The sequence below is a fragment of the Streptomyces sp. ISL-1 genome (assembly GCF_018614585.1).
In the GTDB taxonomy this organism is placed as follows: Bacteria; Actinomycetota; Actinomycetes; order Streptomycetales; family Streptomycetaceae; genus Streptomyces; species Streptomyces maoxianensis.
Genome location: NZ_JAGGOI010000006.1, coordinates 171,162 through 226,645 on the forward strand (window position 1 = coordinate 171,162; position 55,484 = coordinate 226,645).

Sequence of the window (55,484 nt, forward strand, 5' to 3'; positions counted from 1 at the left end):
CGACTGCAGCGGGGGCAGTCCGTCGACGCCGACGCGCTGCCCACGGCCTGGGGGGATCAGGACGAGGTCGGACGTATCAGCGACGCGTTCGCCCGAGTCGTCGCCGTGTCCGTCGACGGGCACAGGCAACTCTCGGACGAACGCGACGGCTTCGGGATGTTCGCCGCGGGTATAGCCTCACGCACCGGAAACCTGGTCAGCCGTCAGCTGAGCCTGACCGAAGAGCTCCAGGACACCTTCGGTCACGACGAAGCGCTCCTCGCCCAGCTGATGCGATCCGACCAGTTGACGGTCGGCATGCGGCGGCAGATCGAGAACCTGCTCATCCTGGCGGGCGGCGAGATCCCCGACCCGCACACCGAGCCCATGCGCGTAGCCGACCTGCTGCGCGAGGCTGCCGCGGAAGTCGAGGACTTCCGGCGGATCGAGCGGCAGGCCCTGGACGAGATCAGCGTGGAACCGCGCGCGATCAGTCAGATCAGCCACCTCCTGGCGGAGTTGCTGGACAACGCCACCCGGTTCTCCCCGCCGAGGTCGAAGGTCGTCATCCGGGCCGAAACGGTGGCTGACGGGCTGTCGGTCGAGATCGAGGACCGCGGTCCGCGGGTGACCCCCGCGACCTACGACGAGATGAACGGGCGGCTGCATTCGGCCCCGCCGTACGCCGTACTGGCGAAGAACGCGCACCGGCTGGGTCTCTTCGTGGTCGGCCACCTCGCCGACCAGCTCCAGGCCAGGGTCATGCTGCGCCGCTCGGTGTACGGCGGGACATCGGCCGTCGTCATCCTTCCCAACGACGTGCTCGTGCCCACCGAGCGGGAAGAGCCCCGCGAGTCGGCGCCGCCCGTCTCCGAGCCCCAGAACCCCGCACCGCGCCTCGATGAGCGCAAGCCCGAGCTGGTCCTGCATTCGCAGTCCGGGCTGCCGACGCGTCGGAGCCATGAGCGGTCGAAGGAGGGCGCGCACCCGGTCAGGTCCGTGGCGCCGGACGGCGAAGCACGGCCCGCGCTGCCCGAGCGCGTCCCGCAGACCCATATCGCCCAGGAACTCCGCGAGCCGCGCGCACCGGAACCAGCGGTCGGTCCCAGCGCGGCGACACCTGAAGAGGTGGCCGACGCGTGGGCGGACTACGAACACGGGACCCAGACAGTCGAACAAGAGCTCCGACAGGAACAGCCATGACGACGGCATCGAACGACATGATCTACAGCATCCTGGACAACAACCTGAGCAGGATCGCCGGCATCCAGGGAGCCGTCCTGCTGTCCAACGACGGCATCAAGCTCAGCGCCTACCTGCTGGAGCGGCCGCAGGCGGAGCGTATAGCCGCGGCGTCCTCCGGAATCGCGGCCACGATGAAGGCGATTTCCAGGGAGGTCGGCGGCGGCCGGGTGATCCGCCAGCTGGTCGAGATGGACGACAGGTATCTCTGCATCGTCGGGTGCGGGGAGGGCAGCACGCTCATCGTCGTGACCTCCCGCAAGGCGCGGCTGGGGGAGCTGGGCGGCGAGGCGGTACGGACTGCGCAGGCGCTCGGTGAATGGCTGGGCACCCCGGATCGCACTCAGGCACCCACCCCGTAATGCCGGACGATCCGCGGTACGGAGGCCGCCGCCGGACGCGGCTGTACGCCCTGACCGATGGCCGTACAGCCGCTCCGTACACCGTCCTGACCATGGACACCACGATTACGGCTGCGGTCGCCGCGGACGCCCACGGTGGCCTGCCCACCGAGTGGCAGGCGATCCTGTCCATGTGCGCGGCGCCGGACGGGCGGGCGGTCGCCGAGATCGCGGCCCGGATGCACATGCGCCTCACTCCGATGACGGTCCTGCTCGGCGAACTCGCGGACCGCGGCCTGATCCACCACCGGCCGCCCCTGGCGGAGGCCGAGACCACCAATGTCCACCTGCTCAAAAGAATCAGGGACAGCCTTGCCAGAATATGACTCCCCTGCCGAGGAAGCCGCCCCCGTCAAGATCCTGATCGCCGGGGGATTCGGCGTCGGCAAGACGACGCTGGTCGAGACGGTCTCCGAGATCGAGCCACTGCGTACGGAGGAGCGGCTGACGGCCGCGGGCGTCGGCGTCGACGACCTCGACGGCATCGAGTCCAAGACGGTGACCACCGTTGCGATGGACTTCGGCCGGATCACCCTCACCGACGCCGGAGTCGTCCTCTACCTGTTCGGTACGCCCGGCCAGGAGCGCTTCTGGTTCATGTGGGACGACCTGCTGAACGGGGCTCTCGGAGCGATCGTGCTGGTCGACACCCGACGCCTGGACCGCAGCTTCCCGGCCGTCGACTTCTTCGAGAACCGCGGGCTTCCGTTCGTGGTCGGTGCGAACTGCTTCCACGGCGAACAGCCGTACACCGCCGAGGAGATCGGGGCCGCGTTGCATCTGCGTGACCCGAACACGCCCGTCCTCATGCTCGACGCCCGCTCCCGTGAGAACGTCCGTGACGCGCTGCTCTCGCTCCTCGACATGCTCATCGCCAAGGCGCGGACCGCCGAGCCCGTCTGAGGGGGAAGGGCGCCGCGCCGAGTTGTGGACGCGTCAGCGCTGATACGTGCCCACCAGTGTGCCTTCGGCCAACTTCCGCCCGTTGAGGGCCTGGTGCACGGAGTCGGACGACACCTGGCCGTGCAGGGTCAGCGGCTCGGACACGGCGAGCAGCCGGAAGAAATAGCGGTGCGGCCCGTGACCCGGCGGAGGCATCGGCCCGCTCCAGCCCACTCGACCGAAGCCGTTGGGCCACTCGCGGCCGCCGGGAGGCGCCTCGCCCTCCTCCACCCCGGAACTGTCCGGGGCGATACCGGTGACCAGCCAGTGCAGGAACGTCCCCCTCGGGGCGTCGGGGTCCTCGCAGAGCAGGACCAGCTCCTCGGTCCCGTCCGGCACCCCGGACCAGGTGAGGGGAGGCGAGATGTCGTCCCCTTCCCCGGTGTGGCGGCGGGGGATCGCCTCGTGGTCGCTGAACGCCGCGCTTGTGAGCTCGATTCGGGTCATGTGCGCCGCTGTACCCGAAAGGGCACGTCAGGCACCGGTCCGGCCGGCAGAACACCCGATCGGCCGAGGCGGGCCCGTGGCGCCGTGCGCGGCGTCTACTCCGGCCGGACGGGCCGGTCGCCCGGGACCCGGTGCCTGTTTTGCGTTACAGCCACCCCCGCGACCTGACCGCCATCCAGGTCCTCGGTCTTGAGCCACGAGACCTCCGCCCGCATTCATTGCGTCGGCGACGTACTTGACCGCCGCGAGGAAGAGGTGCACACTCGCGTTAGAGAGTCTAACTTTAGCGCTATGGGAAAACTGCCCAGACTGCACAGGGAGAGGCAATGACCAGGACGCAGGCAACCAAGCAGTTCACGGCGACCGAAGTGGTTCTGCCGGGCGCGGTGGAGCCCGAGGGGCTCGAGCTGCGACGCGGTCCGGCGCCTGTGCCGGGGGATGGCCAGGTGCTGCTCGCCATGGAGGCGACCGGGGTTTCCTTCGCCGAGCAGCAGATGCGCCGGGGCAAGTACTACGACCAGCCGCCCTTCCCCTTCGTGCCCGGGTACGACCTGGTCGGCCGGGTCGTGGACGTCGGCTCCGGGACCGAACCCCACCTCGTGGGACGCCGGTTCGCGGCGCTCACGAAGACCGGCGGGTGGGCCAGCCATGTCGTCGTGGAAGCCGCCGACCTGGTGGAGGTTCCGGACTCGGTCCAGTCCGCCGACGCCGAGACGCTCGTGGTCAACGGCATCACCGCCTGGCAGATGCTGCACCGCGTCGCCGGGATCAAGGCGGGACAGACGGTGCTCGTGCTCGGCGCGAACGGCGGGGTCGGCTCCACGCTCGTACAGCTGGCCCGCCACGCCGGAGTGCGGGTGATCGGCACAGCCTCTCCCCGCCACCACGACACCCTCCGGCATCTGGGGGTCACGCCTGTCGACTACCGCGACCCCGAACTGCCGGCGCGCCTGCGGCAATTGGCGCCGCACGGCGTCGACGCCGTGTTCGACCATGTCGGTGGCGACGGCATCGCCGACTCGTTCCGCATGCTCGCTCCCGGCGGCACGCTCGTGTCGTACGGCACCGCCTCCACGCGTGACGTGACCGGCTCGTCCAGGGTGCCGGTCCTGAAGCTGTTCGCGCGGCTCTTCCTGTGGAACCTGCTCCCCAATTCGCGGCGCGCGCACTTCTTCAACATCTGGGCCGGGAAGAGGAGGAGGGCCGGCGATTTCCGTACCCGGATTCGCACGGACCTCGCCCAGGTCTTCGCCCTCCTCGCGGACGGAACCATCAAGGCCCAGGTCGCCGCCCGAATCCCGCTGTCCGGGGCCGCCGAGGCGATGCGGCTTGCCGAGTCGGGCACGGTTACGGGCAAGGTCGTCCTGGTCCCCGACCGGGTGGCCTGACCGCCGCCGAATCTCCCGGATTCGCCTCAGCCGCCGGGAAAACGAGGGGGTTGGCATGACACAGGGTGACGGTTCGACATGCGATCGTGGCGGGTCCCTGTTTCGCTGAATCTGCCCGCTCTCCCTACGAACGAGGAGTCACCCATGAGTGTCTCAGGCGAATCCCGCGGCCGAGCGCAGCAGATGCGCGACAAGGCCCAGCAGCTGTCCGAGGCCGCGGAGCGCGCGAGCGACCCGCAGGAGCGACAGAGGCTTCAGGAGAAGGCCCGGCGACTGCAGGAGCAGAGCCGGCAGCAGGACGCGGGCGCCGGCCGGGACGAGTTCCCTCCCGCGTAACTGGTCTGTTCTCCAGATGGCCTGCCCCCATACCGGGGGCAGGCCATCGGAGCGCGGCATTGGTGATGAAATGTTCCTCACCCGTGTGATCTTTCCGGCTCATGGGGCACCCGGGGTCCATGACGACTCTCTCTCGTGACACAGGCGGCGCGGGCGGCCCGCTCATGGTGCCGCCCGGTGTCTACCCGCCGCAGGAAGACACCTTCCTGCTGGCCGAAGCCCTGGACCGGGAACCGCTCAAACCCGGCGCCGACGTACTCGACATCGGGACGGGCGGCGGAGCGCTCGCCCTTGCCGCCGCGCGCCGCGGAGCCCGGGTGACCGCCGTCGACCGGGCATGGACCGCCGTACTGGCCGCCCGGCTCAACGCGGCCCGCGCCCGCCTCACCGTCGAAGTGCTCCACGGTGATCTGCTGGCTCCCGCCGCGGGCCGCCGATTCGACCTCATCGTCACGAACCCGCCCTACGTGCCCGCCCCCGGGAGCCACCCGCCGCGCGGCGGACCGGCACGCGCCTGGGACGCGGGCAGCGACGGCCGCGCCATGGTGGACCGGATCTGCGCCGGTGCCGGAGCCCTGCTGCGGCCGGGCGGAGCGCTGCTGCTGGTGCACTCCGCCGTATGCGGTGCGGAGCTCACGCTTCAGGGCCTCGCGCGAACCGGCCTCGAACCGGCTGTCACAGACCGGCGCTGGATACCGTTCGGGCCCGTCATGCGCTCCCGGGCGACGTGGCTGGAGGACCAGGGGCTGATCGCTCCCGGCCAGGAGAAGGAAGAGCTGGTGATCATCCGTGCCCGCCGACCCCAGTGAAAAGCCGCGTCGCATCACCGTGACGAAGGACGGCCCGGTGCTCGTGGAGGGCCCCGTGGAGGTGCTGCTCGACGACGGGACCAGCGCGACTTCGGACCGCTTCACCGTGGCGCTGTGCACATGCCGGCGCAGCCGGTCGTATCCCTGGTGCGACACCAGCCACCGACGCCGGGACAAGGGTTGTCGCTGAAAAGTCCTTCGCTACGGGAGCAGCAGCTCCATCACCCGTGCCAGCCGCGCCTCGATGTCCGCCGTCCTGCGGTGATCGGCGCCGATCACCGCGTACCGCCAGGACACGCCGTCCGCGGGAACGTCCGCGTAGAGGACCACCCCCTCCTTACGGGCCGTATTCCAGTCCAGCCCTGCTGCCCGCACGAGCTTCACGGCGTCGGCGAATCCGTACGCGGCTCTGGACCGCCGGTTCGCGATCAGCCATGCCGGAGAGCTCAGCCCGGCGGCCCGGCAGAGCCGGCCGACCATGGCGTGCGGGGTGGTGGTGGCCGTCCGGCGGACGTTGCTCTCCGTGGCGTACAGCCTGCCGTCCGAGGCGAGGACCGCGTCAAGACCGTACGGGCCGGCGTACCCCTGCCCGGCCAGGTGACGCCCGAGCGCCAGGCCCCACTGCCCAAGCTCATTCGCGCAGTCCTGCGGCATGTCGGCGAGAGGTGACACGTAGCCGTTGAAGGAGCCGCCGCAGGTGCGCATCTCGCCGCTGAACATCGGCCGGGGACTGCCGGGGCACGCCTCCAGCTGCACGCTGACCGACCGGGCCACGTCGAGACACTGCTCCACCACCCAGTCCCCGTTGACACCGACGAGGCCGGCCGGCCAGTCCCGTTCCCAGGACGCGGCGGCGTGCTCGGCGCGAGAGACGAACCGCACCCCGTGACCACCGGCGGAGCGATCGGGCTTGACCACCACCCGTTCGTGCCGCGCCAGCAGCTCGGCCACCGTCCGCGTCAACCGGTCGCGCCGGCAGACCTGCCCGGACGGCAGACGCATCCCCAGGTCACGGGCGGCCGCACGGAAGCCGGACTTCGTATTGAGCCGGGACGTCACGTCCAGCGCACCCGTACCCACTGCGCCGGGCCCGTACGGGACGACCGGCACCTCCAGCTCCGCGGCGAGTGCGACCGAAGAGACATCCAGTGCAGTGGGCAGCAACCCGGCGCCCGCGCGCTCGGCGATCAGCGCTCGGAGTTCGTCCATGAGCCCGGCCCGGCGTACCGCCTCCGCCATCGGCACACCCGGCGTCGCCGGTACGGTCACCACAGCCACGGAGTCGTACGGCATGCGGAGCAGTTCCCCCGCGTAACGCCGGAAGTCCAGGCTGAGCGGCACGGGGGAGACCAGCACATCACCGGGGCGCGCCAGCCAGATCTTGCGCGGTGCCTGTGCCGCCCACTGCTCCAGCACCTCGTGGGACGCCAGGTCGACGGCCACCTCGGACAGGAAGTTGGCGTAGATGATCCACGGTTTGCGGTGCTCCACGTCTCCCATCCTGTCCCGTCGCGATGCCGTGCGACGGATCGGGCGGGGGAGCCACCTGCGTGGAGCATCCGCCCGATAAAGGGACGATCACGGGGTACTGGGGGGATATGGCTACGGAACAGCTGGGACCTGTGCTGCCGCGGGAGCGTGGTGAACTCTCGGCGGCGGTCATCCGCTACCTCGGTGGAGAGAGCACGCTGCCCGGAAGCCGGGCCGTGCGAAAGGCGGACCCTTACGGAGACGATCTGCAACTCGCTCTCTACGCGAGTTACGAGCTCCACTACCGCGGCTTTGCCGGCGTCGATGCCGCACTCGAATGGGACCCGGCGCTCCTGGGCGTGCGTTCCCTGCTCGAAGGACGGTTTCTGGACGCATTGCGCGCCGACGCGACCCGCCATGAATGCGTGGACGACGCATTGGCGGAGCTTCTGGTGGAGCCGGTGGACGGCACCGGTGTCTCGCACTTCCTCCAGGACGAGGGAGAGCTGTGGCAGGTGCGCGAATACGCGGCGCAACGCTCGCTCTATCACCTCAAGGAGGCCGATCCGCACGCCTGGGTACTGCCGCGGCTGTGGGGGCGCGCCAAGGCGGGCATGGCCGCCGTGGAATTCGACGAATTCGGCGCAGGACGGGCAGAGCGAGTCCACGCCCAACTCTTCGCCGACCTCATGACCGATCTGGGCCTGGAGACGGCATACGGCCACTATCTGAACGCCGGTTCGGCACAGATGCTGGCCACCGTGAACCTCATGTCGCTGTTCGGTCTGCACCGGGCCCTGCGCGGATCACTGGTGGGACACTTCGCCGCCGTGGAAATCACTTCCTCCCCCGGATCGAGGCGGCTGGCCTCGGCCATGAACCGGACCGGGGCCGGGCCCGCCGCGGAGTTCTTCTACAGCGAGCACGTCGAAGCGGACGCGGTGCACGAGCAGGTCGTGCGGCGCGAGGTCATCGCCGGCCTTCTGAAGGAGGAGCCCCACCTGGAGGCCGACGTCGCGTTCGGCATCGACGCGACGGGTCATCTGGAGGAGCGTCTCGCCGACTGTCTCCTCGCCTCCTGGCGTACAGGTGCGTCGTCACTGCGCACCGGGTCGTAGCGCTATCGGTACTCGTCGTCGTGCAGCTCGACGACGAGGGACTGCTCGGCGCGATCGGCTTCATTCGCCGAGTCCATCCCGGAATCGAAGAAGCGACCGTCCTGGTGAGGGGCGATGTCGGCGTCCGGCTCTGCTTCGAACGTCTCAGGGTCGGTGGGGTCGATGAGCATCGGTGTCTCCGCGAAGTGATGTCTCCAGGCGGTGGTTTGTGGCGACCGTACCGGTGCCCCTTCACCGCATGCCGCAGGCGCGCGAGGGATGCGCCGACGCCCCGTCATCCCCCCGCCGACGCGGTTTGACCGGATGTCCGGCCGGTCATGAGCGACCGTGGCCGCCCAGGGTGCGTACTGCCTCGACGATGAGGTCCCAGAAGGCGGCAACGTTCACGTCCATCCCCACCTGCGCGTTCGCCGGGCGGCCGGTGACGCCGTCCAGATCGACCACGGTGGCACCGCGGGTGTGGGTGCCGGTCAGTTCGACCGCGACCGACGCGAAGACCAGGCCGACCAGCTGCGGATCGATGATGTGCGCCACGGTCAGGGGGTCGTGCAGCGGCGGCGCCGTGAAGCCGAAGACTTCCCGGTAGGCGGCGGCGAAGAAGGTCAGCAGCTCGGTGCAGAGCCGGCTGAGCGGGGTGCCGAGCGCGTCGATCCGCGCGATCACATCCGCCGTCGCGAGCACCTGGTGACTGGCGTTCAGCCCCATCATGGTCACCGGCAGACCGCTGGAGAAGACGATGTCGGCGGCCTCCGGGTCACAGACGATGTTGAACTCTGCGGCGGGCGTGGTGTTGCCCCGGCCGGTCGAACCGCCCATCAGCACGATGCGCTCGATCCGCTCGGCCAGCCGGGGATGGCCGAGCAGCAGCGCCGCCACATTGGTCAGCGGTCCGGTCGGCACGAGCGTCACCGGCACAGGGTGCGCGAGCAAGGTGTCCCGGATCAGGGTGACCCCGTCCCGCGGATCCAGCGGCACGGTGGGCTCCCCGAACCCCGGCCCGTCCAGGCCCGACTCGCCATGGATGCCGACGGCCACCGACGCCGTCCCGTGCAGCGGCCGGTCCCGTCCGGCCCCGATCGGCACCCCCTCGATACCGGCGACGGTGCACACCCGCCGGGCGTTCAGCGTGGTCTTCTCCAGTGTCTGGTTGCCGGCGACCGTGGTGATCGCGAGTAGCTCGATCGCCGGATGTGCCGCGGCCAGCATGATGTTGAACGCGTCGTCGTGTCCGGGGTCGCAGTCGAGGATCACAGGGACGGCCATGGGTCTCCTCCTGGTAGTCGGCAACGCTGAGCAGTATGGACGAGTCCGTGAGACAAGAACCCGTTCGGCGGTTGGCGCGCTCGAGCTCCTCGCATGGCGGGTCCGGCCGCGTGGGAGAAGAGGCGGGGCTCACGCCAGACGCCCCCGAGCCCTTACTCACGCCACGTCACCTGGGGCTCGCTGAGGGCGGCCCGGCTCTCCGTCAGGTACCGGAAGCCGTCGGACATCAACCTCACCGAGGGCAGCGGGCGTGCGGCTGTGCAGCAGCAAAAGTTCGACCCGTCGAGGCCGGGCAACGCCCGCAAGCTGGAGGTTGTCGGCGAGCTGACGAAGCTCGCCGACAAGGCGGGCCTGAAGCTCCGCGCCCGGCGATCGCTTTCGTACGGGCGCACCCGGCCGCCACCTCGGTGATCATCGGCTCCCGGACGCCCGCCCAGCTCGAGGACCTGCTGGAAGGCGTGGGCGTCGAGCTGAGCGATGGCGTGCTGGACCGGATCGACGAGATCGTGCCGCGGGGCACGGACCTGAACCGGGACGACTCCTACTGCACACCGCCCGCGCCGGCGACAAGCCCCTGCGCCGCCGCCGCCGAAGCGGGACGGGGTCGTCACGGCATGATCTCCAGCGGGTCGTAGACGTGCGGCCGGTCGCCGACCCACTCGATCCAGGTGGGGTCGTCGAGAAGGTCTGCGGCGTCCGGCAGTCCGGCCTGGCGGAGAAACTCCAGCAGATGCGCATCGGAGTGGGCGAGGCCCATGATCTGGTCCCGGACCGTGACCCGGCGGCCACCGGAGGCGGAGACCCGGTGCACGACGATCGGCGGGTGTCCCGACATGCCTCCAGCGTCCATCCAGATGGGCCCGGAGGCATCCGCGCCGGCACGAACGAGCGTTAGCGCGTCCCAGGGCCGCCACATACAGTTGCAGATACAGGACCATAACGCCGGATTGAACTCATTTGTGCATCCGGGAGGGCAAATGACCTGTATCTCGCTCAAGGTGGACGCGGGGCAGGGGTGCGTCCGATGCGTGAGATTCTCCCGGCGCTGAGCCGCTGGTACGCCTCCGGAAGCCCGTTCGGGCTCGCCACCGTCGTCGCGGTCAGCCGCAGTGCGCCGCGCGGGCCGGGCGCGGCCATGGCCGTGGGCCCCGGCGATCAGGTTGTGGGCAGCGTCTCCGGCGGCTGCGTGGAGGGCGCGGTGTTCGAGCTCGCCAAGGAGGTCGTCGAGACCGGCCGGGCGCAGCTGCAGACCTTCGGCTACAGCGACGAGGACGCGTTTGCGGTCGGGCTCACCTGCGGCGGCGAGATCACGGTCCTCGTGCGCTCCGTCTCGGCCGTGGCCGACGGCTCGTTCGGCGTGGTGGCCGCGTCGGTCGCCGAACACCGCCCGGTCGTGGTGGCGACCGTGATCGACGGCCCCGCCCCGCGCGGCGCCGTACTCGCCGTGTGGCCGGACGCGGTGTCCGGCTCGCTGGGATCGGCCGGCCTCGACGCCGCGGTCACCGCCGACGCGCGCGGGGAGCTGGCGCAGGGCGCTACAGGCCGGCGTCACTACGGCCCGCACGGCGAACGGCGCGAGGACGACGTCACCGTGTTCCTCCAGTCCTTCGCTCCGCCGCCGCGGATGCTGGTGTTCGGCGCGATCGACTTCGCCGCCGCGGTGGCGCGGATCGGCGTGTTCCTCGGCTACCGGGTCACTGTGTGCGACGCGCGCCCGGTCTTCGCCGACCCCCGGCGCTTCCCGGACGGGATCGAGGTGGTGGTCGACTGGCCGCACCGGTATCTGCGGGGCACCGAAGTCGACGACAAGACCGTGATCTGCGTGCTCACCCATGACCCGAAGTTCGACGTCCCGCTGCTCGAAGTGGCCCTGGGCTCCCCGGCCGCGTACATCGGCGTGATGGGCAGCCGCCGTACGCACGAGGACCGCTTGGCGCGACTGCGGGCGAACGGAGTCGACGCAGCCGAGTTGGAGCGGCTGCGTTCGCCCATCGGCCTCGACCTCGGCGCCCGTACGCCCGAGGAGGTGGCGATCTCGATTGCTGCGGAGATCGTCGCGTTGCGCTGGGGCGGCAGTGGCAGCCCGCTGGCACAAACGGCCGGCGCGATCCACCGCGCACGTCCGAAGCCGGTGTGAGGAGAGCGCCATGGAGCTGCGGCACCGGTTCACTCTTCATGGGCAGAGTGAAGGTGAACGTGGGCCCGATCACCGTGACTTACTGCGGCACTGGCCGCACCTGCCGCGCTGACGGTCATCCTGATCCGCAGAAAACGGTGACCAGTCGACTCCCGTTGCCGGGGGTTCTCAGCCCGGAACGGCGGCGCCCCCGTCCGCCATGCTGGACGGGGGCGCCGTTGGCAGCGCCGCGCGCGGCGAACCCCCGTGCCGGGACGCGGGGTTGCGGGGGGTGGTGAGGCAAGGACGGGGAGACTGACGCGCTCCTAGTGCGATCGCCTGCGATGAACATCCGTGCCCGCCCCGAGAGCGTCGGTGATCAGCCGGACCCCGCGGGCCAGGCGGTTGAGCTGCTCCAGCTCGGTGGCGTACAGCCTGATGGTGCTCTCGATGATCGTGTCGGACACTCCCAGGGTGGGCAGCTCCGCCCTGCTCGTCTGGAGCGCGACCCGCACGGCCCGTATCTCGTGCTGAATCTGGAACTGCGCATGGCGGGCGAGAAGGATGTGGTGGCGGGTGAGTGTCGAATAGCCGGCGTAGCGGGCCGGCAGGAGGTCTCGCAGCCAGCGCGCCGCCGTGCGCTCCCAGTCGTGGCTGCCGGGGGCCTTGACCTGACAAGGCCAGTCCGGGCTGAGCGGTGTGTAGATCTGGGACATCCTTGTCCCTTCCAGATGTGATGCGTGCGGGCTCTGACGGTGGAGGTTTCTGGCGGCCCCGGCCCAGGGGTTGACCGGGGCCGCCACGGGTGTCCGCGGGAAGCGGAGCGCCCGGGTGGAACACCATGGGGCGACGCGAGGAGGGAGCGTCGTCCCCGGGTGTTCGGTCATGTGGCCTGCGGAATTTCCTTCAGGAAGGGCCTGAGGCCGGCTTACGGCTTCAGGGCGCTGGTGGTCACCACGTGCAGTAAATATATATACCGTCGAGTAAGCAAGAGTATGAAAAAATTCATGCATGGACTGTGCTGCCGCCGCCGGTCCGATGCGCGCCGGTCCGGGTCAGTCCTCGATGAAGAAGTCGTGCTGTTCCGCGGCCTGCTCGTACCCCTCGAGCCGCACCTGCGTACGCCCCGGATCCGCGTCGGCCATGGCCTGCAGGACGGCTGCGGACAGCACCCCCGGCGCTGCATACGAGTCGAAGACGAGCCGGGATCCGGTGGCCGCCGTCAGCGTCACATCGGCTTCGTCCACCATCGGCCCGAGTGTCAGGTCGGTGATCAGCGCAACACGCAGCCCCGTCCTGCGGGCGGCGCGCATCGCCGCCAGAGTCTCATTCGCGTGCCTCGGCATCGCGAAGGCCAGCACCCATGTCCCGCCCGCCTCCCGCGACTGGAGCAGCGCGTCGTAGGCGACGCTGCCCCCGCGGGTCACCAGGCGCACATCGGGGTGGATGCGCCTCGCCGCGTAGGCGAAATACTCCGCCAGGGACACCGAGATCCGCAGGCCCAGAATCGTCAGCGGCGTCGACCGGGCCAGTTCGCGGCCGACGTCGAGGATCTGGTTGGGGTCGGCGAGCAGGCGTCGCAGGCTCTCCAGGTTCTCGATCTCGGCGTCGACAGCGGCCTGGAGCTCATTGCGGCGGATCTCCTCGCGTGTGTCCGGTGAATGGGCGACCGCGCTGAGGGCGATGGGCTGCAGTGCCTCGCGGAGCGCGGGGAATCCGCTGAAACCCAGGGACGAGGCGAAGCGGGTCACCGACGGCTGGCTCACCCCGACGCGCTCCGCGAGCTCCGTGATCGAGAGGAACGCCGCTTCGGTGAGGTGGTCGACCAGGTACTGGGCGATGCGCCGCTGCGCGGGGGACAGCCGGTGGCCGCCGAACAGTGCGAGGACCCTGTCCGTGGGGGCCGCCTCGGTGTCCGCAGACTGCTGCCCCGGCGTGATCGCAGCCGCCTGTGCGCGTGCCTGCTGCCCTGATGACACCGGTGTGCCTCCTTCTCGTCCCACTCGTGAAACATAGCTCACGAGTGGGCTACGGCTCCCGGGCTTCGGCCTTGTCCAGTGCGTCGTCCAGCGCCATCGCCGCCGTGATGAGTGACAGGTGGGTGAACGCCTGGGGGAAGTTGCCCAGTTGCTCTCCCGTCGGGCCGATCTCCTCGGCGAAGAGGCCCACATGGTTGGCGTAGGTGAGCATTTTCTCGAAGGCGTAGCGTGCCTCGCCGACCCGGTCCGCACGGGCGAGGGCCTGTACGTAGTGGAAGGTGCAAAGGGTGAACGTGCCCTCGGAGCCCCGCAGTCCGTCGGGGGACGCGGACGGGTCGTAGCGGTAGACGAGGCTGTCGGAGACCAGCTCGCGGTCCATGGCGTCGAGAGTGGCGAGCCAGCGCGGGTCCTTCGGCGCGACGAAACCGACGGTGGGCATGAGCAGCAGTGAGGAGTCCAGGACGTCGCTGTCGTAGTGCTGGACGAATGCCCGGTGCTTCTCGCTCCAGCCGCGCTCCATCACCTGAAGGAAGATCGCGTCGCGGGTGGCGGTCCAGCGTTCCAGGTCGGCGGGGCGCGCGTATTCGCGGGCCAGACGGATGCCCCGGGCGAAGGCCACCCAGGACATCAGCCGGCTGTAGGTGAAGTTCTTGCGGCCGCCGCGGGTCTCCCAGATGCCCTCGTCGGGTTGGTCCCAGTTGTCGGCCAGCCAGTCCAGGACGCGGGCGATCGCCTGCCAGCCCTCGAAGCCGCCGCTCTCCGCGATGCCGCCGGATTGCGTCATGGCGAACGCCGCCTCGCCGTAGATGTCGAGCTGGAGCTGATCGGCCGCGCCGTTCCCGATGCGCACCGGGAAGGATTTGCGGTAGCCCTCCAGGTGGTCGAGGATCTCCTCGCCGAGTTTCGGGTCGCCGTCCACCCGGTACATGATCTGCAGCGGCTCGCCGGAGTCGGTCGCGCCGGCGGCCAGCCGCTCGCCGAGCCAGCGGCGGAAGGCGTTCGCCTCATCCGTGAAACCCAGGTCGATCAGCGCCCCCAGGGACAGCGAGGCGTCCCGGATCCAGGTGTAGCGGTAGTCCCAGTTGCGCTCGCCCCCGATCTGCTCGGGCAGTCCGGCGGTGGCGGCGGCGACCGGGGCGCCCGTGGGGGCGTAGGTGAGCAGCTTGAGCGTGATGGCGGAGCGGTTCACGGTCTGCCGCCAGCGGCCGCGGTACCGGGAGGTACGCAGCCACCGGTGCCAGAAGTCCACGGTCGACGCCCAGGCTGTCTCGGCGGCCGCGCGGGTCAGCGGCTCGGGTGGCTCCGCGTCGTTGGCGCAGGTGGTCAGCACGATCGCGGCGGTCTCGCCCGCCCGGAGCGTGACGGCGCCCTGGACGTCGGTGCCGTTGTCGGTCCACAGCGGTGCGCTGCTCTGCAGGTGCAGGTCGATGCCGGGGCCGGTGAACACGGCGCCGTCGCCCGTCTCGGCCATCTTGAGCGTGTGCGTGGCGCGGCCGTAGTCGAAGCGGGGGCTGCAATCCACGGTGAAGCTCATGCTGCCGCGTACGACGCGCATCACCCGGAACATCCGGTGCCGGTCCGTCGCGGTTTCGGGGGAGTGAAGAGGCATGAGGTCCACGACCTCGCCCACCCCCGCGGCGGTGAGGAAGCGGGTGACGAGCACCGCGGTGTCGGGGAGGTAGAGCTGGGTGACGCGGACGTCCGGGGCGTCGGCTGCGATCCTGAAACTTCCGCCGCGCTCCTGGTCGAGGAGGGCGGCGAAGATGCTGGGCGAGTCGAATCGCGGGGCGCAGAACCAGTCGACCGCTCCGTCGGACGCCACCAGGGCGACTGTCTGCAGGTCCCCGATCATTCCGTGGTCCGCGATGGGCGGGTATTGGGGCATCACGGTTCTCCTTCGTCAGGAGCAGCCGGTGGTCCCGCCTGCGTCAGTACGCCCTGGACAAGGACCATCCTGCGATGGCCGGGCTGACACCGCACGTCAACGAGTCCGAGGTTGCGGCCGGCTCGACACCGTTCACGCGCACGTCGGCGGGTTCGGACCGAGTCGCTGGGATCGACCCCCTGCCGAGGGTCAGGGGGGGCGAGTGATCTTCGAGGGGTCCCGCTCAGTGCGCCTTGTGGCCCGCGAGCGGAGCTGTGGGTTCGCCGCTGCCCTGGCGGACTCCGCGCAGGAATTCCTGGATCGCCTCGAGCGAGGTGTGTGACGGCCTCCAGCCCAGCTCGTCATGCGCGCGAGAGGAGTCGAGGAGGGGCAGCCGCAGCACCGCGTCGAACAGGTGCGGGGACGCCGGGGCCACATGCAGTCCCCAGGCGGCGGCCAGCACTGCCCGTACCGCCTGCCGCGGCACTGGCACCACGCGTGCGTCGAGGAGTTCGCCCAGCGACCGGGCGTCGACCACCGGTTCGGCGGCCAGATTGAACGCTCCGCGCACATCGCGCAGCACCGCCAGGCGGTAGGCCTCGGCGGCGTCATCGGTGTGCAGTGCCTGGAAGCGCAGGCCCTTCAAGTCCGGTACGTACGGCAGCAGTTCGGGCCGCAGCAGTGGCCCGGGCAGGAAACGGCCGGCGAAGATGCGGCGTTGTTCGCTCGCCGCGCCTTCCTTGAACAGGAAGCAGGGTCGCATCCGTACGACGCGCACCTGGGGATGGTCCCGCTCGTAGGTGTCCAGAACTCGTTCGAGGTAGGCCTTCTCGCGGCAGTACGCGGCGTCCGGCCAGCCATGGGTGGGCCACGACTCGTCGACGCCGGGGCCCTCCTTCGGCCCCGGTGAGTACGCGCCGACCGATGATGCGTGGATCAGCGTCGGCACACCGGCGGACGCGACCGCGTTGAACACCTCGAGCGAGCCGAGGACGTTGGTCTCCCAGGTGATGCCCGGGTCGTGGGTCGGCTGGAACCGCCAGGCGAGATGAATGACCGCGTCCGCCCCGGCGAAGTGCGGCCAGAGCAGCCGACTGTCCTCCAGCCGGGCGAGATCCACGGCGGCCCACTCGGTCTTCGGGACACTCAGCTCGGGGATCCTGCGGGCGAGGCCCAGAACGGAGCCGATCTGCGGATGATCCGCGAGGGCCCGCACCACGCTGGTGCCGACATTGCCGGTGGCTCCGGTGACCACCACTCGCAGTCCTGTGGTCGGGTTCATGGCGTACTCCATGACCTTGGTCCAGTGCTACGTCCAGTGCTACGGGGTTCCGGGTTTCCACATCCGCCCGGATGAAACGGCGACCCGCACGTCGTCGTGCCGGGCGGCCCACGTGTTCATGCGTCCACTGTCCACGTCCCCACCTGTCACCACCTCCCCACCTCTCCACCTTCCCACCTGTCCACGTGTAACGAGACACCCGCGGGGGACCCGGAGTGCGTCGGAACCATCACCGTGACAGGAGGAAGGCATGCGCGCGCTGACATGGCAGGGAAAGCGGGATGTGCGGGTGGAGACCGTGCCCGACCCTCACATCAAGGATCCCGAGGACATCGTCGTGCGGGTCACATCCACCGGCATCTGCGGGTCGGACCTGCATCTGTACGAGGTGTTGGGCCCGTATATGGACCCCGGAGACATCCTCGGGCACGAACCGATGGGCGTCGTCGAGGAGACCGGTCCCGAGGTGACCTCTCTCGCTCCCGGCGACCGGGTCGTCATCCCCTTCAACATTTCGTGCGGGCACTGCTTCATGTGCGAGCAGGGGCTGCACTCGCAGTGCGAGACCACGCAGGTCCGTGAGCGGGGCACAGGGGCCGCTCTGTTCGGCTACAGCAAGCTGTACGGCCAGGTGCCGGGCGGGCAGGCCGAGTACATGAGGGTGCCCTTCGGCAACAGCCTTCCGATCAAGGTGCCGCACGGGCCTGTCGACGAGCGTTTCGTGTATCTGTCCGACGTGCTGCCGACCGCGTGGCAGGCCGTCGAGTACGCCGCCATCCCGCCGGGCGGGTCTGTCACCGTGCTGGGTCTCGGACCGGTCGGTGAGATGGCCGCCCGCGTCGCCCTGCACCGCGGCGCCGGACTGGTCCTGGGCGTCGACCTGGTGCCGACCCGGCTGGCCAGGGCCGCGCACCACGGGGTCACGGTGATGGACCTGCGCAGGTATGGCAAGGGGCTCGGCGACGCCATCCGCGACCTGACGGACGGACGGGGGACCGACGCCGTGATCGACGCCGTCGGGATGGAGGCGCACGGCGCGCCCGTCGTGAAGGCGGCCCAGTGGATCACCGGCCTGCTGCCCGACCCCGTCGCCGAACGGGTGATGGAACACGCCGGAGTGGACCGCCTGAACGCGCTCTACACGGCGATCGACGTCGTACGGCGCGGCGGCACGATTTCGCTGGCCGGTGTGTACGGCGGCGCGGTCGACCCGCTGCCGCTGCTGACCCTCTTCGACAAGCAGATCCAGCTCCGGATGGGCCAGGCCAACGTCAAGCGCTGGGTGGACGACATCCTGCCGCTGCTCGACGACGATGACGTGCTCGGCGTGGAGGGCTTCGCGACGCACAGGATGCCGCTGGAGGAAGGACCGAAGGCGTACGAGATGTTCCAGGAGAAGCGGGACGGCATGATCAAGACTCTGCTGAAGCCATGGGCGGCGCAGACGGTGTGATGGCGGGAGAGTGGGCAGGCGACAGTGGGCAGGCAGAGCACTGTCGCACGGGGACACCGGGCGCACGGAGAGCGAGGACGACATGGCGCGCGCGGCACTGTTCGACGTCGACGGAACCCTCGTCGACACGAACCATCTGCATGTGACGACCTGGTGGGAGGCGTTCCGCCAGGCCGGACACCGGGTATCGACCCACGCCATCCACCGGGCGATCGGCCTCGGTTCCGACGATCTGATCGCGCATCTGCTCGGCGACGGCAGGGACCGCGACCAGGACGCGCGGATCAGCGCCGGGCACAAGGCTCTCTACGGCACGTACGCCGAGCGCCTGGCGCCGTTGGACGGGGCACGCGATCTGCTGCACACCCTGGCGAACCGCGGCTGGCGGATCGTCCTCGCCACCTCCGCCGGAGGGCGCGAACTGGCCGCTCTGCGACGCGCCATCGACGCGGACGATGTCATCGCGGGAACGGCGAGCGCGGACGACGTGGCCGAGGGAAAACCGGCGCCCGATCCGGTGCTTCGCGCCCTGGAGCTTGCCGGAGCCCCGGCGGATGAAGCGGTGTTCGTCGGCGACACGGTGTGGGACATGGAGGCGGCGGCGAAGGCGGGCGTCCGCGCCGTGGCCCTGCTGTCGGGAGGAATCGCGCGCGCCGACCTGGAGGGCGCCGGCGCGGCAGCTGTCTACCGTGACCCCGCGGATCTGCTCTCTCACCTCGACAGCAGCCTGCTCGCCCAGCTGGAACGCACCTGACCCCCGCGGCCGGCGAGGCCGCCGTCCGCAGAAACCGCCGTCCAACGAAACCGCCGTCCGCAGAAACCCGCCGTCCAAGAGGCGGCGCAAGCTCCCGGGAGGACCCATGGCCGACATCGACACCCTTGAACTCGACGCGCTCTGGGCGGAGTTCCATCGTGTGGTCAATATGACTTCGCAGGAGCTGAGTGCCTGGCTGACGGCGTACGACGCGGACAAGAGCGCGGAGCCGCCGCCGGAACACGCCGGCAGCCCCATCGGGCTGCTTGTGCTCGGCATTTTGCAAAAGCGCCGCGCCGACCTCACGAATGACGACATCAGCGTCATGTACGACGTCGTGGACACCGTCGGCGCCCAACAGCATGACGATCCCCGAGACAGCGATCCGGCCCTGCGCAACCGCCTGATGTCGATCGGGCACGACCCGCTCAAACCCCCTGCGTAGAAGGGAGGTTGTGCCATGCCGCAGGCACGGCACCAGGAGAAGGTCCGCCGGCTGCTCGACTCCTACGGCCGTACGTACGCCGAGGAAGCGGGCATCCGGCTGCGGAACACCCCGCAGCCGCTCTACCGGCTGCTGGTGCTCGCCGTACTGCTGAGCGCCCGCATCCGCAGCGGCATCGCCCTCGCCGCCGCCCGCGCGCTCTACGACGCCGGGCTGGGCGACCCGAAGCGGATGGCGGCGGCCACCTGGCAGAGCCGGGTCGACGCGCTGGGGCGAGGGGGCTACCGCCGCTACGACGAGCGCACCTCGACCCAGCTCGGTGACGGGGCCGAGCTGCTGATCAGCACCTACGGAGGCGATCTGCGCCGCCTGCGGGAAGAGGCCGACGGGGATGCCGGCGCCCTGCGCCGCCTGCTGCGGAAGTTCCCCGGCCTCGGCCCGGCCGGCGCGGACATCTTCCTGCGCGAGGTGCAGGGAGTCTGGCCCGAGGTGGCCCCGTATCTGGACGGCAAGGCCCTCGAAGGCGCGCGCCGCCTCGGGCTGCCGGACGAGCCCGGGAAGCTCGCTCGACTCGCGGGGGACGCCGATCCGGCCGTGTTCGCCGCGGCCCTGGTTCGCCTGGCCCTGGAGAAGAAAACTCCAGGTCAGGGCGTCACCGGCTGACCGATGGGGCTGATGGCGATGGCTCAGCGGGATGCCGATGGCGATGGCCCAGCCGATGCCGATCGCTCAGCTGATGTGGAAGAGCGGACCCGTGAGAGTGAGCCCCAGATCGTGGCCCGCGTACGAGAAGAAGGCCATCAGCATCAGCGCCGCACCGGCCAGCGAGAGGTCCTTGAAGAAGGTGATCATCTCCACCGTCTTGGTCTGTTCGTCGGTCTCCTTCCAGAAGGCGTGCATCAGGAACGCCGTCGGGACCAGGAAGACGACCAGCAGCAGCGCACCCAGGTCCGCCCAGACCCCGAACGCCACCATCAGCCCGCCGGCGAGGAGAAGGAGTCCGCTGCCCGCGGTCGCCGCAGCCGGGGCCGGGATGCCGCGGGAGGCGGCGTATCCGGCCATGGCCTTCGTCTTGGTGAGGTGGCCAACCGCCGAGTTGAGGAACAGGACGCAGAAGAGAATGCGACCGATGAGCACGAGGACATCCACTGTTACCTCCAGGCTCACGCAGGAAATTTGAAGGGAAAACTTCCTGTGTGTGATTTTACCCGCCCTATGGGGCGAAATGTTCTATTCGGTGAACCGGTGAATCGGTGGCCAACAGAGCGGACGGGGCATTGAGATGCGCCGGACTGCCGCCGGGGAGCATGCTGGCTGTGTGAACTGGTACGGGGCGGCCGGGCACGCACCGCTGAGTGAGAGTGGGCCGCCGCCCGGGAAGCCGAACACCACCGGCCGGCTTCCGGACGAACTGGCCCTGGTGCTCGCGCAGGCCGCCGTCAGCGGGATCGAATCGGTCGGCGGGTACGCAGGCGGCGTCTATCTGCGCTCCCGGAGGCAAGGGCTGCTCCGCCTCGCCGTGCTCGCCGGGTTGCCGTCCACGCTCTTCCGCCCCTGGTGGCGCATGCATGTGAACCGGCCGTTCCCGGTGGCCGAGGCCCATCGATCGGGCCAGGCCGTCCATCTCTCCGACGCCGAGGAAGCCATGCGCCGCTTCCCGCAGCTGATGGCGGGCCTGCCGTACCCCTTCGGCTCCCTGTACGCGCCGGTCTTCAGCGGCCGCGAGAAGTACGGGGTGCTGTTTGTGCTGCGCCGGGCCACCCCCGGAGAGCCGGTCAGCCAGAGCGACCGCCGCCGGCTGATGACCGACGCGAGGCGGCTCGGCGGCGCCCTCGCGGAGCTGAGCGCTGCCGGTGGGCCCGTCGAGTGGGACGGTGAGCCGGTCTCTGTCCAGTTGCCAGCGGTCACCACGCCCCCGGTGCGGATCGGTCACTTCGACTGGGACCTCGAGAGTGGCGCCGTATCCGCCGACGACGAGCTGTGCGCCATCCTGGGCTGCGATCCCGCGGCCTTCCCCGGCACCATCGACGCTCTCGCGGCGCGGCTGGCGCCGGAGGACGTGTACGGACTCTGGGCGATCGCCAGACAGGCGGTGGTCTCGGGCCGGCGCGTGTCGCGCAGGATGCGGCTGCAAGGCCCCGACGGCCGACCGCACCTGCTCGAACTCTCGGGCCGTGCGCTCCCGCCGGACGGCGGCTCCGGCAGTCACCTGGCCGGCTTCCTTGTGGACCTCGGCGTCGGGCCCATCACCGGCGAAGCCACCGACCGGCTCCCGCGATGCATCTTCTCGCTCGACCGCCTCGGCCGGATCACCTACCTCAACCACGGCGCGGAGACGCTGCTCGGCTGCTCACGGTCCGAGCTGGCGGGGCGCGTCCTCTGGGAGGCACTGCCGTGGTTCGGGCACCCCGGCTACGAGGACCATTTCCGGGCCGCACTGCTCTCCCACGACCCTGTCCACTTCATGGCCCAGAGCGCGTTCAAGGAGTGGAAGTCCGTCTCCCTCTACCCCGGCCACGACGGGATGACGCTCACTCTCGCCGAGGCGGAGAAGCCCGCGTACTCGCCCCGGTCCGTCGTCCAGCCGGGCGTGGGACTCGGCTCCCCGGCCGACCGCGCCGCGGCGCTGTACCGCCCGGTCGCCCTGGCCATCGCGCTCACCGAGGCCGTCACCGCCCGCCAGGTCTCCGCCGTGGTCACGGAGGAGCTGCTGCCCGCCTTCGGCGGCCGACAGCTGGCGATCTACCTCCTGAACGAGCGACATCTCTACCTCGCCTGGGAGACCGGTTTCCCGCAGGGCTTCCTCGACCGCTTCGACGGCGTCGGCCTCGACGCCCGGCTGCCCGGCGTGGAGACCCTCACCTCCGGCCGTCCCATTTTCTTCGAGTCCATGGAACGCCTGGCCGCCGCCTACCCAGGCATCCCCATGGACGCCAACGTCGGCGCCAGGGCCTTCCTTCCGCTGATCGCCTCCGGGCGTCCCGTCGGCTCCTGCATCCTCGGCTTCGACAAGCCGCGCGGCTTCAGCCCCGAAGAGCGCACGGTCCTCACCGCGCTGGCCGGACTCATCGCGCAGGCCCTCCAGCGAGCCCAGCGCTACGACACCGAGGCCGCCCTCGCCCGTGGCCTGCAGGACGCCCTGCTGCCGCACCGGCTGCCCGTGGTCGAAGGCGTCGACACCGTCGCGCGATACCTCCCCGGCACTCAGGGCATGGACGTCGGAGGCGACTGGTACGACGTCGCGGAGACCGAGCGGGGGCTGGCGCTGGTCATCGGCGACGTACAGGGACACGGCGTCTCCGCCGCCGCCACCATGGGCCAGCTGCGAAGCGCCGTACGTGCCTTCGCCCTCAGCGGCCACGATCCGCAGGAGGTGATGACCGGCACCAATGGGCTGCTCATCGACCTCGATCCCGGCCAGTTCGCCAGCTGCTGCTACATCGTCCTTGACCCGGCATCCGGCCTGGCCCAGGCGGTACGGGCCGGGCATCCGCAGCCCCTGCTGCGGCACGTCGACGGTGGCACCGAGGTCCTGGACCTCCGCGGCGGCGTCGTGCTCGGCGTCGACGTCGACGCCGTGTACCCCGTCACCGAACTGCGGCTCGCGCGGGGCGAGGTCCTGGCGCTGTACACCGACGGGCTGGTGGAGCAGCCGGGAAGCGATATCGACCTCGGCATCGACCAACTGTGCAACACACTCGCCGAAACCGGCTCGTCCTCTCTCGCCGAGACGGCGGACCGGCTCATCCGCGAGGCCCGGCACGCCACGGACCGGCCCGACGACATCGCACTGCTGCTCGCCGCCCGCCGGGCCGAGGTATCGACGACGCATGAGCGCGGGGCCGGAGCGAGGCGGGTGCCATGAGCACGCTGAACGCGGCCGAGAGTCGTGGCTACCGCGGCCCCCTCGATGTCACGAGAGCAGCCACGGCAGTGCTGGACGCCCACGGCAACGTCGTCGGGTGGAGTCCCACGGCCCAGTCGCTGCTGGGCTACCCGCCGCATGAAGTGCTCGGGCATCCGATCGGCGCCCTGGTGGCGGACACAGCGGGCGGGCATCGCACCGGGGCGGACCTTCCGGGCGCCCCGTTCTCCCGCCGGCAGGTGCTGCCCATACGGCACCGGGACGGCCATACCCTGCGCGTGGCCACCGCGGTGCTTCCGCTGTCCCACACGGGAGGCGGGCCCGCCCGGCTGCTGAGCCTGGCCGAGGCGGACGAGACGGAAGAGTGGGAGGCCCTGCAGGCGATGCTCCGCGGCCTGGCGACGCAGTCACCGGTCGGCCTGGCCATCTACGACACACGGCTAAGGGTGGTCTGGACGAACTTCGCCCTGCTCCAGGAGATGGGCACCACGCAGTACGAGGGCATGGGCCCGGACGACATGGTGACCCACGGCGAGGTCCTCTCCTCGCAGTATCCGGCGACGCTGGAGGAGATGATGCGCCACGTGCTCGCCACCGGCGAACCCGTCATCGAACTCCACTACCGCGGCCGCCCTCCCGTGGACCCGGACCACGACCACGTCTGGTCGTGCTCCTACTACCGGCTGCAGGACGCCGGCTCCTCCTCGTTGGGCGTGTGCGAGGAGACGGTGGACATCACCGCCCGCTATCTCGCGCAGCAGCGACTGGACCTTCTGGTCCGGGCGGGCGGACAGATGGGCACCACCTTGGACATGGCCCGCACGGCGCAGGAGCTCTCCGCCGTCATCGTTCCGCAGTTCGCCGACGCGATCACGGTCGACCTCCTGGAGGACGTCCTGTGCGGCGATCAGCCCGCGCCGGGCAGCGAGCCGACGAGACGCGTGGTCCGCGTGTGGGGAGGGCCGGAACAGGAGGCGCAGGGTGCGGACGAAGCCGGTCCCGCCGAGCGGATCGACTTCCCGCCCGACTCGCCCCAGGCCCGCAGCCTCGTCTCGGGACGGTCCGTACTGGAACGCCGGGTGCTCACCCACGGTGCCGCCGGGCGACCGCCCCCGAGTTCGCGCCTGGTCGTGCCCCTGCGCGCGGAGGGCGCCACGCTGGGAGTGGTCACCTTCGAGCGGGACAGTCACCCCGACCCGTTCGACACCGGTGAGCTGGCGGTCGCCGACGAGCTGGTCGCCAGGGCCGCCATGTGCATCGACAACGCCCGCCGCTACACCCGTGAGCACGCCGCCGCCCTCATGCTTCAGCGCAGTCTGCTTCCGCAGACTCTGCCGCGGCTCACCGCGCTCGAGATGGCGTACCGCTATCTGCCCGCGGACAGCAAGGCCGGAGTCGGCGGCGACTGGTTCGATGTCATCCCCCTGCCGGGCGCGCGGGTCGGTCTGGTCGTCGGCGATGTGGTCGGCCACGGTCTGCGCGCCGCGGCCACCATGGGCCGGCTGCGCACGAGCGTACGTGTGCTCGCCCGGCTCGACCTCGCGCCCGAGGAGCTCCTCACGCGCCTGGACGACATGATCAGCCAGAACGCCGAGGAGCATGCCGCCGCCGTCTTCGAGAGCGACAACGCGTCGGACTACGACGGATTCGGCGTGACGTGCATGTACGCCGTGTATGACCCGGTGTCAGGCTTCTGCACAATGGCGCGCGCCGGCCACATCCTGCCCGCCGTCGTCGACCCGGCAACCGGCTCGGTCGCTTTCCCCGACCTGCCCGCGGGCCCGCCCCTCGGCCTCGGAGGCCTGCCCTTCGAGAGCGCCGAACTGAAACTGCCCGAAGGCAGCCTCGTCGCCCTGTTCACCGATGGCCTCGTCCGGGGCCGGGGCCGGGACGTCGACGCTGAATTCGACCGGATCCGCGCCGTCCTCACCAAGCACCTGCGCCCGCTCGAGGAACTGTGCGACGAGGCGGTGGGGCCGTTGCTGCCCGGCTCCGTCGAGGACGACGTCGCGCTGCTGCTCGTACGCACGCGCACGCTGGACCGCCACCAGGTGGCCGCATGGGAGCTGGAGGCCGATCCGGAGGAGGTCGCCCGGGCCCGGGCGATGGTCGCCGGGAAGGTAGGGGAGTGGGGCCTGGACGACGAGGTCGTGTTCACCACCGAGCTGGTGGTCAGCGAACTCGTCACCAACGCCGTGCGGTACGCGGCCGGCCCGATTCAGCTGCGTATCATCCGCGACCAGACGCTGATCTGTGAGGTCTCCGACAACGGACACACCTCGCCCCATCTGCGCCACGCCGGCAGCGACGACGAAGGCGGCCGGGGTCTCTTCCTCATCGCGCAGATGACCCTGCGGTGGGGCTCACGGCACACACTCGACGGCAAGACGATCTGGGCCGAGCAGGCGCTGCCGCAGTAAGACCTGCGCAGTGAGACCTCCTCCGTGACGGCCTAAGCCGTGAAGGCCTGGCCGTTCTCCAGACACAGTACGGAGATCCGCTGGACCAGGTTGTTGGCGAAGCCGCCGCGGTTCCACGGCTGGCTGAGGGGCTGAGTGCGGCCATCGGCGTCGGTGGCGCGGACGCTGAGCACATGGCTGCCCGGCGCGGCGGCCCAGGAGGACTGCCAGCGCCGCCAGGCCCACCGGTGCCCGTCCGCCGGGGCGAGTTCGGCCTCGCTCCAGGAGCCGCCGCCGTCGGTGCTCACCTCCACCTTCGTCACCGGGGCGTGCCCGGACCAGGCCCGGCCCTCCAGCGGCACCTCACCGGGGCGTACGACACGGGCCCGGGACATGAAGTCGGGGAACCCGGGCGGGATCATCAGGGCTCGTGGCGCGATCCGGGTGACCGGCTCCCCGGGATCGTCGGCCCCTTGCCGGTAGCGGTAGGCCACCGCCTGCTGGAAGCCTGTGAACGGGGTGTCGGTGAGGGCGATGTCGCGCAGCCACTTCACCTGTGCCATGCCGTACCAGCCGGGGACGACGAGCCGCAGCGGACTGCCGTGCTGCGGCGGCAGGGGCCCCCAGTTCATCGCGTACGCCACCAGCACCTCCGGATCGTCGCCCATGGCCACGGGCAACGGCAGGCTGCGCCGGTAGTCCTGCTCGATTCCGCGCTCGACGCCATGATCGGCTCCGGTGAATACGGCCTCGACGGCTTCCGCGGCCACCCCGGCCTCGGCGAGCAGCGTGCGCAGCGGCACCCCCGTCCAATCGGCGGTTCCGACCGCCTCGACCAGCCAGGGCTGGCTCACCGGGCGCGGCGAGAGCCGGGCCCGGCCGTTGCCCGCGCACTCCATCGTCACGCGCCGGGTGACCGCCGGGAGGGACCGCAGCGTCGGCATGTCCAGTGTCAGCGCATTGCGCACCCGGCCGCTGACGGTCAGCTCCCAACTGTCGGCGTCGGTCGCGGGGATGTCGTAGTGGACCAGGACGTAGTGCAGTCCGGCCGGGGTCAGGTCGTAGCGCATGGCCTCCAGCGGCAGCCCGTGATTGCGGGCCGCGAGGGCCAGTTCGTCCAGGCCGATGGCCTCATCGGGTGCCGCGACGCGCCCTGGTGCGCTGATGTCACCGATGCGTCCGCCCATGACCCCATGGTGCTCTCCTCGCCAGGTCCGGGCACCCGCGGAGCGGCCGCCCAAAAACGGCCGGAGGTGGTTGGGCACCAGCTGTTGACTGGCAGGCCCGGGAAAGCGTTATATCGGAGTTAAAGGGCAGATAAAGGCTTCTGAATGGAGGCGGCCCGCAATGACCACCCATCCGAGCATCGAGCAACACCCCGATCTGGCCGAGATGCGTGCCCGGTTCGAACGGGCGACCGCTACCCCCCGTGCCCAGGCGATCGAGACAGCAGCCCTGCTGACGGGCCTGTACCTGGCCGCATCGCCGTGGATAGTCGGGTTCAACGGCCTCACCACGCTGGCCGTGTGCAACCTGATCACCGGTGCCGCCTATGTCCTGTGCATGGGCGGGTTCGGCTCGGCATACGAGCGGACACACGCCATGGCCTGGTGCGCGATCGCCATCGGAGTATGGACGATCATCTCTCCGTGGGTCGTCGTCGGTAACGTCGACATCACTCGGACCATCGTCAACAACGTCATCGTCGGCGTCGTGGCCCTGCTGCTCGGTCTGGCCATGGCCGCCATGGACGTCAGCGCACCCCGTCGCGTCCGAGTCCGCGCAGGGGGGCGCCGCGAGGGCGTCGACCCGATGCGCTGACGCGCCCGCACGGAAGGCACTGATCACCCCGCACGGAAGGCACCGATCACATCGACTCGTTCCGGATCACCGGCTGAGTGGCGGTGGGGTGCGGATACCGCGCCCCACCGTGATGATGGTCGCGATGGACGACGTGGACGTGCTCCCGGAGCCGGAACTGCCGGTCGCGGCCCGCCAGGGTGACCCGGCGGCCTTCGAGGAGCTGGTCGCCGGCCACCGGCGCGAGTTGTACGCCCACCGCTACCGGATGCCGGACTCGGTGCAGGATGCCGAGGACGGGCTGCAGGAGTCGCTGCTCGCGGCCTGGCGGGGCCTGTCCGGCTTCGAGCGCCGCAGTTCACTGCGTGGCCGGCTCTACCGCGTCGGCACCAACGCCTGCGTGCGGCCCGCCGCCCGGCGGATTTCCGGACGACGAGCCGGCGGCCGAACCCGGCGACGTGGACCCCGAGTTGCGCTACCTGCGGCGGGAGAGCGTGGAGCGCGCATTCGTGGCGGCCCCGCAGCATCTCGGGCCGGTCGTCGTCGGCGACGGGACGCCGGCCTTCGGCGCCGGACCGGTGCGGCGCTCCGGCTGCTGTCCACGCACTCCTTGGACTGCACCGACAACACCCTCGTCCGTTACGCGCCCGGCGACCGGGATTCGTAGCCGGTTTTCCCGCAGTGGACGGGGTACGGAGGGATCATCGTGATGCCGGGCTTCGCACGACCGGCCGACCTCGACGACAGCAAGGAGAACGACGCGTGTCCCCTCTCTTCCCCGCCCTCGCCGCGGGGTCGCCGCTGCCCGCCCTCCGGTTCGGCGAGCGGTCCCTGACCCACGCCGAACTGGCCGCGGCGGCAGGCTCGCTGGCCGCCCGGATCACCGACGCGCGAAGGGTCGCGGTCTGGGCGACGCCCACCCTGGAGACGGCGGTCGGCGTGGTGGCCGCGCTGCTGGCGGGTGTGCCCGCGGTACCGCTCAACCCGAAGACCGGCGAGCGCGAGCTGGCGCACATCGTCGGGGACAGCGCGCCCTCACTCGTACTGGCGGAGCCGGGCGCAGAACTGCCCCCGGCGCTCGGCGCCTTGCCGCGTACGGACATCGAGACCACCGGGGCTCGGGCGCCGCTGGCGCCCGAGCCGTCCGACGAGGCGCCCGCCCTCATCGTCTACACCTCGGGCACCACGGGCCCGCCCAAGGGCGCCGTGCTGCCGCGCCGCGCCATCACCGCCACCCTGGACGCCCTTGAGGACGCCTGGCAGTGGACCGCCGACGATGTCCTCGTCCACGCCCTGCCGCTCTTCCACGTCCATGGGCTGATCCTCGGCGTCCTTGGACCGCTGCGCCGCGGCGGCTCGGTGCGGCATCTGGGACGGTTCAGCACGGACGGCGTGGCGTGCGAGCTGGAGTCGGGTGCCACGATGCTGTTCGGCGTGCCGACGATGTATCACCGGATCGCCGAGGCACTTCCCGGCGATCCGCGGCTCGCGAAGGCCCTGGCCGGGGCCCGGCTGCTGGTCTCCGGCTCGGCCGCGCTGCCCGTGCACGACCATGAGCGGATCGCCGCGGCGACCGGCCGCACAGTCATCGAGCGGTACGGCATGACCGAGACGCTGATGCTGTGCTCGTCCCGGTGGACGCCTCCGGACACCCGGCCGTCCCCGTCGGCCGGCGGCGAGCCGCGGCCAGGCACGGTCGGCCTGCCCCTCAGGGGAGTTGAGCTGCGGCTGGTCGACGAGAGCGACGGAATCGGCGAGATCCAGGTGCGCGGGCCGAACCTTTTCACGGAGTATCTCAACCGGCCCGACGCGACCGCGGCGGCCTTCGACGGGGACTGGTTCCGTACGGGGGACATGGCGAGCCTCGACGCCGACGGGTGTGTCCGGATCGTCGGCCGCAAGGCGACCGACCTCATCAAGAGCGGCGGCTACAAGATCGGCGCGGGCGAGATCGAGAATGTGCTGCTCGACCACCCCGGCGTACGGGAGGCGGCGGTGACCGGGGAGCCGGACGCGGACCTGGGCGAACGGATCGTCGCCTGGATCGTGCCGGCCGACCCGTCCTCGCCACCCGCGCCCAACGAGCTGTCCGCCCATGTCGCAGCCCAGCTCGCCCCGCACAAACGCCCCCGTGACGTGCGCTTTCTCGACGCCCTGCCGCGCAACGACATGGGCAAGGTCATGAAGCGAGCCCTGAATGGCTGACCGACTCACGGCCCGCGACGCCATCGCCCGGGTGGCATCCGGCTTCACCGAACTGCCCGTCCCCGAGGGCATGTCCGCCCCCGACGGCCCCATCGCCTGGCAGGGATACGACGAGCAGCGCGCCCGCGCCGCGAGACGCACCGGCGAACAGGAGTCGGTCGTCTGCGGCACCGGTCTGGTCGGGGCCACCGAAGCGGTGCTGATCTCCTTCGAGTTCGGCTTTCTGGGCGGTTCGCTTGGCGAGCAGACCGGCGACAGGCTGGAGGCGGCGTACACGCATGCGCGAGAGCGACGGCTGCCCGTCGTCTCGCTGATCGCGACCGGCGGCAGCCGGATGCAGGAGGGGATGCGCGCGCTGGCCCAACTCCAGCGCGTGGCACGGCAGTCCGCACTGACCCGCGCGGCCGGGCTGCCGCAGGTCGCGGTGGTGCGCGACCCGACGACGGGCGGCGGCTGGGCGACGCTGGGCGCGGGCGCGGACGTGATCCTGGCGCTGCCCGGCGCCCAGATCGGCTTCGCCGGCTCGCGCGTACGCCCGCCGGAGGCGGACCCGCATGCGTACACCGCTGAGGCGCAATGGGCGGCGGGCCATGTAGACGCGGTGGTGCGGCTCGAGGAGCTGCCCGGGACGCTTGCACGGTGGCTGAGGCTGCTGACCGGCGGATCCCCGACGCCACTGCCCGCCGCGTCGGACGCCGCCGGGCGGCCGCCGGCCGCAGACCACGCCGCCGAGTCCAGGCGCTCCCTCCAGCCCGCGCCGCCGCCCCGTGCCCTGGGCCGTGCCGGACTCCCCGCCACCGGCTGGGACGCGGTGCTCCAGGCCCGTTCCCCCCGCCGGCCCCGCGCCGCCGCCTGTCTCGACGCGTACTTCGAGACCCGCGAATCGATCAGCGGCGACCGCTGCGGAGGTGTGGACCGTGGGATGCTCTGCGGCTTCGGCCTGTATGAGGGCCGCACCATCGCGTACGCCGCTCAATGCGGCACCCCCACACTTCCGGCCGGCTACCGCACCGCGGCCCGGCTGATCCGTCTCGCCGACCGGCTGTCCGTCCCGGTGCTCACCCTGATCGACACACCGGGCGCCGCCAATGACGCCGACGCGGAACGTGCCGGAGCGGGCGCCGCCATCGCGGACCTGTTCGGCGCCGTGGCCACCGCCCGCGTGCCGGTCACCACCCTGCTGATCGGCGAGGGCGGCTCCGGTGGCGCGCTCGCGCTCGCAGCACCCCACAACACCTGGGTCACGCCCGACAGTTACTTCTCGGTCATAGCCCCGGAGCAGGCCGCCGCGATCCTCAAACGCGGGCCCGAGGCGACTCGTGCGACGGCCGATCAGCTTCGCCTGCGCCCGCAGGACCTCGTGGACCTGGGCATCGCACGCGGCATCGTGCCCGCACCGCCCCCGGAGGAGGAATCCAGCCCGTGAGCTCTTGGCCCTGATTGAGCCCGCCGGCGCTGTGCCGGCGGGCGACAGCCCGTCCTTCGTGCCGGCCGGGCCGGACACCCGGAGTCGCTTCAACCAGCCTCAGGTGAGACCGAGTTGGAGACCGGCACCCGGTCCAGGTAAGGGCTGGGAGGCGGTGGGATCCGCTGAAGCGAGGTCACGTCGAGGGCGATGGCCGCAGAGGCCGTGCCCAGCGTTCCCTCCGGGTGCCAGGTGCCGGTCACCTTCACCCACGTGTCGGCAGGAGGCGCCTTCACACCGTGCATCGTGACCGTCAGGGACTGGGAGTCCGCGGCGCAACAGGCCACCAGCAGCCGGGTCAGATCCCATGCGCCGCCCTTGCCGGGTGTGACGAACCCTGCCAGAAGCACGCTGCGCCCCATGAGGCTCTGCCGATCGTCCTGCTGCGCCCGTGCGATGAACTCCGTCAGCGAGAGCGGCGCCGGACCGCGCGACGGCAGGGGTTCGAAGCGTGAATAGTCCTCGACGACTTTGGCGTTGTCGCGCGCGGCGGTGTACGAGCCGAGCGCCGGCGGTGCGAAGAACAGCAGGGCGAGCGTGGGCAGGAGCAACAGCCAGGCGATACGCGGACCGTGGCTGTGGTCGTGTCCGTGCCCCTCATGCCCCTCGTGTGCGTACGCAGCTTCGCTGCGGTGCGCGTCGCCCGAGCGGCGCCTCTCGGCGCAGGGGAGTCCGTCGCGTACCGCGCCGATCAGGCCGAGACCGACCAGGGCGACGCCGGAGACGATGAGGAAGGGCTGCAGGCCTTCCTTGACGTAGCGCAGACAGATGTCGCTGAACAGGGAGACGCGCAGTACCCCCGCCCCGGTGAGCAGGAGCAGCGCTGCCTGGACGGTCCGCTTCACAGCAGCCACCACCCGGTGAGTGCGCTGCATACGACTGCCGTCACCGCTGTGGCCGTTGAGAACCGCACGGCGAAGGCCCGGCCGAAAGTTCCCGCCTGCAGAGCGATCAGCTTGAGGTCGACCATCGGGCCCACCACCATGAACGCCAGCCTGGCGGTGGGGGAGAAGCCGGTCAGTGAGGCGGCGACGAAGGCGTCCGCCTCCGAGCAGACGGCCAGAACGACGGCCAGGCCGGCGAGGAAGAGCACCGACAGCCAGGCCGATCCGGAGAAGGTCTCGAGTACCGAGCGCGGCACGGTGACGTTGAATGTCGCGGCCGCCATGGCGCCGAGCACCAGGAATCCGCCGGCGTGCAGGAAGTCATGCTGGAAGCCCAGCCGGAACTCCTCCCATCGGCTGTGCCCGTCCTTGTGGCCGGTATGCCGGGGCGGCATCCGCAGCCAGTCCGAGCGTCCGAGCTTCAGCCACATCCAGCCCATGGCGGCGGACGTGGCCAACGAAGCGGTCAGGCGGGCGGCGACCATCTCCGGACTGCCGGGGAACGCAACGGCCGTGGACGCCAGCACGATCGGATTGACGGCAGGCGCCGAAAGGAGGAACGCGAAGGCGGCAGCCGGTGTGACACCGCGCCGGATCAGGCTCCCGGCGACCGGCACCGACGCGCATTCGCAGCCCGGCAGTACGACGCCGGCGGCGCTCGCCACCGGCACCGCGAGCGCGGGGTTGCGCGGCAGTATCCGGCTGAACGCATGAGCCGGTACGAAGGCGTTGACGGCGCCGGAGATCACAGTGCCCAGCAGGAGGAACGGCAGAGCCTGCACGGCGATGGCGACGCAGATCGTCTGCCATGCGCGGAAGCCGGGGTGCGTCAGCCACTGGTCGGCGTCGAACAGTCGGCCGAGTGCGACGAGAAGAAGCAGGGAGAGCGCGCCGACGACGACAGCGGAGCGTCCGAGGCGGTGATGCGCGTGATGGACCGGGGCAACAACCTGTTCGCTCTGCGGCCGGTCCGTCAGTTCTTCCGTGTTGTGCATGTCTGCTCCGGTTGTCCGTGACAGAGCATCACGATAATCAGCACTTCGGTCCGGACCGGGCACGTCGCGACGCGAACATACGACCGGGTGACCCCTCGCGTGTTAGGGGCTGCAGTGCGTCTCACGGAAGGGGAGAATTGAGCCAGTGGCGCAAAACGTTCGATCGCAGCTGGGCTCCGAAAGGCAACCAGGGAATCTGATGACTACTGCACACGCCCCTCATCCCAATCACGTACACCAGCACAGTGCGGGCTGCGGCCATGTCGCGCTCCCGCACGGCGACCATGTGGACTACGCCCACGACGGACACTTCCACCGAGTCCATGACGACCATGTGGACGAGTGCGAGCCCGGCGGGCACACCACGCACGGCGACCACGCGCACCAGCACGGCGAGGGATGTGGACACGTGGCGGTGCCCCACGGGGACCACATCGACTATCTCCACGACGGTCACCGGCACGCCGGCCACGACGGGCACTGGGACGACCACTGACAGAGCGCTCGACGGGGGGCCCTGATGTCCTGGCCCGACGCCCCGAGACGGTCGCCGAGGCCAATGCCCGTCCGGAAACGAGAGGAGCAGGACCTATGAGCAGCTTTACCACCACCGACGGCACCGACATCTACTACAAGGACTGGGGCAGCGGACAGCCCGTCGTCTTCAGCCACGGCTGGCCGCTGAACGCCGACGCCTGGGACGATCAGCTGCGTCTCGTCGCCGAGAGCGGGTTTCGCGCCGTCGCCCACGACCGGCGAGGACACGGCCGCTCGGGGCAGCCCTGGCAGGGCAACGACATGGACACCTACGCCGACGACCTCGCCCAGCTGATCGAGAAGCTCGGTCTCAACGAGGTCGTACTGGTCGGGCATTCGACCGGCGGCGGCGAGGTGGCCCGCTACATCGGCCGGCACGGCACCGCCCGCGTCGCCAAGGCCGTACTCCTCGGCGCCGTACCGCCGCTGATGCTGAAGACCGACGCCAATCCCGAGGGGCTGCCGCTGGAGGTCTTCGAGGGGATCCGGGCCGGGGTGGCGGCCGACCGGTCGCAGTTCTACCAGGATCTGAGCGCTTCCTTCTACGGCGCCAACCGGCCGGGCTCCAAGGTCTCCAAGGGCACCCGGGACGCGTTCTGGCTGCAGAGTATGCAGGTCGGTTCGAAGGCCGCGTACGACTGCGTCAAGCAGTTCTCGGAGACCGACTTCACCGAGGATCTGAAGCGCATCGACGTCCCCACCCTCATCGCGCACGGCGACGACGACCAGATCGTGCCCATCAAGGCCGCCGCCCACAAGTCCGTACAGCTGGTCAAGGACGCCACGCTCAAGGTCTACCCGGGCGCGCCGCACGGTCTGACGGGCGACTACGAGCAGGCATTCACCAACGACCTGCTCGCCTTCCTCAAAGCCTGACCGACGTCGCAGGGGACATCGCGGCGCACATCGCGCGGCTCACCCGGGTCGGTGCACGGACAGGACGAAGCCACTGCGGGGGCGGGTCGGCATACGGCGCAGTGGGATCGTCATGTCCTGCTGCGGGACGAGGTAGTTCATCGACGCGAGTCGCGTCGCCAGAGCCTGCAGAAGAGCGACGGTGATGTCCTCGCCCGGACAGCGGTGGCCCGTCGCGGCCTCATCGCCGCCCTGGGGGATGAGCTCGTCGCTCGCCGGGGTACTGCCCAGGAAGCGCGACGGGTCGAAGGCGTAGGGGTCGCTCCACAACTCGGGGTCGTGGTTGTTTCCGTAGATGTCCAGGAGGACGACCGAGTCCGCGGGGATAGTGGTGCCGTGCCACTGAAGGTCTTCGGCAGCGAGACCGCCCACGAACGGTACGAACGGATAGAAGCGGCGTACCTCGTGGGCGAAGGCCTCCGCGTACGCGGGGTCGCCCTTGCGCAGCGCCTCCCCGAGGTGCGGCCAGCGGTGCAGCGCGTGAGCGGCGAAGGTCACGAACCAGGCCACCGCGACCGTGGGGCGGATGATGTTGAGCACCTCGACCGCCGCGGTGTGCGTGTCGAGCAGATCCCCGGCCTCATCGCGGTGCAGTGCCACGGATTCGAGCGCCGAGCGGCCGCGTTCCGCTTCCCCTTCGCAGGCCTGCTCCTTCTCCCGTACGTTCTCGATCAGCGTCCCCAGCCATCCCTCCTCGCGGGCGCGCGCGTGACGTGCTCGCCAGTGGCGCGGGCCGGCGGTGGCGAATCCGTCGACCATGGCCACGAGGTCGGCCGCCAGTCGGCGCACCTCGTCGTCTGCGTGGTCACCGGCCTCGGGGCCGTCCCGGCCGTCCGGGCCGTCAGGACCATCGGGCTCGTCACGGAGGGGAATCCCGGCCCAGGCGCACACCGCGCGGGTGATGACCCGGCTCGACTCGGTGAAGAGTTCGATCCGGGGCCGCTCGGCCCATGAGCCGGCCGCGCGGTCCCACTCCGACAGGGCGCGCTCCACCAGCGCGGCGACCGCGTTTTCGTCCTTAAAAAGCGAGAGGAACAGCGCCTTGCGTGCCCCGTGCGCCTGGCCGTCGAGCGTGTGGACCGCGCCGTGGCCGAAGAGCGTGTCGAGGACTGGCCCCGGAAGCGCCGAGCGCCGCTTCACATGCTGTTCGTCGTAGAAGAACCGCACGGCCTCACGACCATGAACCGCGGTCGTGGGCCGCCCCAGCAACCGTGTCCGGACCGGCTTGTCCCCGGTGCGCCGCCTGAGGTCGGGCAGCCAGGCGTAGCCGTGGGTCCACAAGGACAGGGTGCTGTCGAGAACAATTCCCTCGTGTCCCTGGTCTCCCTGGTGGTGCCCCTGGCGTCGGTTCATACGGTGGCGAGTGCCCGTTCCGCTCTGATCCACGCAGGCTCGGGACGGCCGCCGCCGACCGTCGTCAGAGCGGTGAGTTCTCAGCCTGGAACATCCAGCGCTGCTTCTCCAGCGAGGCCGTGATCTGGATGAGCAGATCCTGGGTCACCAGATCTGCCTTCTCCGTCGCGGCGATGCGGTCGCGCAGCCGTACGACCGCTTCCTCCAAGGCCTCGACCAGCAGGGACACGACTTCGGTGTCCTGGAGCCAGCCCTCCTTGGGTTCGGCCACCGAGCCGGTCCCGGCGACAGTCTCGGCGCGCCCGTCCGGGGAGATGCCCAGTGCCGCCGCGCGCTCCGCGACGGTGTCCGCGTAGGAGCGTGCCGAGGCGACCACTTCGTCGAGCTGGAGGTGGATGCTGCGAAAACGCGGGCCCACGACGTTCCAGTGCGCCTGCTTGGCCATGAGCGAGAGCCCGAGCAGGTCGACGAGGGTGCCCTGAAGCGCGTCCCCGGTGACCTGACGTGCAGGTTCGGGAAGGGTGCTCTTCAAAACCGTCATGTTGCTTCTCTCCTTGTGTCGTGCTTCGTGTTGTGCGCCGTACGGATCTGACGGATGTCCCGCGGCCGGCGATGGCCGCGGATACGCCTCGGGCGCGGACCACTGTCCGCGCCCAAAGCTCTGTACTTCATCCCATGGCCGCTCGGCCGGTTCAACGAGTCCCCGGCCCCGGCGCCTTCAAACGCGGAGCACTCGGACCTTGAATTGTTTTCCCCTCTGTTGATTTCCCAGGCATGGGGTGGCCTGCCCGGGGTACTTCAGGCGGGGTCTCACAGTCTCCGACCCAAGAGCGCCCAAGAGCGCCGAAAAGCCTAGGGAGAGCGGGCGAGCAGCCATGGCACAGTTCGTGAGGGAAGTCATGACCTTCGGAGTGGTGGCTGTACGGCCTGACGCTTCGCTGGTCGAAGCGGCCCGGCTGATGCGCGCCCAGGACATCGGAGACGTACTGGTCGCCGACGGCGACCGGCTGATCGGAGTCATCACCGACCGTGACATCGCAGTGCGGGTGATCGCGGACGGCAACGACCCGCTGACCGTCAGCGTCGGGGCGGTGTGTACGCGCGACCCGGTGTGCGTCGGCCCCGACGACGGGGTCGCGGCCGCGGCCAGACTGATGCGCAGCCGTGCGGTACGTCGGCTGCCTGTGGTGGAGGACGGCCGTCCGGTCGGCGTGGTCAGTATCGGAGATATCGCTGTCTCGGAGAACCCGGACTCGGCGCTCGCCGAGATCAGCCTGGCGAACCCGAACAATGAGGGGTGATCACATGTGGGTCGCATTTCTGACGGCACCCGAAGGCGTGGAGCAGATTGAACTCACCGACCCGTGGGAGGCGGTCACCAACACCGGGGACACACCCCGGCTGATCTCGACCAAGCCCGGCCGGGTGCAGGCCTTCAACCACCTCGACAAGGCGGACACCTTTCCGGTCGACGTGACGGTCGCCGACGCGAGCGTGGACGAGTACGGCGGCCTCGTGCTGCCCGGCGGGGTGGCCAACCCCGACGCGCTGCGCCTTGACGAGCGGGCGGTGGCGTTCGTACGGGAATTCTTCGAGGCGGGCAAGCCGGTGGCGGCGATCTGCCATGCGCCGTGGACGCTCGTCGAAGCGGACGTGGTGCGGGGCCGGACGCTGACCTCGTGGCCCAGCCTGCGCACAGACATCCGCAACGCGGGAGGCGAGTGGGTCGACGAGCAGGTGAAGATCTGCGATGCCGGCCCGAACGTCCTGATCACGAGCCGGAAGCCGGCCGACTTGAAGGCGTTCGACACCGCTTTCACGGCGGAGTTCGCGAAGAGCTGACGCTTTTCACTCCTCCCGGGCGCGGGCACCGGCCCGCGTCCTGCCCGGCGTCACCGGACGCTGCGGATGACGGCGCAGATACTCGGCCTCCAACTGGGCCATCCGGATGTTGTGGGCATTGAGCGCGGCAGCCGAGCCGTGCAGCAAGGTGTCGTGGCGACTGCGGTGGATGGTTTCGAGTTCGCGCAGCAAATCATGATCGTCGAGACGGGCCGGGTCGATTCCCTGATCCGGGTTCTCCTCAGTCGCTGACATGGGCTGTCCCTTTCCGTTCCGGCGGATGCGCAGTGTGACTCATGGTCTTCCGGGTACTCGCAGGGACGCAGTACCCGGCCATTGCGGGAGAAATTCATGCAACTAGCATTTCTTGCACCTCTCTCTGAGCGTTTCGGTCCCCGTGCCGCCCCCGCCGCAACAGCCGAGGGCATGCCGGCCCTGGCCGGCGCCGCGCCCGGGCACCCGATCGCCGAGCTGTTCATACGGCCCGAGGAGGCGGACGCGCACCACGAAGCCCGGGTGGGCCACTGGAGGTCGAGGAGGAGACATGGCTGAACAGCGCCCGACTGTTGACGAGTCGTACTGGATGACCACGACGCCAGGCACGGGCTATCCGCCCATCGGCGCGGACGCGACCGCGGACGTGGCCGTCATCGGAGCAGGCATCGCCGGTCTCTGCACCGCCTGGGACCTGGTCCGGGCAGGCCTGGACGTCGTGGTTCTGGAGGCCGACCGGATCGCCGCGGGCGTGACCGGCTACACCACGGCCAAGCTCACCGCCCTGCACGGTCTGGCCTACGCGCGGCTGGAGGCCCAGCGCGGCGCCGACGCCGCCGCGCTGTACGCGCTCTCGCAGCAGGACGCGGTCGACCGGACAGCCGCACTCTGCGCCGACCTCGGCATCGACGCCGACCTGGAGCGCGCCCCCGCCCACACCTACGTGGAGGATCCGCGGCGAGCGGACGAGATCAAGGCCGAGGCGGAGGCCGCCGGGCGGGCAGGACTCGACGCGTCGTACGTGACCGAGACGGAACTCGCCTTCCCGGTGGCCGCCGCGGTGCGCGTCGAGAATCAACTCCAGTTCCACCCACGGAAGTTCCTGCTGGCCCTGGCCGAGCGAATCACCGAAGCGGGAGGCCGCATCCATGAGCGCACCCGCGTCACCGGGCTCCACGACGGCAGCCGCTGCCGCGTGACCACTGAGAACGGGGCGTCGGTCGAGGCGCGCGACACGGTCATCGCGACGCACTACCCGATCTTCGACCGCACGATGCTCTTCACCCGGCTCAAGCCCCGACGCGAACTGGTGGTCGCGGCACCGGTGCCGTCCCAAACCGCCCCCACCGGCATGTACTTCAGCCCCGAGGACACGGTGCGGTCCGTGCGCAGCGCACCCTACGACGCGACGCGGCGGCTGCTGATCGTCACCGGGGAGTCGTTCGAGCCGGGAGCGGGCGGTGTGAGAGAGCGGTTCGTGCGCCTCGACGCCTGGGCGCGACAGCGGCTTGTGGGCTTCGCCGACGCGGACGTGACGTATCGATGGGCGGCGCAGGACAACGACTCGAGCGACCATCTGCCGTACGTCGGACACGCCCACCCCGGGACACAACACGTCTATGTGGCCACGGGCTTCGGCGGCTGGGGCATGAGCAACGGGGTGATGGCAGGCCGGTTGCTCACGGCCCACATCGCGGGCGGCGGCCGGCCGACGTGGACCGAGCTGTACGACCCTCGAAGGCTGCCCCAGGTGCGTGAGACGGCCCAGCTCGCACGGTTCCAGACCGCTGTCGCCAAACACTTCGTCGGTGACCGCCTGCACACCAGCCACGTCGACTCGGTGACCGACATCCCGCCCGGCAGCGGAGCCGTCGTGCGGTTGAAGGGACGGCGGTGCGCCGTTTACCGCGACGAGGCGGGACACGCCAGTGCGCTCTCCGCACGCTGTACGCACCTGGGCTGCCTGGTGCAGTTCAACGATGCCGAGCGGACCTGGGAATGCCCCTGCCACGGCTCCCGCTTCGGCACGGACGGGTCGGTGCTGCACGGCCCGGCCACCCGGCCCCTGGAGCCTCGTGAGGTGCCGGGCTCCGACGACTAGGGCCCCGGCCAGGCCGGCGCCCTGCCGAGCGGTGACCGGCCTGGGGGAGTGCGACGATGGTGCATATGGGAAAGAAAGCACTCATTGTCATCGACATGATCAACACCTATGAGCATGCCGACGCCCAGCTGCTGCTTCCTTCGGTCTCCAAGATCGTGCCCGCTGTCGTCCAGTTGCTGGAACGCGCCCGCGCGCACGAGGTTCCCGTGATCTATGTGAACGACAATTTCGGCGAGTGGAGATCTCATCACGGCGAGATCCTCGAGACCGCGCTTGCGAGCCGCCACGCCGATCTGGTCGAACCGATCCGGCCCGATGAAGAATCACTCTTCGTGGTCAAGGCGCGGCATTCGATCTTCTACGAGACGCCCCTCTCCTATCTGCTCGGACAACTGGGAATCGACCATGTGATTCTTTGCGGGCAGGTGACCGAGCAGTGCGTGCTGTACTCCGCCCTGGACGCACACATCCGCCATCTGCACGTGACCGTGGCCGAGGATGCCGTCGCGCACATACACGCCGATCTGGCGGACGCCGCGCTGCGGATGATGCAGCGCAATATGGGAGCGGAGATCACGGCGGGCGACGCCGTCCACTTCGCAGCGGAGAGCTGAACGGGCTTCCCCCGGGCCGGAGTTCATCACCTCAGTGTGATCGCGTACACCTCGACCCGGGGATCGTCCGGCAGCGTCAAGGAGCGCACTGTCTTCGTCCCGTCGAGCCGCGCCGTGTCGCCGAACAGCCGTACGGAGGGCCCGTCGACGCCCTGTCCGTCCTTGATGCGGTGCGGCATGTCGAGGACGACAGTGCTGCCGGACGGCGTCGAACCGGCCCAGTCGCCGATCGTGACCGGCACGTCCGCGCTGCTGCCGTCTGCGTAGCGGACGCTCACGGTGGTGGCCACCGGCCCGTTGTGGGAGGCGGCGACCAGATGCAGTGAGGAGCGGGCGGCGGCAGGGAGAAGCAGCGCCTGGCCGCGGGCCTCGATGAAGTTCGGAACTGTCCCCGACGGGTCGGGCGCGTGGTAGGTGACGCCGTTGAAGGCGACAGCCCCGGCCTTCGGCAGCAGATCGGCGTCGTAACTCCAGCCCATACCGTCGAAGTTGCCCTCGCCGGACCGGTCCTTCGTGGCAGTGCCGTCATGGTTCACGGCACCCGCCAGGTCCACGGCGCACTCGTCCTTCCCACTGCCCGCGCAGTTCGCGGCGGCCCTCACCTCCACCGTGGCCGTACGGACGACCGCCTGCATGCCCTCGGCCGAGGCGGTCACCCGGACTGGGTACGAGCCGACCGCGGTGCCCGCCGGGACTGTCACCGCGAGCGGGACCGTCGTCTGCACCGGCAGCCGGCCGGACTTGAGCGTGACGGACGAGGGCGTCTTCAGAGCCCACCCGGCGGGAACCTTCGCCGCGACGGACACCCGCACTTCGCCCGGTGACTGGGCCAGCACATCCACAGCCAGATGCGCGGTCTGCACGCTCCCGCCCGTCGGCACGGCGTCCGAGGCGGTACGCAGCGACGCGTCGAGGTGCCGGCGCCGGTCGGCTCCGGCCGCCGCGTCGACGGACGGCGGCTCGGCGCTCTTGCCCGCGCCCCACGAGGACGGTTCGGTCCCGAGCCGGTGGGCCAGCCGCCCGCCGTGCGCGATGGCGTCCCAGTCCAGCCAAGTGGCCCTGAGATCACGGCCGTTGAGTGCCACGGACTGGACGTAGCGCCGGTCGTCGCTCGCCCCGGGGGCGGTGATGTTCAGCGTGCCGCCCTGCTTGCCGCCGTACTGCCCGACCCGGACGGTCGCCGACTCGAACTGCGGGCTGGACAGGGCAAGGAAGTCCGCGCCGCTCATCGTCGGGTACAGACCGAGCGAGGAGAAGACGTACCAGGCCGACATCGTGCCCAGATCGTCGTTGCCGGTCATGCCGTCCGGGCCGTTGGTGAAGAGCGTCATCGCCGCCCGTGTGACGGTCGCGGTCTTCGCGGGCGCGCCGGCCCACAGATACATGTACGGGGCGTGCAGATCCGGCTCGTTGTTGGGGTTGTAGGTGGGCTTGCCGTAGTAGTCGTACGGCTGGGAGATCCAGTCGTTGCGCGCGGTGCCCGCGGGGTCCGTGAGCAGTTTGTCGTGGACGAAGAAGGAATCGAGCCGCTTCTCGGCGGCCTTCCTGCCACCCATCAGACCTACAAGGCCCGCCGGGTCCTGCGGCACCAGCCACTGATACTGGTGGGCGCCGCCCTCGTGGAACTGGTGGCCGGCCTCCACCGGGTCGTACGGCGTCACCCAGGTGCCCTGCGTCGTACGGGGGCGGAACTGGCCGATCGAGGAGTCCCACAGGTTGCGGTACCACTGGCCGCGCGCGGCGAGCATCGCGGCGTCCGCCCGATGACCGAGCCCTTCGGCCATCAGGGCCAGCGAGGCGTCGGCGGCCGCGTACTCCAATGTGGCCGAGACCGGGTGGTTGCAGTCGTTGTCGCCGCCCTTGTCGGCGCAGTCCTCACCCAGGCCGAGACCCGAGGGGATATAGCCGCGCTCGCTGTAGAAGTGCACGCCCGAGCGGCCGTTGTACGGGGAGTGCGCGGGCGGGGTACTGGTGGCGTTCTTCTTCAGCAGCGCGTACGCCTCTTCCTCGTGCCCGGCCAACATCCCCTTCGACCAGGCCTCGACGAGGAAAGGTGTCACCGGATCACCGGTCATGATGTTGGTCTCGCTGTTGGCGAGCGCCCAGCGGGGCAGCCAGCCGCCGTCCTTGCCGATGGCGACCACGGACAGCGCCACATCGCGGGCGACGCCGGGCTCAAGGAGTTCCAGGAGCTGGTTCTGCGGCCGGTAGGTGTCCCACAGGGAGAGGTTCTGATACGGCGTGAAGCCCTCGGCCGTATGGGGTTTGCGGTCGAAGCCGACGTAGCGGCCGTCCACGTCGCCCGCCAGGTTCGGGTGCAGCTGCGCGTGGTAGAGCGCGGTGTAGAACGCGCTCTGCCGGTCCCGCGAACCGCCGCTGATCCGGATCGAACCGAGCTGCTCCTCCCATGTGCGGTGCAGGGCCGCTCGGGTGGCATCGAAGTCGTATGAATCCTTCGTCTCCGCCGCCAGGTTCTTCCGGGCCCCTTCCACGCCGGTGTATGACAGGCCGACCTTCACCACGACGTCCTTGTCGGCGTTCGCGTCGAAGGTCACCCAGGCGCCGTTTCCGCCCTCGCCCGCTGCGTCGCGGCCGCCGGGCTCGGGGGTCGAACCGCGCCACGTGCCATGGGTCTTGAACGGCCGGTCGAAGGTGGCCGTGAAGTAGACGGTGTGGTCGTCCTTGCCGGCGCAGAAGTTGCCCGCGTGTACCCGGCCCTCGACGGTGCGGTCGCCGACGACGTGCACCTCGGAGTCGTGGACCTTCTGGTTGGCCTTGCCGGTGTTGAACAGGACGTTGGCGGCGCCGGTGGACGGGAAGGTGTAGCGCTGCCAGCCGGTTCGCCGCGTCGCGGTCAGCTCCGCGTCGATGCCGTATGTCTTGAGGCCCACCCGGTAGTAGCCGGGTTCGGCCTTCTCGTCGCCGTGCGAGTACTCCGAGCGGTAGTCGTCGGGGTTCACCCGGTCGACCGCGCCGGTGGTCGGCATTATCGGCAACTCACCCGCGACACCGCAGCCGACGCCGGAGAGGTGGGTCTGGCTGAAGCCGTGGATCTTGTTCTGCTGATAGTCGTAGCCTCCCTGGCCGCCGGTGTCGGGACTGACCTGGACCATGCCGAAGGGGGCGCTCGCGCCGGGGAAGGTGTTGCCGAAGTTCTGCGTGCCGACGAAGGGGTTGACCAGGTCGGTCGCGCCGGCCGCGGGCGCGGCCCCGGCGGCCTGGGCGCCCGGGCCGGTCAGGCCGCCGGCCAGCAGGGCGGCGACCACCAGCCGAGCCGCTCTCGTACGTATCCGACCGGCTGTCCGTCGCATATGTGCGCACCCCTTGCTGACAACGTTGTCTGACCGGGCTCGGGAAAGATGTCATGGCGGTGCGAAGCCTGTCAACGGCCCGGTCACGAGCCGCTCTCCGCCGAGCGGGTGCGGACGGAGAAGGCCCGCGCGCGAGCGGCGGGTTATGTTCCGTCATTCAACCAACCGGGAATCCGCGTGGATGCCTCGCGAAGAAATGCATATGCCAAGCCGCGCTCATCGCCGTGTGGTTCGGAAACAGCTTCGCCGACGCCGATGTCCGCGCGCCTAAATGAGTGGGAACCAGATATTCCGGACCGCCGTTTTCGCTGCCACTTGATGGTGAGTAGGGTGTGCTCGCTGCCGGTGGATCTACGGATGTGTTCCGGCTGAATTCTGCCTGGCCAGAATATGTGCATGGGTCGCGTCGACTGCGGGAACGGGAGGAGTTCGTGGCTGCTGGCTCGTTCGAGGGGCAGTATGTGTGGCATCCGGCTGCCGACGACCGCCAGTTGGCCCGAGCCTGTATGGACGTGAAGGCGGGTCGATACCTCGGCGCACACGAAGCACTCAAGGATGCTCGCGATGATTTCGAGGTGCGGGCCCATCGGTCGCTGGTGCTGGCCTCCGAAGCGGCGGACTCCGATCTCGCCGAGCGATGGCTGTCCGAGGAGCGGAGCCCCGAGGCGGCCCTGCTCTGGGCGCGGGTGGCGATGCTCAGGGCATTACGGATGGCCGACGCCCATGACCGACGGGCAGGCACTCTCGTAGGCATCGCGCAGACTGCGTGCGAGCGGGCGGCGCGGCTGCTGCCCGGTGACCCCACGCCATGGGTGGCCCAATTGGCGCTCTCCCGGCTTCGGCGGCCCCGGGACCCCGCGCCGCAGGGGCTGTTGACCGCGCCGCCCGGCCCCTGGCAGCTGTTCGCCCACATACTCCGGCTCGACCCCTGGCACCGCGAGGCGCACCACCGGTTTCTGGCCTTCTTCTTCACCCGCCACGGCGGGACGGCGAGCGCGCGGTGGGACGTCGCCTCGTTCCTCGGCCACCGGGCGCCGGCCTCCTCGCCACTGCGGCTGCTGCCGCTCGTCGCCCTCGTGGAGGACTACGACGCCTCCGCTCTGCTTGCAGACCGCACCTGGGAGCAGTCCCAGTGGCTGGCAACGGCCATGGGCAGCTACAACCACTGGTTGCCGAAGGTGGCCGGTTATCGCTTCACCCCCGTCCTCGACCTGTCGTATCTGGCGCACGCGCTGTACATGGCGAAGCGCGAATTCGAGGCGCGGGAAGTCCTCACGGCAATGGGTCCGTATGCCTCCCGGATGCCCTGGAGCGCGTTCGGCGCCCCTGGGGAGCAGCTGACCAGAGCGAGACGGTCGTGCGGACTCCCGACCCCCAGCGCCGCCTGAATTTCCACCGATGTCCCCACCGCTCTCAGTCCCACCGTCCGCACGCCCCATCAGAAAGGTTGCGGTTGTGTCCGAGCGCACATCTGTCACTCGCTCGAAATCCGGTCGCCATGCAGATCCCGTCACCCTCGACGATGACGCGACACTGCATGCCATGGGATACCCGCGGAAACTCACCCGGCGATTCCGCGCGTTCGACAATTTCGCCATCTCGTTCACCATCATCAACATCATCTCGGGAATCTTCTCCGCATTCGGTTTCGGGATGGGAGCGGGCGGACCGCGAATTCTCATCTTCGGCTGGATAGGCGTATCGGTCATGGTGCTGTTCGTCGGCGCCGCGATGGGCGAGATCGCCTCCGCCTATCCGACCAGCGGCGCGCTGTACTTCTCCGCCGGCAAGCTCGCCAAACGGCATCGCGGCGCGTGGTCCTGGTACACCGGCTGGCTGAACTTCGTCGGCCAGGTGGGCGGAACGGCCGCCACCGGCTACGCCGCCGCCACTTTCATCCAGGCGTTCATCGCGATGCAGTGGCCGAGCTACGAGGTGACGGCGCAGCGCACCGTCCTCATCACGGCGGTGATCCTGCTGATCCAGGCGCTGGCCAACACCTACACCGTGCAGCTGGTCGCGCTGGTGAACCGGATCTCCGTGTGGTGGCTGCTGATCGGCATGGTGGTGATCGTCGTCGCTCTGACGGCGGTGCCCGACCACCACCAGCCGGCGTCGTTCATGACCCACTTCGTGAACAACACCGGTTTCAGCAACGGCATTTATGCCGCGATGCTGGGTCTGCTCGTCACCAGCTGGACCTTCACCGGGTTCGACGGCAGCTTTCACATGTCCGAGGAGACCGTTAAGGCGACCGTCAACACGCCGAAGGGCATCATGCGGGCCATCGCCTGCTCCGCGGGCGCCGGTCTGATCCTCATGCTCGCCCTCGTGTACGCGATCCGGGACTACGCCGCCACCGCGAGCTCGGCCGCGCCGCCGGTGCAGATTCTCATCGATGGCCTTGGCGTGGGCACCGCAAAACTGCTCCTGCTGATCGTGATCGGCGCCATGCTGTTCTGCGGCCTCGCCAACATGACGAGCAATACCCGCCAGATCTTCGCCTTCTCCCGCGACGGGGCGATGCCCGGCTCCCGTTGGTGGCATTCGGTGTCCCTGCGCACCCGTACGCCCGTCAAGGCGGTATGGCTCGCGGCGGCCTGCCCCCTGGTGCTGATCATTCCGGCCTGGTGGTCCCACACCGCCTTCACCGCGATTGTGAGCGTCAATGTCGTCGGCCTCTACCTCGCCTACGGTGTGCCCATTTTCCTGCGGCTGCGGCTGAACGACTTCGAGCCGGGTCCATGGAACCTGGGCCGGTACGGCAAGTTGGTCGCGGGAGTCGCGGTGACCTGGATCGTGATCAGTAGTGTGCTGTTCATGCTGCCCCAGGTCTCTCCGATCACCTCCATCACGTTCAACTACGCGCCGATCGCACTGGGAGTGGTACTGCTCATCGCCACGGTGTGGTGGTTCGCCACCGCCCGCCGCCGCTTCCAGGGGCCGGTCAGTTACGGCAGCCCCGACGAAGTCGCCGCCATGGACCTGATCTGACCGGCGCGGCAACCACCATCAGGCCGCATGGCACGGCCGCACCCGCCACCTTCTGAAAGCCATCTGAAAGCCATCTGAAAGGACGCACAGACGGTATGAACCCCCTTGGCGAAGCCCCCCGGCCACACTCCACCAATGAGCGCGCGGCCGGGAACCCTCCCGGCGGCCCCGGTGAACTCACCGTCACCGGCGCCTCGTTGGACGAATGGCATCAAGTGGCTGAGTGGGCCGCCGGGGAAGGATGGAATCCCGGCCGCGGCGACGTGGCCTGCTTCCATCCCACCGACCCCGCGGGCTTCTTCATCGGACGCCTGGGCACCCGGCCGGTCTCGGCCGTCTCCATCGTCAGGTACTCCGATCGGTACGCGTTCCTCGGCTACTACCTGGTCCATCCCGACCATCGCGGGCAGGGCATTGGACTCGCCACCTGGCGCGCGGCCTTCCCGCACGCCGGGACCCGCACCGTCGGCCTGGACGCGGTGCCCGCGCAGCAAGCCACCTACGGACGCGCCGGGTTCAAGTCCGCCAACGACACCATTCGTTACAGCGGGCGCCCGGAGCGGTCCGGCACTTCGGCGGCCGGGGCCGGGGTCGTGCCCGTCGCCCCGGAGCACATCGACGCGATCGCGGCGTACGACGGACAGTGCTTCCCCGCCCAGCGGCCCGCCTTCGTCAGCCGCTGGCTGACCGCTGCCGGTCACATCGCGTACGCCCGTCTGCGGGAGGGACGCATCAGCGGCTACGGCGTGATCCGACCGGCGCTCGAGGGCCTTCGCATCGGACCCCTGTTCGCCGACACCCCCGAGGACGCCGAAGCCCTATTCGACGCCCTCAGCGCCCACGCCGGCCCGGAGGACGAGGTCACCATCGACATTCCCGAAACCCAGCAGGCCTCCGGCGCACTCGTCACGGCACGCGGTCTCGAAGCCCGCTGGCACACCGTGCGCATGTACACCGGCCCGGTCCCCGCGGTCCGGGCCGAGCGCGTCTACGGCGTCACCACACTCGAACTCGGCTGAGGAGCCCGCCTGGGACACCTGCCACTGAGTCCGCCTCTAGTACTCCACTAGTACTCCACCGAGGCGGGAGACGACGAGGACGAGTCCCGAGCGGCATCGGAGTCCACGGGCAGGCTCGATGCGCTGGAGGCCATGGTCTCGGAGGCGGGCGTATCGGCCGGTGGCGGCGCAGGCGCCGAGTTGTCCGACTGCGGTGGCGGCTCGGGTTCGGGCGGCTTCGAGGTGGGCGGCTCGGGCGACGGGGATTTCGGCGCCGGGGACTTGGGTGACGGGGATTTCGGCGCCGGGGACTTCGTGGACGGCGGCGACTTGGTCGGGGGCTCGCCGGACGGAGAGGTCGTGTGCGGGGAGGGGGAGTGGGGCGGCTTGGGCCGGGGCGGCGGCGGGACCTTCTTGTCGTGGCGGCCCTGCTGGTCACCCTGCTTCCGTTCGAACCAGTCGTCGCGGTGCGGGTCGTAGACGACGAAGACGTCGATCACCGTGGCGGAGGGCTGTACCTGCACCACCTTCGTCGGCTGGAATCCGGGCCACGTGGGGCCCGTCAGCCGGACGTTGCCCTCCACCTTGACGGGCGGTTTCAGCGGATTGCCGCATGCGCAGCGCACGCGCGGGACGCCGTGGTCGTCGACCAGGACGGCCGTACCGGCCTGCAGCACCGACTGATACGCGCTGGGGGCGCCGTCCTTGTAGCGGTGGTTGGTGACCCTGGTGTCATAGCTCAGCCGAAGGGGGGTCAGCGACCGCAGATACCCGGGCACCTGGGAGGGGCTGAGGCCCAGGGCAGAGGCGAACGCGCTGTTCTTGGCCGGGTCCGCGGACAGATAGCTGATCTGTTTCTCGATGTCGCAGCTGGCTACCCGCTGCGTCCCGCCGTAGACGCCGGCGTCCGAACCACGCAGGTTCGTCGTCGGCGGGGCGGGCGGTTCCCCGGTGGGGGCCTCTTCGACCGTCGACGGTGGCGTGAACGGAGCTTCGCCCGACGAATTGACGGGGTCCCTGACGATCTCTTCGGCCGCGACCGCGCCTTGTCCCCCTGGGCGGGTGAAGACGATGGCCAGCACCACAGCTGCGACCACCGCGATGGCGATCGTCGCGATTCTGGGGACCGATCGCCACCAGGGGCGCTGGGGGCCCTCGCCGGAGTCCTGCGCCGGGCCGCCGCCGCCCGGCCCGTCCGATCCTCCGCCGCCCGATCCGCCGCCGCTCGGCGGCCCCGTCGGGGGGCCAGGTGGGGGCGTGGGCCGGGTGGGACGGTCCTGTGACTGGCCCGAGAGCGGGCCTGACGGAGGTCCTGTGGGGCGTTCGGGCGGCGGTTGGGCACTCACGGGCTCTTCTTCCCAGCGTAGGAATCATTCAGCGCAGGAAACTCGGGCACAGGAATGTCGGTGAATGCGGATTAAAGCGAAAAAGATCCGTAGTTCCCGCATACCGCACCTATTGTGTGCCGCGCACCCGCACGGCCCGCAAGCCGACGCGGTCGGCCCTCCCAGCGGGCGCAGCGCCGGGCCCCTGCTTAGCGTGGCAAGAGTGAGCCAGCAGCAGACCAGCGACCGGGGGCGCGCGACGCGCGTCTCCCACGGGTGGGGCGAGGCCCTCGTCGCGGTGCTGGCCGGGCTGGTCGCCATGGTCGTCACCGCCGCCCTCGGCCTGTGGGCGGCCGGCGCGGCCGATCTGCCCGGGGGAGCTTTCTGGCCCGTCGTCGCGGCGGTCGTCGTCATGGCGGCCGGCGGCTGCGTCGAACTCTCCGGAGACGCCGGCTTGATCGCCGGCACCAACGCCGACCTCACCGTGCTGCCGCTCTCCGTCACCCTCGCCGGAGCGCTGGTCATCGCCGCCGGATTTCTCCGTCCCCTACGGCACCGAGCCGTCGCCGGCGGCCGTGAACTCGCCGGCTGGGCCGCCAGGTTGGCCGTGCTGTGGGTGCTGGCTCTCATCGGCCTCTCGCTCCTGGCCCGCCACAGCTTCGACATCCCGCTCGGGGAGGGGACGATCGCCGACATCGGCGATCTGCTGGACGCCTCCCCCACGGTCGGGTTCCGCGCCGACATCCCGATCACCCTCGTCTTCGGCCTGCTGTGGCTGGCGGGTCTGCTGTTCCTCGCGCTGCTCGTATCGCGCAAGGCTCCGCTGCCCGCGCGCCTCGTGCGCTTCCAGGAGTCGGTGCGCCCGGCCGCGTTCGCCATGGTCGTGCTGCTTCTCGCCTACGTCGTACTGGGCCTGGTCGTCGCACTCGTCGTCGCGGCGACCCGCGGCCATGTCACGGAGACCTTCGCCGTGATCCTGCTCGGGCTGCCGAACCTCGTCTGGCTCGCGCTGACGCTCGGTCTGGGCGCCACCTGGGAGGGGAGGGCGGACGGCCCGTTCGGGCTGCCCATGCCGCAGGTCCTGGACTCGGTGCTGCGCACGCCCGAGGACTCCACCCTCAACCTCAGCACGCTCACCGACTACGACGGGCGGTACTGGTGGCTGCTCGTCGCCGCGGCGGTGCTGCTCCTGGGCGCCGCGTTCGTCATGGCGGTCCGCTCACCTGCCCGGATGCGGCCCTGGCAGCACGCCGTACACATGGCGGTCGCGCTCACCCTCACGGTCCTGATGATCTGCCTCGTAGTCCAGATCTCGGCGCACGTCGGCCTGTCCCTGCTGGGCCTCGGCGACCTCGGCGGCGACCTGGCGGGAGTGGTGACGCTGCGGCCGCACCTGTGGTCGGCGCTCGGCCTGGCGGTGGTGTGGGGGCTCGTCACCGGCTTCCTCGGCAGCCTGCTCGCCTCGCGGGTACGCCGCCGGGGCGAGGTCTGACCAGGGAGGGCCAGCTTTCACGCCTCGGGGCCGGAGCCGAGGCCGGGGAACACCGGCCGCGCCCACCGGGGCGGCATCGGCGGCGGCCCGGGTGCCCCGGCTGTCCTGGCCACACGCATGTCCACCTGCGTCGGCGGGTGATCGCCAGCCTCGCGCCCGGCGCACGCGACACGCAGCGCGGCGACGAACTCCAGACAGCTGTCGTACCGGTCGTCGGGCGACTTGGCGAGAGCCTTCGCCATTACGTCGTCGACCGGGGCCGGAAGATCGGGGCGTTGCTCGGTGAGGGACGGCGGCGGATCGTACTGGTGCGCCCACAACAGCGCCATGTCGTCGTCGCGTTGGAAGGGCGGAGTCCCGGCCATACTCTCGAACACGACGCAGCCGAGGCTGTAGACATCGCACCGGCCGTCCACCGGGCGGCCGGAGATCTGCTCCGGGGCGACGTAGTCGAGGGTGCCGACGAACTGGCCGACCGAGGTGAACCCGGTCAGCGACAGCGATTTCTTGGTCAGGCCGAAGTCCGTGAGGTAGACGTGCTCCGGGTGTTCGCTGTCCGTGCCCGCCGCGATGAGGATGTTGCCGGGTTTGACGTCCCGGTGCACCAGGTCGTGGTCGTGGGCGGCGTCGAGCGCGGACGCGACCTGCGAGGCGATCCGGCCCGCGACCCGGACGGGGAGGGGGCCCTTGCGGTCGAGGAGGGCGCGCAGGTCCTGCCCGGCGACGTAGCGCATCGCGATGTAGAGAATGCCGTCGGTCTCGCCCGCCTCGAATACCGGCACGATGTGGGGGTGGTCGATGGCGGCGGCGACCCGCGACTCGTGGGTGAACCGGTTGCGGAAGGTGTCGTTGCGGGCGAGTTCGGGGGCGAGCAGCTTGAGGGCGACGGTGCGGTCCAGGCGTAGGTCCTTGGCGCGGTAGACGACGGCCATGCCGCCGCGGCCGATCTCGCTCTCGACGAGGTAGCCCGCGATCTGCTTCCCGAGCAGGTCGGACGGCCTCCCGGAGGGCAGGCCGGTATCGCGCGGAACGCCGACCATCAGATGTCACCGGACGAGGGTCGGGGGTCCGTGGGGCCGCCGCGGTACGCGTCTGCCGGTCGGCCGGGCTCGCCCATCCGCGCAGGTTCGACGACCTGCGCCGACCCGGGTCCACCTGTTCCGCCCCGCTCCAGCCCGTCGGCCCGCGCCGCTCCCGGGCCGTCCGGTCGGCCTGGCTCGGGATTCAGGGCTTGCGTCTGCCCAGGCGGGTCGTCGCCGGGCTGCCCGGTTGCGTCGATGGCCCGCGTCGGCTCCGGGCCGCCCGTTCCGCCCGGCTGCGCCGGGCTCGTTCCCGCCCGGTCCGCGCCGGCCGCCTCGTCCGGCTCGACGGTCCTCGTCGCCCCCGCGCCCCCCGTTCCGCCGGACCCCGGCGGGTCCGTTCCCGCCCGGTCCCTGCCGGGTACCTCTCCCGCGGGGGCCACCATCGTCGGTTCCGCGGGCCCTCGCGCCCCGCCCCCGGCCGGGCCCGACAGCGCCGCGTATGTGCTCAGGCGCGTCCCGTCGCAGTACACCCACCGCTCGTGCTCCGCGTCGTACAGCCACACCGACTCGCCGTCCACGACCATCCCCACCCGCAGCCCCTGCGTCCCGCGGCGGAACGTCTCGCCGTCCGTCCGCCCGGCCGCGAGGTCCTCCGCCGCGCGGCGGTACCGGCCCAGCGTCTCCTCGACCCGGGCCAGCAGCGGGCGCGGGTCCGCCGTGCGGGCCAGTGGCTGCCCGGCCGCCGGGGGCTCCTGCGGTACGGAGACCAGCAGGCGGCCGTCGACCCATGCCGACCAGCCGTTCGCGCACACGATCCGGCCCCAGTCCCCGCGCCGGTCGACCAGCTGGACCGGAAGCAGCGGGTCGAGCGGTTCGGCCGGCCGGGACACATCCGGTTCCTCCCAGGCGGGCAGTCCGTCCTGGGGGACGACGTGCGTGGGGCGGAAGTCCTCGATCGTCATCGGCGGTCCCGTCTCTACTTCCGCATGATGGCGGGCTCATGGCGGCGCAGGAGCTTCGCGACCGCGTACCCGAAGACGAGGGAGAGGACCACCAGCATCCCCATGTCGAGCAGCCACACGCCCGTCGAGTGCTCGAAGAGCGGGTCCGCCGTCAGCTTGCCCGGCACGATCCGGGCCAGCCCGATCGTCCCCGCCATCGCGCCCAGCGCCCACCTGGACGGGACCAGCCACGCCAGCTGCTCGATACCTGGAACGCCGTCCAGCTTCAACAGCGCACCGCAGAACACGACCTGGACAATGGCGAGGAGCACCAGCAGCGGCATGGTGACCTCCTCCTTGCGCACCAGCGCGGACACCAGCAGGCCGAGCATCATCGCCGTGAACGACAGCACCGCCACGGCCACGGTGAGCTCCAGCAGCGGCGGCATCAGCACGCCTTCACCGCCCGGGGCATTCAGGTCGACGCCGGCGAGCCCGACCAGGGTCAGCACGATCGCCTGCAGCACCGTGATCGTGCCGAGCACCACGATCTTGGACATCAGATACGCGGAGCGGGACAGCCCGACAGCCCGCTCCCGCTGGTAGATCACCCGCTCCTTGACCAGCTCGCGCACGGCATTGGCGGCGCCTGTCAGCACACCGCCCACACACAGGATGAGCAGGGCGTTCATCGCCGTCTCCTGGGTGAGCCGGCTGCCGGCCAGGGCGCGCGTCATCGCGCCCATCACAAACGGCAGCGCGATCATGATGACCAGGAAGGTCCGGTCGGCGCTGAGCGCGGCCGCGTACCGCCTGACAAGGGTCCGCAGCTGCGCCCCCCAGCTCTGCGCCTTCGGCGGCGGCGCGACGGAACCCGCCTCCGCGGCCTGTGGCAGGAGCGGTTGCGCGGTGGAGTTCGCGATGTACTGCCGGTGGAAGGGAGACTCGCGGTACGTCCCCGCCCAGTCCCGGTCCCGGTCGTTCTCGAAGGCCTCGAACGCCTCCGGCCACTGCTCGAAGCCGAAGAAGGCGAGCGCGTCGTCCGGCGGCCCGTAGTAGGCGATCCTGCCGCCGGGCGCGAGCACCAGCAGCCGGTCGCACACATCGAGGCTGAGCACGCTGTGCGTGACGACGATGACGGTACGGCCGTCGTCGGCGAGGCCGCGGAGCATATGCATGACCGAGCGGTCCATACCCGGGTCGAGCCCGGAGGTCGGCTCGTCGAGGAAGAGGAGCGAGGGTTTCGTCAGCAGTTCCAGGGCCACGCTGACCCGCTTGCGCTGGCCGCCCGACAGGCTGTGGATGGGCTGGTCGGCCCGCTGCCCGAGGCCGAGTTCGCGCATGACTTCGGCGACCCGGTCCTGACGTTCGGCTTTTGCGGTGTCCTGCGGAAAGCGCAGCTCGGCGGCGTATCCCAGGGCCCGGCGCACAGTCAGCTGCGAGTGCAGGATGTCGTCCTGCGGTACGAGGCCGATGCGCTGGCGCAACTCCGCGTAGTCGTGGTAGAGGTCGCGGCCGTCGTAGAGGACGGTGCCGTGGTCGGCGGGGCGCAGCCCGGTCAGCGCGTTCAGGAGGGTGGACTTACCGGCGCCGCTGGGCCCCACCACGGCGAGCAGGCACTTCTCGCCGACGGGGAACGAGACATGGTCGAGCAGTGTCCTACGGCCCCGGTCCACCGAAACCGCCAGGTCCTGGACGTCGAGCGAGACCTCGCCGGTGTCCACGTACTCCTGCAGCTGGTCGCCGACGAGACAGAAGGCCGAGTGGCCGATGCCGACGATGTCGCTGGGGGAGACGAGGGCTCGGTCGACCGGCTGGCCGTTGAGGTAGGTGCCGTTGTGCGAGCCGAGGTCGGCGATCTCGTAGGTGCCGTCCGGCAGGGCCCGCAATTCCGCGTGCTGTCGGGAGACGACGAGGTCGTCGATGACCAGGTCGTTGTCGGGTCCGCGCCCGATGCGTACGGTACGGGCCGACAGCGGACGTACGGTGGTCGGCTGCCGGAAGGTGCCGGTCGCCGACGGCATGGAGACGGCGGAGGGACGGGCGGGCGCCTGCGCGGCGGGCGGCGCGCCCCGGTCGACGAGAACGGCACACGGGCCGTCGGCCGGATTGCCGAACCGGATGACGCTGCCGGGGCCGACCCCCCATTCGCGGATCCGCATGCCGTCGGCATACGTGCCGTTCGTGCTGTCCTCGTCCTCGATCGTCCAGTGGTCGGCCTGGGGCCGCAGCACCGCGTGGTGCCAGGAAACCCGGACGTCGTCGATGACGATGTCGCTCAATGGGTCGCGACCGACGCGATAGTCCCGGCTCGGACTCATCACCGTGGAGCCCGCGTCGGTTTCGATGACGAGCTCGGGCGCAGTCGGCGCGACAGGCCGCTCCATGGTCGAATTCTAGCGATTGGTCCGTATCTGTGCCCGATCTGCGCCCGATCTGCGCCCGATCTGCGCCCGAGCTGCGTCCGCTTATGCCGGGCGGGACTGGTACAGCTGGGTGTAGTAGCGGCCATCCGCCTCAAGCCCGGTGGGGTCGTAACCCGCGCGAAGGATCTGCTCGATGGCGCTGCGCTGTTCCGCCGGACCGGTGAACAGCCGCTGCGGGTAGGTCCGCGAGGGGTCCGTCCGGGTGACCAGGCCGTAGTGGTCAAGGCTGGTGATCACCGGTTGGTAGGGGACCGTGCGCAGCACGAAAGCGCACACCCAGACCGGGACCCGGGCACACTCCACAAGGGCCTCGAAGGTGCGCTGGGTGATGTAGCCGATGCCTCCGGTGACCGTTATCAGCCCGGCTCCCGCGACTGCGCGTCGCAGCTGCGGCCCTGGCGAGTGGGCCTCCAGGTTTTCGGCGTAGGCGTCGTCGAGCAGCCCGACCGCCAGGGCGTAGCTCACGGCCCGGTCGGCGGAGTCGAGGCCGATGACCGGGGTCGCGTCGGCGCGACGCCGCGAAGCGTAGAACTCCTTGTCGACGGCGACCAGCTCGTCGGTCGTCAGGGCCTGCGTCTCGGGGCTGGTGTAGTGCGCGTACAGCTCGGCGAGCGTGAGGTCGTGGTTGAGCAGCGCGGCGTTGATCCCGTACGAGCAGCACAGGTCGAGGACGGTGACCGGGCCCTCCGTGTCCCGCCGGGCGGCTGTCCGGTCGGCG

The 55,484-nt window shown here is 70.3% G+C and carries 54 protein-coding genes (2 of these 54 cut by a window edge); 32 read left to right on the top strand and 22 right to left on the bottom strand.

From position 1 onward, the window contains the following. The 4 genes in view from J7E87_RS04995 to J7E87_RS05010 are tightly spaced (each overlapping or abutting the next) and all read left to right on the top strand, a layout consistent with a single transcriptional unit that may run on beyond the window. Nucleotides 1–1,182, top strand: partial view of a nitrate- and nitrite sensing domain-containing protein gene (locus tag J7E87_RS04995; RefSeq protein WP_251016964.1) — the 3' portion only. The gene continues 1,056 nt to the left of window position 1, outside the view; only the last 1,182 of its 2,238 coding nucleotides appear in the window; the start codon falls outside the window, past its left edge; the stop codon is at nt 1,180–1,182. Further along, on the top strand, nt 1,179–1,583 hold the full coding sequence (locus tag J7E87_RS05000; protein WP_215090277.1) for a roadblock/LC7 domain-containing protein: 405 nt from the start codon (nt 1,179–1,181) through the stop codon (nt 1,581–1,583). The genes J7E87_RS04995 and J7E87_RS05000 overlap by 4 nt, the downstream gene beginning before the upstream one ends. Beyond that, nucleotides 1,583–1,948: a DUF742 domain-containing protein gene (locus J7E87_RS05005; protein WP_251016965.1), complete on the top strand. Its 366-nt coding sequence runs from the start codon at nt 1,583–1,585 to the stop codon at nt 1,946–1,948. The genes J7E87_RS05000 and J7E87_RS05005 overlap by 1 nt, the downstream gene beginning before the upstream one ends. Next, complete coding sequence (locus J7E87_RS05010) at nt 1,902–2,525, top strand: ATP/GTP-binding protein (protein WP_215090280.1); 624 nt, start codon at nt 1,902–1,904, stop codon at nt 2,523–2,525. The genes J7E87_RS05005 and J7E87_RS05010 overlap by 47 nt, the downstream gene beginning before the upstream one ends. A gap of 33 nt (nt 2,526–2,558) precedes the next feature. Here J7E87_RS05010 and J7E87_RS05015 read toward each other — a convergent pair whose 3' ends face one another. Then, nucleotides 2,559–3,011, bottom strand: a complete 453-nt coding sequence (locus J7E87_RS05015; RefSeq protein ID WP_215090282.1) for a YbhB/YbcL family Raf kinase inhibitor-like protein — start codon at nt 3,009–3,011, stop codon at nt 2,559–2,561. A gap of 326 nt (nt 3,012–3,337) precedes the next feature. Here J7E87_RS05015 and J7E87_RS05020 point away from each other — a divergent pair, with 326 nt between their 5' ends. The 4 genes from J7E87_RS05020 (at nt 3,338) to J7E87_RS05035 (ending at nt 5,734) form a co-directional block, all read left to right on the top strand. Next, entirely contained in the window at nt 3,338–4,399 is a 1,062-nt protein-coding gene (locus J7E87_RS05020) for a medium chain dehydrogenase/reductase family protein (protein ID WP_215090284.1), read from the top strand. Between the two features lie 144 nt (nt 4,400–4,543). Beyond that, a complete protein-coding gene (locus tag J7E87_RS05025; RefSeq protein WP_215090286.1) occupies nt 4,544–4,735 on the top strand; it encodes a DUF6381 family protein in 192 nt (63 codons plus the stop codon). A gap of 119 nt (nt 4,736–4,854) precedes the next feature. Next, on the top strand, nt 4,855–5,544 hold the full coding sequence (locus tag J7E87_RS05030) for a HemK2/MTQ2 family protein methyltransferase (protein WP_215090288.1): 690 nt from the start codon (nt 4,855–4,857) through the stop codon (nt 5,542–5,544). After that, entirely contained in the window at nt 5,525–5,734 is a 210-nt protein-coding gene (locus J7E87_RS05035; RefSeq protein ID WP_215090290.1) for a CDGSH iron-sulfur domain-containing protein, read from the top strand. Before J7E87_RS05030 ends, J7E87_RS05035 begins: the two co-directional genes overlap by 20 nt. A gap of 11 nt (nt 5,735–5,745) precedes the next feature. On the opposite strand, the gene J7E87_RS05040 is transcribed toward J7E87_RS05035, so the two are convergent. Next, on the bottom strand, nt 5,746–7,035 hold the full coding sequence (locus J7E87_RS05040; RefSeq protein WP_215090292.1) for a peptide ligase PGM1-related protein: 1,290 nt from the start codon (nt 7,033–7,035) through the stop codon (nt 5,746–5,748). A 107-nt stretch (nt 7,036–7,142) separates the two neighbouring features. On the opposite strand from J7E87_RS05040, the gene J7E87_RS05045 reads away from it, so the two are divergent. Next, the gene (locus J7E87_RS05045) at nt 7,143–8,132 is read left to right on the top strand and encodes an iron-containing redox enzyme family protein (RefSeq protein WP_215090294.1); all 990 of its coding nucleotides are present in this window, start codon (nt 7,143–7,145) and stop codon (nt 8,130–8,132) included. 2 nt (nt 8,133–8,134) lie between these two features. On the opposite strand, the gene J7E87_RS05050 is transcribed toward J7E87_RS05045, so the two are convergent. Together J7E87_RS05050 and J7E87_RS05055 are read right to left on the bottom strand one after the other, a co-directional pair. After that, complete coding sequence (locus J7E87_RS05050) at nt 8,135–8,302, bottom strand: hypothetical protein (RefSeq protein WP_215090296.1); 168 nt, start codon at nt 8,300–8,302, stop codon at nt 8,135–8,137. 145 nt (nt 8,303–8,447) lie between these two features. Continuing rightward, a complete protein-coding gene (locus J7E87_RS05055) occupies nt 8,448–9,395 on the bottom strand; it encodes a nucleoside hydrolase (RefSeq protein WP_215090298.1) in 948 nt (315 codons plus the stop codon). A gap of 93 nt (nt 9,396–9,488) precedes the next feature. Here J7E87_RS05055 and J7E87_RS34815 point away from each other — a divergent pair, with 93 nt between their 5' ends. Both J7E87_RS34815 and J7E87_RS34820 read left to right on the top strand, forming a co-directional pair. Continuing rightward, entirely contained in the window at nt 9,489–9,806 is a 318-nt protein-coding gene (locus J7E87_RS34815; protein ID WP_251016968.1) for a hypothetical protein, read from the top strand. After that, nucleotides 9,803–10,030 carry a hypothetical protein gene (locus J7E87_RS34820; RefSeq protein ID WP_251016969.1) on the top strand — a complete coding sequence of 76 codons (228 nt, stop codon included), beginning with the start codon at nt 9,803–9,805 and terminating at the stop codon, nt 10,028–10,030. Before J7E87_RS34815 ends, J7E87_RS34820 begins: the two co-directional genes overlap by 4 nt. On the opposite strand, the gene J7E87_RS05065 is transcribed toward J7E87_RS34820, so the two are convergent. Further along, nucleotides 10,003–10,230, bottom strand: coding sequence for a hypothetical protein (locus J7E87_RS05065; protein WP_215090479.1), 228 nt, complete (start codon nt 10,228–10,230; stop codon nt 10,003–10,005). The genes J7E87_RS34820 and J7E87_RS05065 overlap by 28 nt on opposite strands. Nucleotides 10,231–10,419: 189 nt before the next feature. On the opposite strand from J7E87_RS05065, the gene J7E87_RS05070 reads away from it, so the two are divergent. Further along, on the top strand, nt 10,420–11,532 hold the full coding sequence (locus J7E87_RS05070) for an XdhC/CoxI family protein (RefSeq protein WP_215090300.1): 1,113 nt from the start codon (nt 10,420–10,422) through the stop codon (nt 11,530–11,532). A 305-nt stretch (nt 11,533–11,837) separates the two neighbouring features. On the opposite strand, the gene J7E87_RS05075 is transcribed toward J7E87_RS05070, so the two are convergent. The 4 genes from J7E87_RS05075 to J7E87_RS05090 all read right to left on the bottom strand — a co-directional run bounded on the left by J7E87_RS05075 (nt 11,838) and on the right by J7E87_RS05090 (nt 16,636). After that, nucleotides 11,838–12,227 carry a hypothetical protein gene (locus J7E87_RS05075; protein ID WP_215090302.1) on the bottom strand — a complete coding sequence of 130 codons (390 nt, stop codon included), beginning with the start codon at nt 12,225–12,227 and terminating at the stop codon, nt 11,838–11,840. A gap of 339 nt (nt 12,228–12,566) precedes the next feature. Next, the gene (locus J7E87_RS05080) at nt 12,567–13,490 is read right to left on the bottom strand and encodes a MurR/RpiR family transcriptional regulator (RefSeq protein ID WP_215090304.1); all 924 of its coding nucleotides are present in this window, start codon (nt 13,488–13,490) and stop codon (nt 12,567–12,569) included. Between the two features lie 49 nt (nt 13,491–13,539). Next, a complete protein-coding gene (locus J7E87_RS05085; protein WP_215090306.1) occupies nt 13,540–15,375 on the bottom strand; it encodes a glycoside hydrolase family 15 protein in 1,836 nt (611 codons plus the stop codon). 223 nt (nt 15,376–15,598) lie between these two features. Continuing rightward, nucleotides 15,599–16,636 carry an SDR family oxidoreductase gene (locus J7E87_RS05090; RefSeq protein WP_215090308.1) on the bottom strand — a complete coding sequence of 346 codons (1,038 nt, stop codon included), beginning with the start codon at nt 16,634–16,636 and terminating at the stop codon, nt 15,599–15,601. Between the two features lie 250 nt (nt 16,637–16,886). On the opposite strand from J7E87_RS05090, the gene J7E87_RS05095 reads away from it, so the two are divergent. The 4 genes from J7E87_RS05095 to J7E87_RS05110 all read left to right on the top strand — a co-directional run bounded on the left by J7E87_RS05095 (nt 16,887) and on the right by J7E87_RS05110 (nt 19,951). Next, entirely contained in the window at nt 16,887–18,089 is a 1,203-nt protein-coding gene (locus tag J7E87_RS05095) for an alcohol dehydrogenase catalytic domain-containing protein (RefSeq protein WP_215090310.1), read from the top strand. 82 nt (nt 18,090–18,171) lie between these two features. Then, nucleotides 18,172–18,843, top strand: a complete 672-nt coding sequence (locus J7E87_RS05100) for an HAD family hydrolase (protein ID WP_215090481.1) — start codon at nt 18,172–18,174, stop codon at nt 18,841–18,843. Between the two features lie 106 nt (nt 18,844–18,949). Further along, complete coding sequence (locus tag J7E87_RS05105; protein ID WP_215090312.1) at nt 18,950–19,288, top strand: DUF3140 domain-containing protein; 339 nt, start codon at nt 18,950–18,952, stop codon at nt 19,286–19,288. A 15-nt stretch (nt 19,289–19,303) separates the two neighbouring features. Further along, nucleotides 19,304–19,951 carry an endonuclease gene (locus J7E87_RS05110; protein WP_215090314.1) on the top strand — a complete coding sequence of 216 codons (648 nt, stop codon included), beginning with the start codon at nt 19,304–19,306 and terminating at the stop codon, nt 19,949–19,951. Nucleotides 19,952–20,017: 66 nt separating this feature from the next. Here the strand turns inward: J7E87_RS05110 and J7E87_RS05115 are convergent, their stop codons facing one another. After that, nucleotides 20,018–20,437, bottom strand: a complete 420-nt coding sequence (locus J7E87_RS05115) for a DoxX family protein (protein WP_215090483.1) — start codon at nt 20,435–20,437, stop codon at nt 20,018–20,020. Nucleotides 20,438–20,570: 133 nt separating this feature from the next. Here J7E87_RS05115 and J7E87_RS05120 point away from each other — a divergent pair, with 133 nt between their 5' ends. After that, nucleotides 20,571–23,153, top strand: a complete 2,583-nt coding sequence (locus tag J7E87_RS05120; RefSeq protein WP_215090316.1) for a SpoIIE family protein phosphatase — start codon at nt 20,571–20,573, stop codon at nt 23,151–23,153. Next, complete coding sequence (locus tag J7E87_RS05125; RefSeq protein WP_215090318.1) at nt 23,150–25,573, top strand: SpoIIE family protein phosphatase; 2,424 nt, start codon at nt 23,150–23,152, stop codon at nt 25,571–25,573. Before J7E87_RS05120 ends, J7E87_RS05125 begins: the two co-directional genes overlap by 4 nt. 32 nt (nt 25,574–25,605) lie before the next feature. On the opposite strand, the gene J7E87_RS05130 is transcribed toward J7E87_RS05125, so the two are convergent. Next, the gene (locus tag J7E87_RS05130) at nt 25,606–26,739 is read right to left on the bottom strand and encodes a sulfite oxidase (protein WP_215090320.1); all 1,134 of its coding nucleotides are present in this window, start codon (nt 26,737–26,739) and stop codon (nt 25,606–25,608) included. A gap of 160 nt (nt 26,740–26,899) precedes the next feature. On the opposite strand from J7E87_RS05130, the gene J7E87_RS05135 reads away from it, so the two are divergent. The 4 genes from J7E87_RS05135 to J7E87_RS05150 all read left to right on the top strand — a co-directional run bounded on the left by J7E87_RS05135 (nt 26,900) and on the right by J7E87_RS05150 (nt 30,983). Next, a complete protein-coding gene (locus J7E87_RS05135; protein WP_215090322.1) occupies nt 26,900–27,373 on the top strand; it encodes an SPW repeat protein in 474 nt (157 codons plus the stop codon). A 124-nt stretch (nt 27,374–27,497) separates the two neighbouring features. Continuing rightward, complete coding sequence (locus J7E87_RS05140; protein ID WP_215090324.1) at nt 27,498–28,019, top strand: sigma factor; 522 nt, start codon at nt 27,498–27,500, stop codon at nt 28,017–28,019. A 95-nt stretch (nt 28,020–28,114) separates the two neighbouring features. Continuing rightward, nucleotides 28,115–29,557 carry an acyl-CoA synthetase gene (locus J7E87_RS05145; RefSeq protein WP_215090326.1) on the top strand — a complete coding sequence of 481 codons (1,443 nt, stop codon included), beginning with the start codon at nt 28,115–28,117 and terminating at the stop codon, nt 29,555–29,557. Further along, a complete protein-coding gene (locus tag J7E87_RS05150) occupies nt 29,550–30,983 on the top strand; it encodes a carboxyl transferase domain-containing protein (RefSeq protein ID WP_215090328.1) in 1,434 nt (477 codons plus the stop codon). The genes J7E87_RS05145 and J7E87_RS05150 overlap by 8 nt, the downstream gene beginning before the upstream one ends. A gap of 89 nt (nt 30,984–31,072) precedes the next feature. Here the strand turns inward: J7E87_RS05150 and J7E87_RS05155 are convergent, their stop codons facing one another. Both J7E87_RS05155 and J7E87_RS05160 read right to left on the bottom strand, forming a co-directional pair. After that, on the bottom strand, nt 31,073–31,867 hold the full coding sequence (locus tag J7E87_RS05155) for a TIGR03943 family protein (RefSeq protein WP_215090331.1): 795 nt from the start codon (nt 31,865–31,867) through the stop codon (nt 31,073–31,075). Next, a complete protein-coding gene (locus J7E87_RS05160) occupies nt 31,864–32,901 on the bottom strand; it encodes a permease (RefSeq protein ID WP_215090339.1) in 1,038 nt (345 codons plus the stop codon). Before J7E87_RS05160 ends, J7E87_RS05155 begins: the two co-directional genes overlap by 4 nt. 199 nt (nt 32,902–33,100) lie before the next feature. Between J7E87_RS05160 and J7E87_RS05165 the strand changes: the two genes are divergently transcribed. Then, on the top strand, nt 33,101–33,397 hold the full coding sequence (locus J7E87_RS05165) for a hypothetical protein (protein ID WP_215090341.1): 297 nt from the start codon (nt 33,101–33,103) through the stop codon (nt 33,395–33,397). Nucleotides 33,398–33,492: 95 nt separating this feature from the next. Beyond that, nucleotides 33,493–34,314: an alpha/beta fold hydrolase gene (locus tag J7E87_RS05170; protein ID WP_215090342.1), complete on the top strand. Its 822-nt coding sequence runs from the start codon at nt 33,493–33,495 to the stop codon at nt 34,312–34,314. 39 nt (nt 34,315–34,353) lie between these two features. Here J7E87_RS05170 and J7E87_RS05175 read toward each other — a convergent pair whose 3' ends face one another. Further along, nucleotides 34,354–35,706: a cytochrome P450 gene (locus J7E87_RS05175; RefSeq protein ID WP_215090344.1), complete on the bottom strand. Its 1,353-nt coding sequence runs from the start codon at nt 35,704–35,706 to the stop codon at nt 34,354–34,356. 64 nt (nt 35,707–35,770) lie between these two features. After that, nucleotides 35,771–36,247, bottom strand: a complete 477-nt coding sequence (locus J7E87_RS05180; protein ID WP_215090346.1) for a Dps family protein — start codon at nt 36,245–36,247, stop codon at nt 35,771–35,773. Between the two features lie 334 nt (nt 36,248–36,581). Between J7E87_RS05180 and J7E87_RS05185 the strand changes: the two genes are divergently transcribed. Both J7E87_RS05185 and J7E87_RS05190 read left to right on the top strand, forming a co-directional pair. Further along, a complete protein-coding gene (locus tag J7E87_RS05185; protein WP_215090349.1) occupies nt 36,582–37,007 on the top strand; it encodes a CBS domain-containing protein in 426 nt (141 codons plus the stop codon). A gap of 4 nt (nt 37,008–37,011) precedes the next feature. Continuing rightward, on the top strand, nt 37,012–37,548 hold the full coding sequence (locus J7E87_RS05190) for a type 1 glutamine amidotransferase domain-containing protein (protein WP_215090351.1): 537 nt from the start codon (nt 37,012–37,014) through the stop codon (nt 37,546–37,548). 6 nt (nt 37,549–37,554) lie between these two features. Here the strand turns inward: J7E87_RS05190 and J7E87_RS05195 are convergent, their stop codons facing one another. Beyond that, nucleotides 37,555–37,803 (bottom strand): DUF6158 family protein, encoded by a 249-nt coding sequence (locus tag J7E87_RS05195; protein ID WP_215090354.1) that lies wholly within the window; start codon nt 37,801–37,803, stop codon nt 37,555–37,557. A 289-nt stretch (nt 37,804–38,092) separates the two neighbouring features. Here J7E87_RS05195 and J7E87_RS05200 point away from each other — a divergent pair, with 289 nt between their 5' ends. Both J7E87_RS05200 and J7E87_RS05205 read left to right on the top strand, forming a co-directional pair. Beyond that, the gene (locus tag J7E87_RS05200) at nt 38,093–39,643 is read left to right on the top strand and encodes an FAD-dependent oxidoreductase (RefSeq protein ID WP_215090356.1); all 1,551 of its coding nucleotides are present in this window, start codon (nt 38,093–38,095) and stop codon (nt 39,641–39,643) included. Between the two features lie 65 nt (nt 39,644–39,708). Then, nucleotides 39,709–40,257: a cysteine hydrolase family protein gene (locus J7E87_RS05205; protein WP_215090358.1), complete on the top strand. Its 549-nt coding sequence runs from the start codon at nt 39,709–39,711 to the stop codon at nt 40,255–40,257. A gap of 26 nt (nt 40,258–40,283) precedes the next feature. On the opposite strand, the gene J7E87_RS05210 is transcribed toward J7E87_RS05205, so the two are convergent. Continuing rightward, nucleotides 40,284–43,568 (bottom strand): GH92 family glycosyl hydrolase, encoded by a 3,285-nt coding sequence (locus J7E87_RS05210; protein WP_215090360.1) that lies wholly within the window; start codon nt 43,566–43,568, stop codon nt 40,284–40,286. 431 nt (nt 43,569–43,999) lie between these two features. Here J7E87_RS05210 and J7E87_RS05215 point away from each other — a divergent pair, with 431 nt between their 5' ends. The 3 genes from J7E87_RS05215 to J7E87_RS05225 all read left to right on the top strand — a co-directional run bounded on the left by J7E87_RS05215 (nt 44,000) and on the right by J7E87_RS05225 (nt 47,581). Further along, a complete protein-coding gene (locus J7E87_RS05215; RefSeq protein ID WP_215090362.1) occupies nt 44,000–44,956 on the top strand; it encodes a hypothetical protein in 957 nt (318 codons plus the stop codon). Between the two features lie 154 nt (nt 44,957–45,110). Next, nucleotides 45,111–46,562, top strand: a complete 1,452-nt coding sequence (locus tag J7E87_RS05220) for an amino acid permease (RefSeq protein ID WP_215090364.1) — start codon at nt 45,111–45,113, stop codon at nt 46,560–46,562. Nucleotides 46,563–46,657: 95 nt separating this feature from the next. Beyond that, on the top strand, nt 46,658–47,581 hold the full coding sequence (locus tag J7E87_RS05225) for a GNAT family N-acetyltransferase (RefSeq protein WP_215090366.1): 924 nt from the start codon (nt 46,658–46,660) through the stop codon (nt 47,579–47,581). 47 nt (nt 47,582–47,628) lie between these two features. Here the strand turns inward: J7E87_RS05225 and J7E87_RS05230 are convergent, their stop codons facing one another. Further along, nucleotides 47,629–48,906, bottom strand: coding sequence for a DUF6777 domain-containing protein (locus J7E87_RS05230; RefSeq protein ID WP_215090368.1), 1,278 nt, complete (start codon nt 48,904–48,906; stop codon nt 47,629–47,631). Between the two features lie 202 nt (nt 48,907–49,108). On the opposite strand from J7E87_RS05230, the gene J7E87_RS05235 reads away from it, so the two are divergent. Beyond that, nucleotides 49,109–50,377 (top strand): streptophobe family protein, encoded by a 1,269-nt coding sequence (locus J7E87_RS05235; protein WP_215090370.1) that lies wholly within the window; start codon nt 49,109–49,111, stop codon nt 50,375–50,377. Nucleotides 50,378–50,394: 17 nt separating this feature from the next. On the opposite strand, the gene J7E87_RS05240 is transcribed toward J7E87_RS05235, so the two are convergent. From J7E87_RS05240 to J7E87_RS05255, 4 genes are all read right to left on the bottom strand, one after another. After that, entirely contained in the window at nt 50,395–51,417 is a 1,023-nt protein-coding gene (locus J7E87_RS05240) for a serine/threonine-protein kinase (protein ID WP_215090372.1), read from the bottom strand. Then, nucleotides 51,417–52,361 (bottom strand): hypothetical protein, encoded by a 945-nt coding sequence (locus J7E87_RS36380; protein ID WP_251016971.1) that lies wholly within the window; start codon nt 52,359–52,361, stop codon nt 51,417–51,419. Before J7E87_RS36380 ends, J7E87_RS05240 begins: the two co-directional genes overlap by 1 nt. Before the next feature lie 14 nt (nt 52,362–52,375). Further along, nucleotides 52,376–54,727 carry an FHA domain-containing protein gene (locus J7E87_RS05250; protein ID WP_215090374.1) on the bottom strand — a complete coding sequence of 784 codons (2,352 nt, stop codon included), beginning with the start codon at nt 54,725–54,727 and terminating at the stop codon, nt 52,376–52,378. Between the two features lie 81 nt (nt 54,728–54,808). Beyond that, a protein-coding gene (locus tag J7E87_RS05255) for a hypothetical protein (RefSeq protein WP_215090376.1) crosses the window boundary here: on the bottom strand, nt 54,809–55,484 show its 3' portion. 152 nt of this gene lie beyond the right edge of the window; the window shows 676 of its 828 coding nt (coding positions 153–828); its start codon lies off the right edge, out of view; the stop codon is at nt 54,809–54,811.

Bases quoted from the DNA above. Each gene is read 5' to 3' on its own strand.
- J7E87_RS05000 (WP_215090277.1), top strand. From the start codon at position 1,179: ATGACGACGGCATCGAACGACATGATCTACAGCATCCTGGACAACAAC.
- J7E87_RS05005 (WP_251016965.1), top strand. From the start codon at position 1,583: ATGCCGGACGATCCGCGGTACGGAGGCCGCCGCCGGACGCGGCTGTAC.
- J7E87_RS05010 (WP_215090280.1), top strand. From the start codon at position 1,902: ATGTCCACCTGCTCAAAAGAATCAGGGACAGCCTTGCCAGAATATGAC.
- J7E87_RS05015 (WP_215090282.1), bottom strand. From the start codon at position 3,011: ATGACCCGAATCGAGCTCACAAGCGCGGCGTTCAGCGACCACGAGGCG.
- J7E87_RS05020 (WP_215090284.1), top strand. From the start codon at position 3,338: ATGACCAGGACGCAGGCAACCAAGCAGTTCACGGCGACCGAAGTGGTT.
- J7E87_RS05025 (WP_215090286.1), top strand. From the start codon at position 4,544: ATGAGTGTCTCAGGCGAATCCCGCGGCCGAGCGCAGCAGATGCGCGAC.
- J7E87_RS05030 (WP_215090288.1), top strand. From the start codon at position 4,855: ATGACGACTCTCTCTCGTGACACAGGCGGCGCGGGCGGCCCGCTCATG.
- J7E87_RS05045 (WP_215090294.1), top strand. From the start codon at position 7,143: ATGGCTACGGAACAGCTGGGACCTGTGCTGCCGCGGGAGCGTGGTGAA.
- J7E87_RS05050 (WP_215090296.1), bottom strand. From the start codon at position 8,302: ATGCTCATCGACCCCACCGACCCTGAGACGTTCGAAGCAGAGCCGGAC.
- J7E87_RS05055 (WP_215090298.1), bottom strand. From the start codon at position 9,395: ATGGCCGTCCCTGTGATCCTCGACTGCGACCCCGGACACGACGACGCG.
- J7E87_RS34815 (WP_251016968.1), top strand. From the start codon at position 9,489: ATGGCGGGTCCGGCCGCGTGGGAGAAGAGGCGGGGCTCACGCCAGACG.
- J7E87_RS05065 (WP_215090479.1), bottom strand. From the start codon at position 10,230: ATGTCGGGACACCCGCCGATCGTCGTGCACCGGGTCTCCGCCTCCGGT.
- J7E87_RS05070 (WP_215090300.1), top strand. From the start codon at position 10,420: ATGCGTGAGATTCTCCCGGCGCTGAGCCGCTGGTACGCCTCCGGAAGC.
- J7E87_RS05075 (WP_215090302.1), bottom strand. From the start codon at position 12,227: ATGTCCCAGATCTACACACCGCTCAGCCCGGACTGGCCTTGTCAGGTC.
- J7E87_RS05085 (WP_215090306.1), bottom strand. From the start codon at position 15,375: ATGCCCCAATACCCGCCCATCGCGGACCACGGAATGATCGGGGACCTG.
- J7E87_RS05090 (WP_215090308.1), bottom strand. From the start codon at position 16,636: ATGAACCCGACCACAGGACTGCGAGTGGTGGTCACCGGAGCCACCGGC.
- J7E87_RS05095 (WP_215090310.1), top strand. From the start codon at position 16,887: ATGCGCGCGCTGACATGGCAGGGAAAGCGGGATGTGCGGGTGGAGACC.
- J7E87_RS05100 (WP_215090481.1), top strand. From the start codon at position 18,172: ATGGCGCGCGCGGCACTGTTCGACGTCGACGGAACCCTCGTCGACACG.
- J7E87_RS05105 (WP_215090312.1), top strand. From the start codon at position 18,950: ATGGCCGACATCGACACCCTTGAACTCGACGCGCTCTGGGCGGAGTTC.
- J7E87_RS05110 (WP_215090314.1), top strand. From the start codon at position 19,304: ATGCCGCAGGCACGGCACCAGGAGAAGGTCCGCCGGCTGCTCGACTCC.
- J7E87_RS05120 (WP_215090316.1), top strand. From the start codon at position 20,571: ATGCGCCGGACTGCCGCCGGGGAGCATGCTGGCTGTGTGAACTGGTAC.
- J7E87_RS05125 (WP_215090318.1), top strand. From the start codon at position 23,150: ATGAGCACGCTGAACGCGGCCGAGAGTCGTGGCTACCGCGGCCCCCTC.
- J7E87_RS05130 (WP_215090320.1), bottom strand. From the start codon at position 26,739: ATGGGCGGACGCATCGGTGACATCAGCGCACCAGGGCGCGTCGCGGCA.
- J7E87_RS05135 (WP_215090322.1), top strand. From the start codon at position 26,900: ATGACCACCCATCCGAGCATCGAGCAACACCCCGATCTGGCCGAGATG.
- J7E87_RS05140 (WP_215090324.1), top strand. From the start codon at position 27,498: ATGGACGACGTGGACGTGCTCCCGGAGCCGGAACTGCCGGTCGCGGCC.
- J7E87_RS05150 (WP_215090328.1), top strand. From the start codon at position 29,550: ATGGCTGACCGACTCACGGCCCGCGACGCCATCGCCCGGGTGGCATCC.
- J7E87_RS05160 (WP_215090339.1), bottom strand. From the start codon at position 32,901: ATGCACAACACGGAAGAACTGACGGACCGGCCGCAGAGCGAACAGGTT.
- J7E87_RS05165 (WP_215090341.1), top strand. From the start codon at position 33,101: ATGACTACTGCACACGCCCCTCATCCCAATCACGTACACCAGCACAGT.
- J7E87_RS05170 (WP_215090342.1), top strand. From the start codon at position 33,493: ATGAGCAGCTTTACCACCACCGACGGCACCGACATCTACTACAAGGAC.
- J7E87_RS05175 (WP_215090344.1), bottom strand. From the start codon at position 35,706: ATGAACCGACGCCAGGGGCACCACCAGGGAGACCAGGGACACGAGGGA.
- J7E87_RS05180 (WP_215090346.1), bottom strand. From the start codon at position 36,247: ATGACGGTTTTGAAGAGCACCCTTCCCGAACCTGCACGTCAGGTCACC.
- J7E87_RS05185 (WP_215090349.1), top strand. From the start codon at position 36,582: ATGGCACAGTTCGTGAGGGAAGTCATGACCTTCGGAGTGGTGGCTGTA.
- J7E87_RS05190 (WP_215090351.1), top strand. From the start codon at position 37,012: ATGTGGGTCGCATTTCTGACGGCACCCGAAGGCGTGGAGCAGATTGAA.
- J7E87_RS05195 (WP_215090354.1), bottom strand. From the start codon at position 37,803: ATGTCAGCGACTGAGGAGAACCCGGATCAGGGAATCGACCCGGCCCGT.
- J7E87_RS05200 (WP_215090356.1), top strand. From the start codon at position 38,093: ATGGCTGAACAGCGCCCGACTGTTGACGAGTCGTACTGGATGACCACG.
- J7E87_RS05205 (WP_215090358.1), top strand. From the start codon at position 39,709: ATGGGAAAGAAAGCACTCATTGTCATCGACATGATCAACACCTATGAG.
- J7E87_RS05210 (WP_215090360.1), bottom strand. From the start codon at position 43,568: ATGCGACGGACAGCCGGTCGGATACGTACGAGAGCGGCTCGGCTGGTG.
- J7E87_RS05220 (WP_215090364.1), top strand. From the start codon at position 45,111: ATGGGATACCCGCGGAAACTCACCCGGCGATTCCGCGCGTTCGACAAT.
- J7E87_RS05225 (WP_215090366.1), top strand. From the start codon at position 46,658: ATGAACCCCCTTGGCGAAGCCCCCCGGCCACACTCCACCAATGAGCGC.
- J7E87_RS05240 (WP_215090372.1), bottom strand. From the start codon at position 51,417: ATGGTCGGCGTTCCGCGCGATACCGGCCTGCCCTCCGGGAGGCCGTCC.
- J7E87_RS36380 (WP_251016971.1), bottom strand. From the start codon at position 52,361: ATGACGATCGAGGACTTCCGCCCCACGCACGTCGTCCCCCAGGACGGA.
- J7E87_RS05250 (WP_215090374.1), bottom strand. From the start codon at position 54,727: ATGGAGCGGCCTGTCGCGCCGACTGCGCCCGAGCTCGTCATCGAAACC.